This is a genomic window from Paenibacillus sp. 23TSA30-6, assembly GCF_014858585.1.
Taxonomy (GTDB): domain Bacteria; phylum Bacillota; class Bacilli; order Paenibacillales; family Paenibacillaceae; genus Paenibacillus.
On record NZ_SLTL01000004.1, the window covers coordinates 115,343 to 173,013 of the forward strand.

The following is a 57,671-nucleotide window of genomic DNA, read 5'->3' on the forward strand; positions in this document are numbered from 1 at the left end:
CCGTTCAAATAAACATGTTTGATTTCCCGCTGTGTTTTAACGGTATTTACCTGTACCATCAAACGGATGCATTTTGGCAAGCTGCCCTCTACGGGAATTTCCAACGAACACATAAGCGGAACCATATCCCAACCGTCTAGCTGGCGGATCGCCTTCGCCGGGAAAGTAGCATTCAGATCGTGGGTCACCGTAATCCATACGTTGCTAATATCCTCCGGCTGCACTTCATTGTAGGACACAATTTCCTCCAACAGAAGACATGTGGCTTCCAAAATTTCGTTTTCTTCATTGTTCGCTACGGTCGTCGCCCCACGAATTCCACGATTGTACATCGTTACGCCTCCTCTTTTAGCTGTTCAATTACTTGTCGGATGTAAGAGACGGAAATATCCTTCACTACCTCCACACGCCCGATGCTGCGTGGGACGACAAAAGTAATACTGCCTTCCTTAAACTTTTTGTCATGCATCATCGCATCCAGCAGACGATCTGTTTCGAGATGAGCGGGAAGAGAAGTCGGTAAACGAAGCGAAGCCAGCATATCCCTCGTTTCTGTTACCAAAGAAGGATCTGCCCCCAGCTTCACACCCAGAAGTGCAGAGCCGACCATACCAATAGAAATCGCTTCCCCGTGTAAAAATTCGCCATACCCCGCAATCGCCTCTATCGCATGACCAATGGTGTGACCGAGGTTTAGAATAGCGCGTAAATCGTTTTCACGTTCATCGCGCGACACCACTTCGGCTTTCACAGAACAGCCCTTCTCCAGCCCATACTCCAGGGCTGCCGCGTCCAAAGCCAGCAAGTCAGCCGCATAATCGCGGCACCAGTGGGCAAAATCAGCATCCCAGATCAATCCATGTTTGATCATTTCAGCCAGCCCGGCAGATACCTCGCGCGGAGGCAATGTAGACAACGTATCCACGTCATACAATACCAATTCCGGCTGATGGAAAGCTCCAATCATATTCTTAGCCAAAGGATGATTGATGCCGACCTTGCCGCCCACGCTGCTGTCATGCGCAAGGATTGTAGTTGGAATCTGTACGAACTTGACGCCTCTCATAAAAGAAGCCGCCACAAATCCGGCCAGATCACCCACTACGCCACCGCCAAGTGCGATAACGGCTGAATTGCGATCCAAACCGCCCTCGATAGCTGCTGTAATCACCTGCTCATACACAGCAAGCGATTTGGACTTTTCACCCGGCTTGACGACGATGGAAACCGTCTTGTACCCTGCTGCCTGAAGGTTGCTCTCCAGTGTCGCCAAATAAAAAGCTGCTACATTTTCATCAGAGACAATCAACAATGGACTTTTTTGCGCAATTCCTCGTTCGCTCAACAACGCTCCTGCCCGATGTAACAGTCCACGTTCGATATGAATGGGATAGGAACGTTCCCCAAGTTGTACCGTCAGCGTACTCATCTCAGTACCGTCCCAGTTGTTCTTCGTAGGATGCAATGTTCGCACGGATCTCTTCAATGGAATCCCCGCCGAATTTTTCAAGCAAAGCCTTGGCAATCTCCCAGGCTACAACATGCTCCATAACCACACTTGCCGCTGGTACGGCACATGCATCCGAACGCTCAACCTGAGCGGTGAACGCTTCCTTCGTATCAATATCCACGCTTTGCAGCGGCTTATACAGCGTCGGGATCGGCTTCATCACGCCACGAACCACGACAGGCATTCCGTTGGTCATCCCACCCTCGAAACCGCCCAAACGATTGGTACGGCGATGATATCCACGTTCGTCATCATGTAAAATCTCATCATGCACCTGCGAACCACGCAGCTCTCCAGCTTCAAAGCCGATACCGATTTCCACGCCTTTGAACGCATTAATGGACATGACTCCTTGGGCAATGCGTGCATCCAGCTTCCGATCATGCTGTACATGACTGCCGAGACCAATCGGAACACCTTCCACGATACATTCCACTACGCCACCAACTGAATCGCCTTCTTGCTTGATAAGGTCAATGTAGGCTTCCATTTTCTTTTCCGTTTCCGGATCGGTTACTCTCACCGAAGAGGCTTCTGTCACGGCAATCAGCTCGTCAATAGGCAACTCACGGTAAGGTGCCTCGATTTCTCCAATGCGGATAACCTGCCCAGCCACCTTGATTCCGAACTCTGCCAGCAATTGACGGGCCAAACCGCCGCAAGCAACACGAATTGCCGTCTCACGGGCACTGGAACGTTCCAGCACGTTGCGCAGATCCTTCAGATTGTATTTCAATCCGCCGTTCAGATCTGCATGACCCGGACGCGGACGGTGAACCCGGCGCTTTTCCTCGTCACTGCCTTCGATGGGCTCAATATTCATAATGTTCTGCCAATGCTTCCAATCGTTGTTTTCCACAATCAGGGCAATCGGCGCACCTGTGGTATACCCGTGACGAACGCCTCCGGCAATGTTGGCCGTATCCTTTTCAATCTGCATACGCCGTCCCCGTCCATACCCCTTCTGACGACGGTGTAGCTGAAAATTCAATTCTTCAAAATCCAATTTTAAATTGCTCGGCATGCCCTCTACAATCGCAGTAAGCTGGGGACCATGCGTTTCCCCCGCGGTTAAGTAACGTAAACTCATGACGCGTTCCCCCTTTAAACTGTTAAACTGTGCATCACTAAAATCTTTAACTGTGCTTCATTATAGTATACGCACCTTTCTTTGACAAGAAAAGCCACGAGAGTGCAGATAAACAAAAAACACGCCCTTTGGTCAAAGCCAAAGAACGTGCGCTCCTGATAAGCCAATAGCCAACGTATCCATTGTTAGAACTCAACGAGCTACGAACAATGGGCTGTATGTACGGGCTTATGCTTTTTTACGATAAAAAAAGGTTTCCGTCGATTCCAGACCATATTGGTTTGGAGAAAAAATTTGCTCTGTACTGCCGACAAACAGCACGCCGCCGGGACGAAGACTGGCTGCAAACTTCTGGTACAGCTTATGCTTGGCCTCTTCCGTAAAATAAATCATGACATTACGGCAGATAATGAGATCGTAGCCGTCATCAAACCGATCCAGCAGCAAATTTTGCTTTTGAAATTTCACAGCCTGCTTCAAACGATCATCAATTCGATACATCGCACCATCCGGCTTGAAATACTTACTAGCTACCTGCTCAGGCACATCCTTGAGCGAACGCTCTAAATATCTGCCTTCCTTGGCCTTAGCCAGTGCGCCGTCATCAATGTCAGAAGCCGTTATGGAGCAATTCCCCAAAATTCCCTTGCCGTCCAGCACCATAGCCAAGCTGTACGGCTCCTCACCAGTCGAGCAGGCCGCACTCCACAGCTTGAGCTTCTGCTTGCCTGCAAGCAGCTGTGGCAAAATCGTATCCCGCAGCACTTCCCACCGATTGGGATTACGCCAAAACTCTGAAACATTGATCGTCATCCGATCCAAAAATTCATAGAACAGGGGCTTTTCTTTCATCATGGCATCATAAAAAGAAACAAAACTGGGAAACCCGTTTTTGTTGCGAAGCGTCGTTAACCGCCTTTTCATCTGTGCTTCCTTGTATTGTGCAAGATCAATACCTGTGCTGTCCTTGATTTTGCGGATAAACGCTGTGTAATCGGGGTCCGTCTGACCCAGTTCCATATCCGTCATGCTACCATCCTTCTTCATACGAGATTATACTTACACCCAGGTCGCCACACTTTTTTCGTACCGAACCGATTCCTCCGGCGTGAAAAAATTCGCAATCTCGCGCTCCGCGCTCTCCGGTGAATCTGAACCGTGAATGAGGTTAAACGGTGTATGTGCAGCAAAGTCTCCCCGGATCGTGCCCGGAAGAGCCTCTGTCACTTGTGTTTTACCAATCAACAGGCGAGACAGGGTAACGATGTTATCCCCTTCCCAAACCATGGCGAATACAGGACCAGAAGTGATAAAGCCTACAAGCTCTTCAAAAAAAGGCTTGCCCACATGCTCTGCATAATGCCGTTCCGCCTGTTCTTTAGATACCTGCACAAGTTTGCCAGCCGTCATTTTGAAGCCTTTGTCCTCCAAACGACTAATAATACGTCCAATTAGTCCACGTTGTACTCCATCCGGTTTAACCATCAAAAACGTACGATCCATCGGCTCACTCCCAATCCAATCTAATGTATTTATACAGTACTAAACTGTATTGTAACAGAAAGCTTGGAAACGGTTAAAGTATTTTGTCATAGCAAACCCAAAACACAACTTTAGTAGGAGCGGCGGGTCACAAAATGAGCAATATCGCGCAGCGTCTTTTTCGTTTTGACATCTGGTAGTAAGTCCAGCGCGTGTAGCGCTTTTTTAATATATCGGTCGGCGAGAATTTCCGCTTTAGCGATTCCTTCACTTTTTTTAATTATATCCACCGCTTTGCGTGCATCTCCCTGCCCGTCCCCGGCCTGAATACGACCGATTTCAGCCAATAGATCGTCGCGCAGCTCAGGCTGTCCAAGCGCATAAATGACCGGAAGCGTAATGTTTCCCTGTCTCATATCACTGCCTGGCGGTTTGCCAATCTTTTTTTCCGTGCCACACAGATCGAGCAAATCGTCCTGAATTTGAAAAGCCATACCCACATTGTAGCCATAAGTATACAACAGGGAATTCACTCTTTCCCGCGCACCCGCAGCCATAGCTCCCAATTGGCAGCTGACCGCAATCAACAATGCCGTTTTGCGACGTATGCGAAGCAAGTAATTACGTACACTCTGATCGACATTAAAAAAATCGCGGATTTGTTCCATTTCACCGATGGACATTTGCACCAGCGCCTTGGACAATACCCGGTGAATGTCCGGATTCGGCAGTCCTGCGGCTATCGAAAGCGCACGTGCATATATGTAGTCTCCGGTGTACATGGCCACCCGATTGTCCCATTTGGACTTCACAGTTGGCTGGCCACGCCTCATCTCCGCATCGTCAATCACATCGTCGTGAACGAGGGAAGCAGAATGAATAAGTTCCAGCGGTACTGCTATGCGTTTGAGCTTGTCCAGATCGTATTCCCCAAACTTGCCTCCCAGCAGCACAAAGACCGGCCGCAAACGCTTGCCTCCCGCCTTGAGCAAATGAAGCGACGTATCATTAATCAACGGCTCCGTGCTGTCGATGCTGCGGTATAGCTCTTCTTCTATGAAGTTCATATCCTTCTTTAATAAACCGAACAATTCCAATCGTTTCATTCTTTCACCCGTGTCAGCGTATTGTCACTCCAGAGAAGCGGCTTCACTCGTCGGTCAAGCAGCCCCAGTTCATGTGCATACTGAAAATAAAGCTCTAAGCCCTTTTGTTCCTTCTCTCCAAAATCATAACACAGATTAGTAAAGTAGCGCTCCCAATAATCCCGCAGGCCCCCAATTTCCTTGCAGGCTTCGGAAATAACAGACGTCAGATCAGACAGGCTGCGCTGCTTGCTTGCACGAAACGCATCTGCTACTTCAGCCACCGCATCAGGATTCTGTGTAGCAAAAGGACGGCGCACTGCCCATACGGCAAAGGTCATGCTGTACCCTGTCCAGCGTTTCCACTCTTCTCCGAGATCGGTAACGTACAGGCCATCACGCCGCCAGGATGCCTTGATCGCGTGATCTCCAATCAGCAGCCCTGCATCCGCCTGCCCCAGCATCAAATCCAGATCCGGCTCGCAGTCGAAATAGGAAGGTTGGCCTTCCCACGCCTTCTCCATTAAAATTTTTAACAAATTCACGGATGTAGCAGACGTATTCGTCAACGCAATCGTTCCGTTTTTGATTTCATCCAGCGGCTTGCGTGAGAACAGCAAAATGGATTGCACAGGACCGTCCGCACTGACAGACAGATCCGGCAACAGCAGCATATCCTCGGCACCGGATGCATAAGCAAAGGAGGACATCGCGCTGATATCCAGATCTCCTTTCAGCATACTTCGGTTCAGTTCCGCCGGGACTTTAGAAACCAGTTCCGCCGGATAGAGAAGCTGTGAAGGATTAAAATAATGAAAAATGGGCCAAGCGTTTGTGTATTTAATTTTTCCGATTGTGATTGTCTTGGTGTCCGGTGTCGGCATCGGAATCCCCCCATCTCGTAAACAGTTGATGTTCGATACGCAAGCTGTCCAAAACTTTGCCTACGAGGAACAGTACGATATCATCCAGCGTCTTAGGATGAAAGTAAAAAGCCGGCATAGCCGGAATCATTTTGACCCCGAGCCTTGCAAGCTTAAGCATATTTTCCAAATGAATGGCATGTAGCGGCGTCTCACGAGGCACCAGAATGAGCGGACGGCCTTCCTTCATCATCACGTCTGCTGCTCGCGCCATGAGATTATCGGACGAGCCGTGCGCCACTGCGGACAACGTTCCCATCGAGCAGGGCATGATAACCATCGCATCCACCAGGTAAGAGCCACTCGCAATCGAAGCGCCAATATCCGTGAACGGATGGTATACAAGAGAACCGGGACGGCCCCCGAATTTGTCATTCAGAGCCCCCTCCCGGTCAGTTACGTTCCAGCCTAATTCCTCTTTCAGTACCCGCCAGCCGGCGTTGGAAACAATCAGGTGAACTGTGTACTGCAAATCCAGCAGTGTTTCTACCAGCCGTACTCCATAAATGCTTCCGCTCGCGCCTGTAATGCCAATAACGATTCGTTTGCCTTGATGGTTGCTCACCTGATTATGATTCATAAGTATTGACGCACCACCAAATCAATCAGTGTAAAAGCAAATACGACCATGCTTAGTACACCGTTCATCGTAAAGAACGCCGTCTGCAAACGACTCAGGTCCTTCGGAGATACGATATAGTGCTCATAGAATAAGATAATGTACGAAATAATCATGCCCGCCAGATACCACCAGCTTAAATCTGTAATAAAGAACAGCACAATAAATCCGATCGCCGTAATGACATGGAATGCCCGAGCCATATTAAGGGCACCCGACACACCAAAGCGGGCAGGAATGGAATAAACGCCCTCGTTCTGATCAAAATCAATATCCTGACAAGCATATATAATGTCAAATCCAGCCGTCCAAAATGCAATCGTGAGATATAATACGATAGCGATTAAATCGATTTGTCCCGTCACGGCGACCCACGCGCCCAGCGGCGCCAATCCGATTGTCAGACCGAGTACGATATGACAAAGCCAAGTAAAACGCTTGGTATAAGAGTAAAAAACAAGCATAAAAAAGGCCAGCGGGAACAGCTTGAACGCCAGCGGACTTAACTTGAACGATGCCCAGAACAACAGTACCAAACTGACGATGATGAAAATCACAACTTCGCTCGACTTGAGCAGCCCCGCCGGAATGGCACGCCCTGCCGTACGCGGATTTTTCCCGTCAATTACACGGTCAATCATGCGATTGAAGCCAAAAGCAGCGCTACGTGCGCCGACCATAGCCAGCAAGATCCATCCGATCTGTGACCATGAAGGAAGCGTGCCTGTCACGACAACTGACCCTAATACAGCCCCCATAAATGCAAATGGGAGCGCAAATAACGTATGTTCAATTTTAATCATTTCCAAAAAAATAGCAATTTTCTTAAACATGCTGACTCTCCTTGATTCCAATATGCAATGCCGCAATGCCTCCAGTGAGAGAATGAGCCTGTATATCCTTTAGTCCGACTTCACGGAAGATGCCAGCCAGCTCATCCCTTCCCGGAAAAAGCGCCAACGAATCAGGGAGCCATTTGTATTGCTCATAACGTTTGGCGAACAATTTGCCGAGCATGGGCAAGATGTGTTTAAAGTATGAATAGTAAATCCCCTTGAACGGCTGCCATGTAGGCTTGGACAATTCCAGACATACGACCTGCCCGCCCGGTTTGACGACACGCTGCATTTCCTCTAAAACGCGGCGCAGATCAGGCACATTACGCAGACCAAAGCCAATCGTTGCGTAGTCAAAAAAATTGTCTTCAAAAGGGAGTTCCATCGCGTTACCCTGAACAAGCGTGATTTGCTTTTCACGGGCTTCCGATGCAATCTTGCGTTCGCCTACATTCAGCATGTTCTGGCTAAAATCCAGCCCTACGATGTGACCACTTTCACTTGCACGCGCCATCGCGAGCGTCCAGTCACATGTACCACAGCATAGGTCGATTGCCGTATCCCCATGGTGCATATTCATTTTTTTCATCGTAAATTTACGCCAAGCCTTATGTCTGCGAAAGCTCAGTATATCGTTCATCAAGTCGTATTTACCTGCGATGCTTTCAAACACGCCGTGAACGAATTGCTCTTTCGGCTTGGTGTCGCTTGATCCCATGACGTTCACCTAACCTTCCCTCACAACCGGGTGTGGACTATTCAGCAGCTTCAGGAAAGGCTCCAGCATGCGTTCGAATTCCTCAATCCCCGTATTTTGATCATCTGACAGGATCTGCCGGATGTGTGTAATAGCCGTTCGGAGCCTGTCCAGTACCGCATCCTCGGCCTTGTACTTCAGAACAAGCTTGCGCCATGCATCCGCGTCTGGACTATTCTCTGAGAGCAGCTCCCGTTCGTTCTGGTCACCTTTACCGTAAACATGCCAGAACATATATCCGAAACGGGATTTGTCCGGTTCTGCACGCTTGTCCCATTCCTCTGCCAACGTATCACAGAGGGCAAATTCGTTGAGAAGCTGCTCCCAAACTTCCCGATCCTGTTCTGCCACAAGTGAAGTAAAGGATAGAAAAAGCTCCTTTTTAAAACGAACCATATGAGTTAAATACTGTGCCGCATTCAGACGAAAATGCTTCATCTCCCAATACAGGCTCATTTTACCTGCATTCACTTCACACACCGCATCACTCAGCTTCGAAATGGCTGTAATGCGACCTGCCAATGCGAGCAACTGATAAAAACGGCTGCTAAAATAGTCCCCGGCCAACACTTTAAGCTGTCTGGAACGCATTTCCTCCGGACTCCGTATGCCGGATAAAGTATCAATCATATCATGCGTATCCAGCCCCATCTGCACGAGTGAGGTGACCAGTGCGTATAGTTCATCCTCGCTTGTATGTAGCTCCTGCGCATTCCGGTTCAAAAACATAAACAACAGGCGGGTACGGCTGTCAGGAAAAGCCGGCATTTCCGTATGTTGTTGAATCATGTCGTATTCCACATATTTCCTTGCTAATTGGGGTACGCGATACGGTTTCATCCTAAGCCTCCGAGCCATGACTTTCTGGTGTACTCAAATAATTGCAATGCCTTATATTATATCACAATTTAAAATGATTCGCGACTAAAGTAGTGTAGGTCCAATGACAGAAACACCTAATCTGTATATACACCGTTAAACCTGCTTTGCCACATTGGAGTTACCGTAATACGGAAGCGGACTTTCAGTTCCTCCGGCAAGTCCGCACCTTCCCGGCTTCTCAACTGATCCAGCGCTTCACTCGTCCACTCGTTCCGGCGTATATCAGATGCCAGCAGCAGATGACGTTCTCCTGACCATTCGTCCTGCGTCACTACCCGAAGCAGTAATTGCCTTACATTCGTCGTTCCATAAAAACTAAAGGTGGTAATCTCTGCCATATTTTGATAGATTTCAAGCGGGGCGGTTTCTTCCTTGGACAGCTTTACATCCAGAGTCAGGACTGAATGTTCCCAGCTTACGCTGGCAATCGGTGTCGTCAAAGGAAGCTCATTCAGCGTATCCACCAGATTGTCATCGGTCAGCAGCACCCGCTGCTGCGACGATACCGTCGCCTGTGTCTCACGAACAGCAGCGGTTCCAGAATCCAGCGCCTGTAAGGATGGCAGCAGTATAGCAGCGGCAGTGGTTATGAGAATTGAGCCGCTTAGCACAATCCAAGGTTTCATTCAGAGCCTCCCCTGACCCCTACCCTGTTATGGGTTATTACGGTAAAGGTCCTCACTCTCATTGTACAACAAAAAAAAGCAGGCTATGCCTGCATTTTAATCCTCCGTATCCACGACTCCGTGTTTGGTCATCACAACGGCCTTGCCGCGAATTTTAATAGCAGAGGTATGATCTGTAAATTGAACGATCAACACCTCACCCTTGTCCAATTTTTCTGAATGATGCAGGCGTGTATCCTGGCCTCTTGTCAGACCAAAAACCTGACATCCGTTGCTTTTTGCTTTAATCACAACGTAATCACTGTTACCCGTCACATTATCTTCCATATCCATTTCCCCCCTGAGAGCCAAAGCTATACTTTTTATGATGGAGATTCGAGCTTGTTTTGTCAACTACATGCTTCGGACACAAACTGCAACAATTACCGCGTCCCGAGCCATACTATCCGTGCAGCCCCATCCGCTAACGAAAGGAGCGAATCTGATGAAAAACTATAGTCCCGCTAATCTGAGTCCTGCCCAAGTAGAGCGGCTTCAGCAGCTTGAGCAAGAATTTGCCGAGCTGGCGGGTGAACCGCTGGTGCTGATCGCCTATGCTTCACGGAACGACAGAACCGCTTCCCCTGCTTCGTCCCGCATTGCATCTGCTATGGAATAACAGGACAAAAAGAAAAGGCCGTGAATCAAATTCACGGTCTTTTCAGCGCAATGGGAATATGTAAGAAATCTTATTTAATTCCGTCCTTGAGCGCTTTACCCGGTTTAAATGCCGGAATTTTGCTCGCAGGGATTTCGATTTCTTCTCCTGTTTGCGGGTTACGTCCTTTACGTGCGGAACGTTCACGAACCTCAAAGTTCCCGAAACCTACCAGTTGCACCTTGTCTCCACTTTGCAGCGCTCCGGAGATCGCTTCGAATACAGCGTCAACGGCTTTAGTTACGTCTTTTTTGGACAATTCAGTGCTTTCGGAAACCTGATTGATCAAATCCGTTTTATTCATAATATTCACCTCCCAATTCAAGTGTAGTCCAGCATTAAGGTTATCGGTGTTGTAGAACCGATATGAAGTCGCCTGTATAAAATAACCCGGGCGGCATATGCCTTCCATAATGTTATCATCTGTTTCCGTTTCGCCGTTAAATATACATAGAATATACCTAACCTCCGCAATATAGAGACAATATCGCCGAAACTGGCGTTTTATGGCACCCTTCTTGCGTGGAACAAGGTTTATAGTAATACAGTCCACAGACAATTTCAAGTACGGCGACGGTTTAGCACATAAAAAGTGACGGCCAGCGCGAGCACCAGCACAATTCCTTTGACGATATCATGAGCAAAATACTGCACATTCATCATAGTCAGACCGTTCACCAATACCCCGATCAAAACCGCACCGATAAATGTACCGATGACATTCGGTTTCCCCGCTCCAAAAACCGAAAAACCGACAAAAACTGCCGCCACCGCCTCCATCAGCAAGGGAGAACCTGCATCTATTTGACCCGATCCTACCCGCGAAGCATACAAAATACCGGCAATGGCTGCAAATACGCCTGAAGCGACGTAGGCTAGTGTACGAACTTTTTTTACCCGTATGCCCGACAAACGAGCAGCTTCCTCATTCCCTCCGGTCACATACATTTGACGCCCATGCTTTGTGTAAGTTAAGAAAATATGCACCGCCGCTACCGCCAGTAGAAGCAATATAACCGAAATCGGGATCCCCAACCATTTGCCTTGTCCCAAAATAAGAAAAGCAGGAGATATTTCCCCTGGCGCCTTGCTGCCATCAGGAAACTGCATATGATTATAAATGGTGTAGCCTTGAGCGTACGTTTTATGAATCCCGCTTACAATATACATCATCGCAAGGGTTGCCAGCAAATCGGGAATACGAAGCTTTACGATCAGTAATGAGTTCAGTAGTCCCACGACTGCACCGACAACCAGAGATACAATAATGACCACCGCAACGGGCTGCTCATACCAGACCATCAGCGAAGCTGAAACAATGGTAGTCAGAGATACCGTAGCACCGACGGAAAGATCAAAACCGTCCACGATGAGAGACAATGTCACACCAATTGCGACAAAAGTCACAATCGCAATAGAGCCAAGAATGTCCATCAAATTGTCGTACGTCCAGAAATAGGGCAATGTGGCTGAAAAAAACGCCAACACACCCATAATTACGACTACAGCCCCATAACGAAATGAGACGTTTAACCATTTTTCCTTCATGAATGCACCTCTTCACCGCCGCTGGCATACAACAGAAGCTCTTCCTGCTCCACTTCGCCCCGCGCAAATTCCTTTATTATTTTTCCGTCATACATCACTGCAATTCGATCACCAATGCCGATACCCTCAGCAAATTCACAGGTTAAATAGATGACCGCTTTTCCCTGAGCAGCCAATTCACCAATGATACGGAAAATATCACTTTTCGCCCCGATATCCACACCCTTGGTCGGCTCGTCAAAAACAAACACATCTGCCCCGGAATGCAACCATTTACCTATCGCAACCTTTTGCTGATTCCCGCCACTCAAATATTTAACATTCTGACGCAGAGATGGCGTCTTAATGCCAAGGGAAGCAACGACTTCGCTACCGTTCGTACGTTCTTTGCGACGACTGATAAAACCAAGTACACTCAACTTGCCTAATAGCGGAAGACTAAGGTTTCGTTCTACCGTCTCTTCGATGAATACACCTTGCTTGCGCCGTTCCTCAGGTATGGACACAATCCCCTGAACTATCGCGTCCGCAGGCTCTCTCAGACGAATGGAACGGCCTTTGAAGACCAGTTTCCCCTTATCGGGCTTATCCGCGCCTGTAAGAAGCCGGGACAGCTCCGTTTTGCCCGCACCGACCAAACCTACGATAGACAAGATTTCCCCGCGTCTGACCTCCAAATCGACACCGTGAACACGTAATCCCTTGTGAAGCCCTTTGGCTTCCAGCACCGTTTCACCGATAGGAGCATCTGTTTTCGGAAATTCTTCCTCAAATGTTTTACCAAGCATATGGGTAACGATGTCGCCTACATTCAAATCGGAGGATGCACCGGTGAACACTCGCTCTCCATCACGCATCACCGTAACGCGGTCGCTGTGTTCAATGACCTCTGGCAATCGGTGGGTGATAAGAATACATGCAACGCCCTCTGCCTTGAGCGTATGAATAGTGCGGAACAAACGCCGCGTTTCTTCTTCACTGAGTGGCGCTGTAGGCTCATCGAAGATGATCGTATTCGCTTGCTGAGTCAAAATACGTGCAATAAGCACAAGCTGCTTTTCTGCCAACGTCAACTCAGATACGTATTGCCTTACGTCAATATCTGCCTCCAGCCGTTCCAACGCCTCGCGCGCACGTTTGCGCATGGAACCCGGCGCAGCCCACCAGCGTCCTTCAGGTGCAGACAAATCATCCAGGACAATGTTCTCCGCAACGCTCAGTTGCGGCACAAGCGCTGAATCAATTTCCTGATAGACACAGTGAATTCCCGCTCTCTTCGCCTCCCACGGCGAACCAATGCTCAGTTCCTTGCCTCCTGCAACAATGCTCCCCTGATCGGAACGATACGCGCCGGATAAAATTTTCATCAGTGTACTTTTACCTGCTCCGTTTGCGCCCAGCAGAGCGTGAATTTCGCCGCCATGCACCGTAAAATCCACGGACCGTAGCGCATCCACACCAGCAAACTGTTTGCTGATTTTCTTCATTTCCAGTGTATACACTTGTGAACTCATGGTACCTCCCTCACGCCTGCTTATGATAAAAGCGCGCCGAAGCGCGCCTTGTGCTTTATCTTAAAGTTTATTTGGCCGTTTCATATTCTTTCATCCAATCCTTGTAGCCTTGCTCGCTTTGGCCCCATCCCTTTACATATTGAGACAGCTCGGATGTGGAAATTTGCTTATCTGGCAATGCTTCACGCTGCACGTATACCGCCTTCAGTACCACTTGCTCCTCCGGGGTATCCCCGTGCAGCTTCTGGTATGCATAGCGAACTTGTACACGTCCGATATCTGTCGGATCTACAGCCGCCGAAGCTACCCAAGGATTTTTCGGGTCCTGAATCATTTGCAGATCCTCGTCACTCATATCAATGCCGTAGACTTTAATTTCCGTGCGTCCAGCTTGCTGGATGGCGCGTGCTGCCCCTTTAGCAAATTCATCCCAAGCAGTCCAGACCGCTGTAATTTCACCCTTAGGATATTGTTTCAATACAGCCTCCATTTTGGCTTGTGTGTCCAAAGCCGGATTCTGAGCTGAGCCAAAAGTTGCAATTTCTTTAATATCCGGATTGGCTTTTAAGAACTTATCGTAAGCAACCTGACGACGCTCCATCGGTGCAAACCCAGCAACCCACACTTTTACAATGTTACCTTTGCCGCCGATATCCTTTTTCATTTGCTCCAGCGTCAGCTCGGCCATGCTTTGGTCATCTTGTGAAAGCACGACAGCCCCTGGAACGTTGACCGCAGCATCGAAGACGATAACCGGGATATTGCGGGAAACCGCTTTTTTCAACCCTGTTTCCAGTAACGCATCACCATGATCTGTCAAAATGACATCAAACTGCTGGTTAATCGCGCTATCAAGCAAGGAGGCCATTTTTGCCTTGTCGTTGTCTGCTACAAACTTGGTCAGTGTGCCTCCAAATTTCTTAACTTCCTCTTCCACGCCCTGAACATACTGCTGAGAGAACGTGCCTGTGTTAAACTCCATAATTAATGCAACCCGTTTGCCTTTTAAATTTAAGCTGTCTGTTTTGGCATCTGTTGTGTTCGAGCCTGTACTGCTTGTCCCTTGAGCACCGCTCTCTGTTTTCGGCGCGCCACATGCAGTGACCAGCAAAACCAGCACCAGCAGCATCATAGCTCCTAGTCCTAGCTTCTTGTTTTTTTGGATATTCATGTTTCGTTTCCCCCTCGTTCATTCAACAAAATGATTCAAATTTGATACTTAATATATCGCGTTAAACCAAGTATGTAAATAGGTTTTATGAATATAAAAATATTTTCCGATCTATTATGACAAAATACGACAATTACATATCAAAATAACGCAAAGAGCGGTTAGCTCTCTGCGTTATTGTTTCTTACACGATTTTTATTTACTTACACTTAAAGAATGATGGCAATCAGACCGCCTGAGCCTTCGTTAATAATGCGGCCCAACGTTTCCTGAAGCTTGTAGCGTGCATTGTCCGGCATCATGGCGATTTTGCCCTGAATGCCTTCCCGTACAATGGAATGCAGAGAACGTCCGAAAATGTCTGACTCCCAAATTTTGATTGGATCATTCTCAAAATCCTGCATCAGATAGCGCATAAGCTCCTCACTTTGCTTCTCTGTTCCGATAATCGGAGCAAATTCCGATTCCACATCGACACGGATCATGTGTATGGAAGGTGCTGTTGCCTTGAGCCGCACACCGAACCTTGTACCCTGACGAATCAACTGCGGATCGTCTAGTGCCATCTCGGACAACGACGGCGCAGCAATGCCATATCCCGTTGTCTTGACCATTTCCAGCGCCTCGGCGAAGCGGTCATACTCCCGTTTGGCATGGGCAAAATCCTGCATCATTTGCAGCAAATGATCCTTGCCGCGAATCTCTACCCCGACCACCTCAACCAAAATCTGATCGTACAGTTCATCCGGTGCGAACAGATCAATTTCCGCCACACCCTGACCCATATTCATCCCGCTCAGACCGGCCCTGTCGATGAATTCATACTCCATAAACTGGCCGACCACCCGGTCTACATCACGCAGGCGTCGAATGTCTTTTACCGTATCGCGGACGGAATTCTCATAATTGCTGCGCAGCCAGTGATCTTCATTCAGCACCATAACCCAGCTCGGCAAATTCACATTCACCTCATGCACCGGGAATTCATATAATACTTCACGAAGCACGCCTGTAACATCATCTTCTGTCATCGTAGCCGCACTGAGCGTCATGACAGGAATATCATACTTGGCCGCCAACTCACTGCGAAGTTGAAGTGTTTCATCGCTGCGCGGATGCGTGGAATTGATGACCAGCACAAACGGCTTGCCTACTTCTTTCAACTCCTCAATGACTCGCTCTTCCGACTCTACATAAGAGCTACGCGGGATTTCCGCAATCGTGCCGTCTGTCGTAACGACAACACCGAGCGTCGAATGCTCCTGAATGACCTTGCGCGTGCCAATCTCCGCCGCTTCCTGAAACGGAATCGGTTCTTCAAACCATGGCGTGGAGATCATCCGTGGGCCATTTTCATCCTCGTACCCCTTCGCACCCTCTACTGCGTATCCTACACAGTCGACCAGACGGACATTCACATCCAGTCCTTCCGTTACTTTGATCTGGACAGCATTATTCGGTACGAATTTAGGCTCCGTCGTCATGATTGTTTTCCCTGCCGCACTTTGTGGCAGCTCATCTACGGCGCGGGCACGGTCCGCCTCACTTGTGATGTTCGGCAGAACAATTGTCTCCATAAACCGCTTGATAAAAGTTGATTTACCTGTTCGGACTGCGCCGACGACCCCTAGATAAATATCTCCTCCGGTGCGTTCGGCAATATCTTTAAAAATGTCCACTTTCTCCAATGAAATCCCCTCCTCAAAAGTCTCCGAAGGAAAAATGCTTAAAGAGCATCCGCTTCGTGTTCAACCAACTGCTTGATCCCAGATGCGGCAGAACAGCCTTTAAAATGCCCGGAAGTCGTCCGCCGCCGAGATTCAGGAGACTGATGGAATCGGCGAAACGGCGTAAACTAGTACATGCATTTGGACTGATACCATCATATGTATCCCCTCCGTAAAATATGTTCAGGTTTTTGAAAAAAATAGAGTTCGTCACAGCGATTACTGCAAAACGATATTTTACGTTTGGGTCCACTCACCTAATATATGCGTAGCAGGGTTTCCCCATGACTTCGACGCTAGATTTATAATAAAAAAAGGATGTTTCTCTGACTCTCTAAGCAACTCATACCCATTTTGAGAACACTTTTTTGAGCGTTCACTTAGGGGTATAAGCATCAAAGTCGTCGGATAACATCCTTTGTTTCTTATTCTTTTGAGTTTAGGCTTTAGGATGAAAGCTTCACCATAGTTCGTCTTCCTGCGCCTGACGCTCAAGCTGTCGCCGAACAGCCGCTTTGAGCCTATCCTCCGGTATCGTCACCTCAACATCACTCTGGGCGCGAGCCTGACAGGACAAGCGGATGCCTTCATCCAGCAAAGGTCCCAGCTTGCGACGCTCTGCATCACTTGGCTGGCCTGCGTGTACAGCCCGTTCCTGTGAAATATGCACCTTGCACATGAGACAGGCCGCTTTTCCATCACAACGGGTTGGAATATACACGTTCGCTTTACGTGCGGCCTGGAGCAATGTCGTGCCTTGACCGACCTGTACGCGCCTGCCTGACGGCTTAAACGTAATATGCACATCCATGAACGGTCCTCCATTCTTGTAGCAACCACGAAATCTGCCAATTAGCCTTATTCAGCTTTTGGAATGCAGCTCGGGCCAAGGCAAAAGCTCTTGCAGCTTACCCAGTTGGTCATCTGTCCAAATGTTGCTGATCAGCAGTTGATTCAGCACCGCTATATGTCGCTGCGGATCACGCTTCATGGCGTCCGCTATCGCCTCATATCGGTCGGAGCGATTTCGTAATAGATTAAATAACAACTCATGACTGAGTGGCATCAGACGCAGTGAAGAGTGCCCCAGATCAAGCCGGATTCCAGCCGACCACAGCAACCGTTCGACCTCCAATCGATATAAAGCTCCATCACACAGCACCTCGAAACCGCCCACAAGCTCAACTGGAAATCCCTCCAGTTCATAATGGCTCAGCAATGAAACGTACGAACCACTACGATCCACCTGCTGTCGGTCGATCATTACACCCGGTGGTTTCGCATGGAGCTGCTTCGCTGCGTGAATATCTGCGTAAATATCAATATCTCGGGGCAGTCGATCCAGCTCAACCTCCTGCACAAGCAGCGAACAGCTTCCTCCCAGCATCCACGGAACAGCAATAGACGCCCAGCCGTCCGCCAAGCTGCTCAGCGCAGCTGTCAGCTCGTGAGGTAGCTTGTTCAATCGCAGCGAAGATATAGCCTCCTTCACATTGTTTCCTCCCTTTCAGTCCATCATCCCGTTTCCTGTTGGGCACCATTATAACATGTTACGTATGGCAGTTCGACATTTTATGCATAAGAGAACAGCCGAGAATCTGCTGAAATAATAAAAAAAGCCGTGAACCTGTCCGGTTCACGGAGAATACAACCAGCCGGTAAACGAGTGTGAATTTTATTTTTTCATCATCATTTTCATCAACGCTTCCATATTGGAAGGATTCATTCCGCTCTTTTTGACGGCACCGACAATATCCCTTACTGTATCTTCCGACACCGGAATATTGGCCATCGCAGATACCTGCTTTATCAGCTGACGCAACTGCGCTTCACTTTGAAGCGTGTCCGCCTTCACGGTACCTGCCAGCTTCTTCACCGCATTTTCAGATATGTTTTTGCCACCTTTTTTGTTAATGGCCTTCAACGCATCTTTCGGAAAGTTTTTATTCACATTCTCCCCTCCTCCGCCATTACTCAACTCAGTGTATGAATGATGGAGGTCAAAGGTGATTAAGCTTACAAAAGACATGCCTTATGCCTAACTGAAAAAAGCTGTCTCAATCGTAGATAAAATCTACTTTCGAGACAGCCTTTTGTAAGTTTTATATGTGCATCTAAGCCCTTACGAATGCCACTGTTCCCATGTTTGCAAGGGCATGACTTCCATTTCGGTTTTCGGGTCGCGACCCATGAGCGCCTCGACGGCCTTACGGACATCACGCCCTTCAAACAGTACCCCGTACAGCACTTCCGTGATAGGCATCTGAACGCCCAGCTTTTGCGAGATCGCATAGGCTGCCTTTGTCGTCCGAATGCCTTCTACCACCATGCCCATAGACTCTAGCACATCATCAAGCTTTCGCCCCTGCCCAAGCAGTGAGCCTGCACGCCAGTTACGACTGTGACGGCTTGTTGCGGTAACAACCAAATCGCCGATGCCTGCAAGCCCGGCAAAGGTCAAAGGATTGGCTCCCATTTCCACTCCGGCACGGGTAATCTCTGCCAACCCACGGGTCAGCAAAGCCGCTTTTGCATTATCTCCGAAGCCTAGTCCGTCCGACATACCCGCACCCAAAGCAATAATGTTCTTCAACGCCCCGGACAGCTCTACACCCAACAAATCCCGGTTCGTATATACGCGGAAATAGGAGTTCATGAACAGCTCCTGTGCAGCCTGTGCTGCCTTCTCATTTGACGAGGCTACTACAACCGTCGTGGGGCATTTCCGCACCACTTCTTCCGCATGGCTCGGACCGGACAACACGGCAATATCACCTTCCGCGACCTCCAGCTCTTCTGAAATTACCGTGGACATACGTTTGAGTGTTTCCGTTTCAAAGCCTTTAATGGCATGGACAATCAGCATATCCTTGGTAAAGAATGCTTTCAGACTACGCGCTACCTGACGCGCAGCAGCGGAAGGAGCTACGATCACGACTGCTTTAGCACCAGACACCGCAACTTCCATATCAGTTGTAGCCATAATCCGTTCAGACAGGACAGAACCAGGTAAATAATGCTCATTTGTATGCTTCTCATTGATTTCAGCAGCTTGCTGTTCGTTTCTCGTCCAGACAGAGACATCGTTGTTATTGGCCGCAAGGACGGAAGCCAGAGCTGTTCCCCAACTGCCCGCGACCAGCACAGCTATTTTCTCAGACAAGACGATCTCCTCCTTTGGAGCCAAGCTTGTTTTCTTTCCCCCGTACCAGCTTGGCAATGTTGGTGCGGTGTCTCCACACAGCAAACACACAAATGACCAGAGCCGTCCAGAAGAGCGGCCATGCATAACCAAGTACCAGTAAAATCCAAGGTGTCAAAATGACAAAAATCAGCGAGCCAAGGGATACATAGCGCGTAATTACGATTGCAAGAATCGCAATAATTCCGGCACACAATGCGGGGACTAAGGCAATTGAGACCAATACACCAATAGCGGTAGCAATACCTTTTCCTCCGCGAAAGTGGAAATATACCGGCCAGTTATGGCCTGCAATCGCCGCAATGCCACACAAACCCGGTAACCAGGATGAATTTCCGCCAAGCCAATGCCCTATCAGCACCGCAACAATCCCTTTAAGTACGTCCAGCAGCAGTACCAGAATGGCAGGGCCTTTTCCTAGCACACGCAGCGTATTCGTCGCGCCGGCATTACCACTTCCATGCTGGCGAATGTCGATTCCTTTTAATTTCCCATACAGCAGACTGAAGCTGACAGAGCCAAGCAAGTAACTGAGTACGATGGCAATGATCTGTAAAATCAACCTATTCGCTCCTAACTTTCGTCAGACTTGCGCCGTGTAAAGATACGAATTGGAGTTCCCTCAAAGTTGAAGGCGGCGCGAATTTTGTTCTCCAGATAACGCTCGTAAGAGAAGTGCATCATTTCCGGATCATTGACGAATACAACCATCGTAGGCGGCTTAACAGCAACCTGAGTCACATAGTTAATACGCAGACGGCGTCCTTTGTCAGTTGGCGGAGGATTAATCGCAACCGCATCGGAAATAACATCGTTCAGCAAATGCGTCTGAATACGCAAGACATGCTGCTGCGCCACATGCTGGACAACAGGGAGCAGCTTTTGCAAGCGCTGCTTTGTTTTCGCAGACAAGAACACAATCGGAGCATAGGTCATGAACAGAAAGTGATCGCGAATTTTTGTTTCAAACTGGCGCATCGTTTTGTCGTCCTTGTCCACGACATCCCATTTGTTCACAACAAACAGCGAAGCTTTACCCGCTTCATAAGCGTAACCGGCAATGTGCTTATCCTGCTCAATAATGCCTTCCTCGCCGTTAATAACGACCAGCACGACATCTGCACGCTCAATAGCACGCATGGCACGCATCACACTATATTTTTCTGTTGTCTCATATACTTTACCACGTTTACGCATACCCGCCGTATCGATCAGTACATACTTCTGACCGTCTTTTTCAAAAGGCGTATCAATTGCATCACGCGTTGTACCTGCAATGTCACTAACAATAACCCGTTCCTCTCCAAGAATGGCATTAACGAGCGAGGATTTACCTACGTTCGGGCGGCCGATCAAGGCAACACGGATAACATCTTCATCATAAATGTCCTCTTCCAGCTCAGGCAAATTGGACGTGATCGCATCCAACAGGTCACCAATACCTATACCGTGGCTACCGGAAATGGCAATGGGGTCGCCGAATCCATAGGAATAAAACTCATAAATCAGATCCGCACGTTCCAGATTGTCCACCTTGTTTACAGCCACAATAACAGGCTTGCCCGAACGATACAGCATTTGGGCTACCTCTTCATCAGATTGCGTAATCCCTGCCTTCGCATCACTCATAAATACGATCACATCTGCTTCTTCTATAGCCAGTTCAGCTTGCATCCGGATGGATTTCAAGATTTCATCTTCTCCATCAATCTCAATGCCGCCAGTATCAATAATACTGAAGGATTTACCGTTCCACTCCGATATACCGTAAATACGGTCACGGGTGATTCCAGGCTTATCTTCCACTATGGATAAACGATCCCCGATAATCCGATTAAAAATCGTGGATTTACCCACATTCGGACGACCGACAATAGCCACAACGGGTCTTGCCATAAATTCACTCCTCCTGTCAATTCTTCCGCTATCATCATAGCAAAAAACATGCCTGTTAGCGATATTGTCACGTAACAACAATCGGCGAACCCTCTGGGTCCGCCGATGGTGTACGTTATGCTTATAAAGTGTATTGATTCAAACTCATTTAAATTTGTTCAGTTTATCGCCAAAACGTTCGCCAAGCGTAATGCTCAGACCGGAATTGTTCAAAGAAACGTTCGGATTGTTCAGTTCCTCACGAGGCGCGCGGGATGCACGTGGCGCTCTTTCTGCTCTTGGAGCAGCTTCTGGAGCTTCCTCAGTTTCTTTAATGCTCAGGCTAACACGTTTTTCAGTAGGACTCATTTCAAGAACTTTAACCTTAACTTCTTGTCCTTCTTCCAGAACTTCTTGTGGAGTTCCGATGTGTTTGTGGGAAATTTGGGAGATATGAACCAAACCTTCCACGCCAGGAGCGATTTCAACGAATGCACCGAAGTTAACCAGACGTTTAACAACGCCTGTTACAACGTCTCCATTGTTAAATTGTCCAGCAGCAGATTCCCAAGGACCAGGCTGTGCAGCTTTCATGCTCAGGCTGATTTTTCCTTTTTCAGGGTCCACTTTCAGGACTTTCACTTTTACTTGTTCTCCTTCAGAAACCGCATCGGAAGGTTTGTCGACATGAGTCCACGCAATTTCAGATACGTGAACCAAACCATCCACGCCGCCTACGTCAACGAAAGCACCGAATTGAGTGAGACGTTGAACCGTACCCACGATTTCTTGTCCTTCTTTCAGCTCAGCCATTACTTTAAGCTTGTTGGCTTCGAATTCTGCTTCCAGAACGTCTTTTTGAGAAAGGATCACTTTGTTGTTCTCACGATCCAGCTCTTTTACGACAACACGCAATGTGCGGCCTTTATAATCGCTGAAATCTTCAACGAAATGGCGTTCTACCATGGATGCAGGGATAAATCCGCGCAGACCCACGTCTACAACGATGCCGCCTTTAACGACATCATTAACAACCACTTCAAATACTTCTTTGCTTTCAAACAGTTGCTCCAGCTTTTCCCAAGCATTTTCACTGTCGATTGCACGTTTGGACAGGACAAGTTTTTCTTTGCCATCGTCGATGCTAATAATTCTAGCTTCAACCTCTTGGCCTACTTGTACTGCTTCTTCTGCGTTATCCAAACCAGAAGACAACTCGCGAATTGGAATAATTCCATCGTATTTATATCCAATGCTTACTACCGCTTGGTTATCTTCCAATTTCACGATTGTACCTTTAACGGTGTCACCTTTTTTCAGGGAGACGATTTGATCGAGCTCGTCTTGATTTGCCGCTTCAGCAGCTTCTTGATTTTTAATTTCTTCCGACATGTCAATACCCTCCTCAATTCAAAAAAAACCATTTATTTAAACCTGCGCATGGCAGAGTTCAAAACATTGTTAAACTTCTGTTCTAGTTTTCCGAGATTAGCCACAATTCATGCAAGCCTTTCAGTTATTCGTAGGCTCACCGGTTTCTCGCATTGTACGAATACGAGACATAATCTCTTCTGTTGCCAGCTCAAGCGGATCTCCTTCGATAACGGCACCTTTTTGGTAAGCATCCAAATTAACAGGTTTGCCGTATATCACTTTCGTTTTACGGAAAAGCTTGTAATCACCAACAATGGCGACCGGAACGGCAGCCGCTCCACTACGCAGCGCAAAGCTGGCAGCACCCTTTTTACCGATTCCCCCGGCTCCTCTGGAGCCTTCGGGAAAGATCCCCATAACCTTGCCGTCACGCAAAATGGTCAAAGCCAGCTTAATGGATTCCTTGCTCACACCACCGCGTTTGACCGGAAAAGCTCCCAGCTTGTCGATTAACGGACCAAGTACAGGAGTATTAAATAGCTCGGCTTTCGCCATAAAGTGAACCTTTCGATCCAGCAAAATGCCAACTGTAGGAGGGTCCAGATTACTAATATGATTAGAACACAACAGTACTCCACCCTCAGCAGGAACATTTTCCCTGCCTACCGCCTCAAGTCTGAACAGAAAGCGGTATATGAGACGCAAAATACGGACGCATACAGCATATATCATTGTCTGATCTCTCCATCCTTCGCCGTGGTGCAGTAAGATACAATGGTATCGACGACATCCTGAATGCCCATATGGGTCGTATCCAGCACGATAGCGTCGTCACTGCAACGAAGCGGGGATACCTCCCTCTCCTCATCAAGCTTGTCACGCGCCGCAATGTCACGTTCGAGCTGCTCCAGAGTGATATCATCAGCTCCGCTCAGTTCTTTAAACCGGCGAGAGGCACGTTCCTGAACACTTGCGGTCATAAACACCTTGACTTCAGCATCAGGAAGCACAGTAGTTCCAATATCGCGACCATCCATAACGACACCTTTACGTGCGGCCATTTCACGCTGGTTTTCAGTCAAACGCGAACGTAACCCCGCAATACTCGAATACTGTGACACCTTGCCTGTCACTTCCATCGAACGAATCACTGTCGTTACATCTTCCCCGTTACAATAAACCTTTTGGCCTGTAGGGTCCGGTACTAATTCAATCACCAACTCAGGCACATATTGAAGCACTTTTTCTACATTTTCCGCCGGAATTTCCTTGCACATCATGTACCACGTTGCTGCCCGGTACATCGCTCCGGTATCTACATAAACATAAGAAAGTGCTTTCGCTACCAAGCGGGCCACCGTACTTTTCCCTGCACCAGCAGGTCCATCAATGGCTACATTTATTTTATTACTTGAAGATCCATGCTGCCTTGCCAACGGGTAATTCCTCCTAACCTAACCTCAAGAAAAAAGCAGGCATTGCCTGCGACGTGAAAATTATACCACACATTCAGAGTTGATGCAAAATGAACGGCAGGTTAACAAAAAAAAGAATAAACCGGGATGAATGCTATCTCCCCCTGAATTCCAACTGACGCTCAAAGCAATATTTAATCAGTTTTTGACGCTCCTGGTCAGCAATTTCCTCATATTTCAGCATGATCATCCTGCGACCGTTTTCCATTTGCTGAATACGTACAATTTCGGATTGGAACGGGACATGCTCCTGAGTTCCATTTTTATAAGGGACCAGAATCCAGCAGGACAATGATTCACCTTCTTCCAGATGATGCGAGCCTTGAGTCTGAAAAGAAACGCCTCCACCGCCGACATCATGCGTCTCAGCTACAAACCTTGATTCGTTTGATCCATACTTCACCGCTATTTCCAGGTTGGCCTGGACCCGTAGAAAATTTCGACGCTGAATTTTACTGATACTGTCTGGGGCAGGCTTGTGAATGCGGACCATCCGGAGCACATCCTCTTTAAAGCCGGTAACGTGGGTATTGAAATAGTTTTTTATCCCGCCCTCGCTCATAAAAAATATCGACAGTTCTTCTCCCAAAAACAATTTTTTCAGATGGCCGCTCGTTTGAGACATAGGTACTTCTATCAGAAAGTTCTGGGACTCCTCTTCCGCAATACGCGACTTAAATTCAAAATGTTCGTCCGTATGATCGGTACCAGCCACTTGTATGTATAGCACATCATTAATTTCAGGAAACAAACCGCCCACCATCCTTGTCCATTTAAAAGCTGTAATAAGGTATATAATACCACGACTTTGTACCCATTTTAAACATTATATTTGTTATACCTATGTCAAAAGCACAAAAAACCTCCTTCATAAAGGAGGTTTAGCGTGACTAATGGTTCATTTTTACGTATTTATCCTATTTGCAATTAAACATGACTTGCTGAAGCCGGTTCGTCCGAATCTTTAACTTGTTCAATCGTTTCTTCCATCCCCGTATCAGCGTTAATGTAGATTCGGTAAATGGAACCGTTGATTTTTCCACCAAATTCGTAGCACAGAACCTCTTTGGACAGTTCATTTTCAATCAGTGCTTTCCGGTGATAAGTTTCACGAAACTCAGGATTCAGCTTCGCACGTGCTGCCTTCACATCCAGCTTGGCCTTCGGAATACGGCGGAGATGGCTGTGCTCGAACACGTAGTCACTCGACTGAAAACCGGTCACTTGTCCGTTATCGAGACCGGATCTAACTGTGATTTTTTCTGGATAGATAATCACATCCCCTTTTTGAGTGGCAAATGTGATGTTGGCTAAATTTCCACTTTCATCATAAGAAACAGGCTTCATCCCTGGATATCCCTTACGTTGGAGATATTCACTTGCATAGCGTACCGCCTCATTGCGAGTTGATTTTTTCGGCCCAACCGTTCTCATATCATGATAGGAAATAAGCTTGCCACCTTTTTTGGTAAAATCCATAGTGGCTACAGGTTTCTGTTTGTTATACAGGGTAGCTGTATAAGATGCCCATTCCGTGCCTTTACCATTTTCATGGACACGAATCTGGCTTTCCGGTTTCCCGGTAAATTCAGCCGCACTCCGCTTAATTTGCTCTGCGTTCACAGCAGGAAGACTCAGCTTCTTCACAGAGCGTTTATCATAGATGCTAGCCACGGATGGTCCCCAATCCAGCTCCTTATAATTCTCTACTTTTTTGTCTACGGATTGGAAGCCGTCAATAATGGTGTTGTCCTTAGGCCCGGTCTGGGAGCCTGGCGCTGTATCGACATCCATCCAACGCAAATTTTTGCTGAGGACTTTTTGCCGTACTTCGTGCATATTTTTCGAAATTTCTTTGGAATTAGTGTATAACGTTTTCAGATTCGATAATTCTTTCTCATTCAAAGGCTCGTGATCCAAATCACGGACAGATGTCTGATACGCAAATGCAGATAGATGCGACAACAGATCCTTGGCATGATTAAAAGGCATCACATTGAGCGGCAACTGGTTGACCTCATTTTGAGCCTCGCTCGTAATTCTCCATACATTCATCAGACATTTGCGGTGCATGGCGTGTGACGTGTTGTGAACTGCAATAGCGTTCCCGAGTTGTGAATGCAACTGATCCATATGAAACGACAAATCATGAAACGCACGCTGATATTGATTTTCCGCTTTAATGGACATGCTATTCGCCTGAAGAGACACCTCTTTTCTCATCTGGCTTTCCCGATAACCCCACACAAATGCTCCTATCATAATCAGGGTAACAATCGGAAACATTACAGTACTAAGTCGTCTATACATATTGGGAGTCTCCTTTCTTCAAGTACACTACCGATAGTGTGACAAGAAGAATGCTCTCTTATGCATGGTTTTCCATAACTTCGACAATAAACTCACAGTTATCGCAGATACAGCGCTTAAAGCCGGTCTGAACACGCCCTTGCTCCATCCGTCCTCTCAGCACGAAACGTTCACCACACCTTTTACAATGTATTCTCACTTTAATACGCAAAAAAAAGACACCTCTTTCTCTAACAGGTTTGTCAGATCAGTGTGCCCCAAATTGTTACATATTAACCTTTTCCTCCCGTTTGAATAGTCGAAATGGAGATCGGTTGTTGGCCCGACTGATTTTCGCCATCCCTCCATACCAGAGAAATGCCATCAGAGGAATGATAAACCAGATCCAGTCATGCGAAATTGTCGTCAGAATCAGGTCGTACATTCCATGCCAGAACCATGGAAGCACCAATGACAGAAGCAACATATATTTGCTTTTCCAGTCCTCTGCAAACTTGGCCTTCCCCATGTAATAGCCCATCATGACTCCAAACATTGCATGACCAGATACCGGAAGCAATGATCTCATCAGCATCATGCTAACAGAAGCGTGGCCCGCCCATGCGTACAGCAGATTTTCAACGGTTGCAAATCCAAGCGAGATTGCGGCGGCATACAATATACCGTCATAAGGTTCATCGAACTCGGTGTGATTATATATAAAGTGGTACAGCAAAAACCATTTGAAAAACTCTTCCACTCCGGCCGAAATGCCGAACACCTGAATTAACGTGTTGTCCCCCAGCCAAAGCAGCAACCCACGTTGAAAAATCATGACAGGCAGTACCACCAAAAAGCCGAGCAAAAACACTTTGATAACCATGTGCAGCGGCTCGGATTCATATCTGTCCTTCAAGTAAAAATACATTAATAAGGCGAGACCCGGCGCAGTTGCTGCCGCTAAAACAGAAAACAGAAGCACCGATCATCCCTCCATAAAAATGAGTCGGCCCTGCATTCAGCGCAGAGCCGACAAAGTCACTTCGATATTACTTTTTTTAAGCCTCATTAAGAGCGGCTGTCAAAATGAGTGCAGATGACGTCAATCGCCTGTTCAGGAATGACCAGCTTGCCATACTCCTCCAGCATTGCCGGTGTTACGGATGAGCCTTCCCCAAATTCAGCAAGAACCGCGATCAAGGCCGCAAGCTTGGGCTCTTCCACTTCTTCCGGCTCCAAATGCAGAATCCATTTTCCTCTATAATGATACAGCTTACCTGCATCCGTGGTGTTGCTACGGAGCATGTGAGCCGCTTCTATGAGTACTTCGAAATCGCTAAACGCGTAGACGATGGAATCGCTGTGTTCCAGCGTAACTTCCATTTCGTAGACTTCCTCCGGAAGCTCATCATCGGGACCCGAGCCATATTGTTGGTGGTCGTATTTCCCCCGAGTGACGATAACTACCATGCCCTGAGCAGGAAGCGCAAATACTTCGACAGCTAACGGTCCCGTGGCGTCGAAGCCCAGCTCACTATATGCCTGATCCATCATTTCGGTGAACAGCTCATGGACTCTTGGAATTTCTTGCCACATGTCGTCTTTTTGAATACCGCGTTCGCTCAAATCGTCAAAGGTAAGGAAAATCCGTATCTTGTCCTGGCTTAATCTTTCTATTTTCATACTGGACCCTCCTCCTGGCAGCCGAGTGTTATTAACAGATTATGATGCATTTATGGTGCCTGTGATGAAAATGGTTCTATGTAATCATGTTATCATTTTATAATCGTAAATGCACGAAATAAAAATGATAAAAAAAAGAATCATTTGAACGGCTTTTACAAAAAAGCCGCAAAATGATTCGAGATAGAGGTTCCGGGTTACAAACCCGGTACGGCTGTATGAGTTTCTTTCAGGATTTGCTCGACCTCACGCTTAACATCGGGACTGGTGCTGATAAAATCTTTAATCAGCTTCATATTTTCTTCTTTAGTTTGGGCTGTATGGGCGCTGTGAGCTGTTTTATCTGTTGTGGAACGGTGATCGTGATCCTTATGGGTGTCTTGCTTGTTAAGCGTAATATCACCCATTCCGGGGAACGCCGCGTCCATCATTTTGGTACGGGCTTTTTGAACCAGATTACCGCCTTTTTTCCCATCCATGTCCATAGATAAGCCTAACATACTGCGGTTACGGGAGATCATAGTGCTCGCCACTGCGCCCAAAACGATTCCCAGGAAAAATGAAGATGTTTTCACAATTAGAACCTCCCTTTGTGGTAGAATCAAGCATAGTGTTCGTCAGCAGAGACAAACTCATACGGTATAAATACAGGAAGGTGAGATGAATTAATGGGTACAAAAACAGCAGCCATTTTGTTGACCGCATGTCTGCTGCTAAGTGCTTGCACTGCGGCCAAGCCAGAATCGGCAGCCACAAGCAATAACCAGACCCCGGCAACGTCTGAAACCAGTGACAACACAGACAAAGGGCAGGGCGCAGCTTCTTCCCCAACCAACAGCAGTGAGCAAGCAGGCAGTAATCATGGTAATAACTCAACAGCCCAAACAACGCCGCAAACTGGCAAGACCGTCGCCGACAGCAACGAGGCTACAAATTCAACGGCTACCGTTAACAAAACGTATCATTTGGACAAGGCTTACAACGTGGTTCCTAACCAACAAGGGGCGGAGAAAAAGGTTGTTTTACTAACCTTTGACGACGGACCCAAGGAAGCGGTCATGATCAACAAAATCATTGACATACTGGACAAGCACAAGGCGAAAGCCATTTTCTTCGTAAACGGTTACCGCGTGAAGGAGCACCCTGAGCTGCTCAAGCTCATTCATGACCGTGGGCAGCCCATCGGCAACCATAGCTGGGATCACATCGTGCTAAAGAACAAATCCGAGGCCGAAGTGAAGAAACAAATTGAATCGGTGCAAAAAATTGTTAAGGATACAACGGGGCAAACGCCGGTGTTCTTCCGTCCTCCTCATGGCGCAGGTGGGGATGTCAGCCGCAAAGTTGCCAAAGAAAACGGACTTTTGTACATGACATGGTCCGTCGGTTCGCTTGATTGGACGATGAAAAAGAGTCAGCCGAATAAAACCGATGCACTTCTCAAAAATGTGACAGAACAATTACATCCGGGCAGCAATATTTTGATGCATGAGCTACCTTGGACCGTAGAAGCGCTGGATAGTCTGTTGACTCGTCTGGAGCAAAAGGGTTACCAATTTGTCGATCCCCAAAGCATTGAGGTCCCTGCCAGCTAACAGGCCCTTGTGTTCGTACTTCTATTTTCGATCCTGAACGATTGCAAAAGAGCCTCCATTTCCCGCAAGTCACAAGCGGGTAAGGAGGCTCTTTTGGCGTAAGTACAAGCGATGACACAGGCTTATCATTACCAGAACATTTCACTAATGGAAGGTGCCCCTTTGATGCCCCACCACAGCAATGCTGCTGTAATGAGTACAAAAAGTGTGCTCAAAAAATTTAAAAACCACTTGCTCACCCGGATACGGCGGGACGGAAACATTTCTGCCCGTGTCCGGTACTCGCTGACAGGAGCATCCTCCTCCATCGTCACAGCAACTTCCGGTGCAGCAGCAACTTCCGGTGCAGCAGCAACGTGAGCCAATTCCGGTGCGGGCCGTGAAGCACGGGAGCGAGCCGGTTTTGGACTGTTCTCTTCCTTGCTCTTGCGTCCATTTCGGCGGCTGCCATAAGTCTGCACTCTGCTAAGTTCCTGATTCATGCTTCATACCTCCGAAAACGTAGCGCCAAACCGGATATGAGGTCAATCACAAAATGACAAATAATCGGCGCCCACAGGCTACCGGTCTGCACGTATATGTAGCCCAAACCGTAACTGCTCAGAAAAACCCAGCCTGTTGGAATCCAATGCCGCAAATACCGGATGTGGATGACCGCAAACAAGATACTTGTCCAGTAAGGCCCAAAGCTGTACTGAATCGCCCCTCTGAACAATAGTTCCTCACAGATCGAAACGATGGCTGCTATACATACAATATGCCAGATGGGGCGGTTTTGAAACAGCATCTGGTTAATGCCCCCGTCATCCATAGCATCCTCGGGCATAACCCGCGACAGGAGCAGGTCCACCAGCAGCATAGCCGCAGCCAGTCCCAACCCCCACCATAAAACATGCAGACTGTTCGGCCACGCAAACAACTCCAGCACATTTCTTTTCTGAAAAATAATCCAGATTGCGCCGACCATCAGGGTCAATCCCTGGGTTAGATACAAATTGTAAAGCAGCAAGCGGTCATTCAATTCATGAATTTGCGCTCTTTTCCATTTCACTTTAAGCTTTTTCATAGTAGTTAGTCCTCTGCATAGTCTTCTTAAGCATCATAGCCAAAAAGTCGAACGGATTCAAGAAGGCTTAAAACTTATTATTCTGCATTCTATAGCTATGTATCTAGCCCGGTGTCCACACATGTCACATGTCCTATTGACATGTCCATGTAAGGCATGATACATTATGAAAAAATTATTAGCGACAACAACAATGATGGAGAAAAGGTATTGATTTCGTCCTCAGAGAGCCGGTGCTTGGGTGGAAGCCGGTGGCGAAGTAACTACTTTCAGCGCTCCTGAGTTATTGCACCGAAGCCTTGGGATGATATCCCGGCATTAGATGCAATCGGCAGAAAACCGTTATCCTTTCGGTCATATTTATGACCGCTGAAGGCAGTCCGTTGCGAAACGGCTGCGAATTAGGGTGGTACCACGATAAACTCTCGTCCCTTACTATGGAGATAGTATGTGATTCGGGAGTTTTTTTGATGCCCGGAAACCGCCAAGCGGTTCTGCATATGACCTTTTTAACCGTCAGTTAGGTGCATAATGCTATTTCATCCCTTTTCTGCGTCAATGCGTTATCACGTTAGTGCTGTCCGCGATCTTCTGTTTTTTTCAGAAGCATTTCAAGTTTTTCCACGTTCTTTATGGAATGTATTTCAGTTTGAAGTACATCCTGTCCATAAAAGAAGTTAACTTTGAGGAGGAAACCAAAATGTTTAAAGTGTTAGTATCCGATCCGATCAGTGACCTGGGCATCCAGCAACTGATGGATGCAGACGATGTCACGGTGGACAAGAACACAGGTCTTAGCGAGGACGAATTGGTTCAAATTATTGGTGACTATGATGCACTACTCGTTCGTAGCCAAACCCGGGTAACCGAACGTATCATGACAGCAAGCAAGAACCTCAAGGTTGTCGGACGTGCCGGTGTCGGAGTGGATAACATCGACCTGGAAGCAGCAACACAACGCGGAATTATCGTCATTAACGCCCCTGACGGCAACACGATTACGACATGTGAGCATACTTTTGCCATGATGATGGCTCTGGCGCGTCATATTCCACAGGCGTATGCTAAAACCATCGGCGGTACATGGGATCGTAAAACGTTTCTCGGTGTTGAGCTGCGTAACAAGACGCTTGGCGTACTCGGTATGGGACGCATCGGCAGCGAGGTAGCCAAACGTGCCAAAGCCTTCGGCATGAGCATTCTCGGCTATGATCCGTTTCTGACGGAAGAGCGCGCTGAGAAGCTGGGCATCAAGCTGGCAAGTGTGGACGAAATTATCCGCAATGCAGATTTCATGACGGTACACACACCGTTAACACCGGAAACGAAGCATATGATTGCCCGTCCGCAGTTTGAAGTGATGAAAAAAGGGATGCGTATCATCAACTGTGCCCGCGGCGGCGTTGTCGATGAAATGGCTCTCGTTGAAGCCATTGATGAAGGCATCGTTGCCGGCGCAGCCTTTGACGTATTCGAATCGGAGCCGCCAGCACAGGATCACCCTTTCCTGAGCCATCCGAAAATTATCGTTACACCGCATCTGGGTGCATCCACAGTAGAGGCTCAGGAAAATGTAGCGATCGACGTATCCGAGCAGGTGCTGCACATTTTGCGTGATGAGCCGTTCAAAAATGCGGTCAACATGCCTCCGGTGCCATCCAACGTGATGACGCAATTGCAGCCGTATTTCTCGCTTGGCGAGAAGCTGGGCAGCTTTGCCGCTCAAGTGACAAATCAGGCTGTACGTGAAATCCAGGTGGATTACGCAGGTGATCTGTCTTCTGTAGATACACAGCCGCTGACACGTTATATTTTGAAAGGTGTGCTCAGTCGCCATCTGGGCAGCGATGTTAACATTGTAAACTCGGTCCACCTTGCCAAAACACGTGACATCCATCTTGTCGTGTCTCAGGCTCCGGCTACCAAGGGCTTTACCAACCTGATTACCGTCACGCTCAAAACGCAAAGCGGCGAGGAGCAACGTGTAGCGGGTACCCTGCTCGCAGGCTATGGCGAACGTATCGTCCGGTTGAACCAGTTCCCGGTGGACGTGGCACCAGAAGCGCATTTCCTGCTTATCTCCCACAATGACAAACCCGGCATTATTGGCCGTGTCGGCACTCTGCTCGGGGAGAACGGCGTGAATATCGCCTCCATGCAGGTAGGACGTAAAATTGTCGGTGGTGAAGCCATCATGATTCTGACTGTTGATAAAGCCGTTCCTAAAGACGTGCTAATCCAACTGGTTGGCTTGCCGGAACTGAATACCGCTCAAGAGGTGGTACTCGATTAAGCTATCAGCAATGCTGAATAATGTTAACATGCTTTGCCTAATCAGAGAGGCGCCCGGCGAACCGGGCGTCTTTTTTTATATATCCACGATCCATATCCGTGACCAGCATTAGACCTACCTGTTCTGAGAAGCTGAATGTTCCACGTTGAACAAGATAAATGTTGATTTTTCAACAAAAAGCACCCTCTTCCGAGGATGCCTGCGAACCGGGGTTATTCTGCTGTTGGCTTATAAGCCCTGTTGCAGAGCCCGACTTTATTTTTTGGAGGTCGGCAGCAAAATAGTGAACTCCGTCCCTTCTCCCAATACGCTGGCAGCAGTGACAGAGCCTCCGTGAGCCTCCACAATATTTTTGACAATCGCAAGCCCCAGACCGGTTCCTTTGTCCACTCCCCGCACTCTGGCCTTGTCCGCCTTATAAAAGCGGTCAAAAATATAAGGCAGATCCTCGCTGGCAATGCCCACACCTTCATCCTTAATCCGAATGCGGATCAGCTCATGCCGTTCCCCCAAAATCCGATCGGCACTAATGGTAACACTTTTTCCACCGGGCGTATGCCTGAACGCATTATCCAGCAAATTGGTCAGTACCTGTTCCAATCGGTCTTCATCTGCTTCGGGCAGCAGTAAATGCTGTCCTTGCTCATGATAATCGAGCGTCAGCCCCTGTTCCTTAGAGCGCACCGTAAATTTACGATGAACACGCTCGATCAGTTCATTCACATCCACTTCCTGACGATGCATGTCTGTATGACCTGCCTCCATTCGGGCCAGATCAAGCAGATCCTTGACCAGCCTTCCCATACGCAACGATTCATCATGGATGACGCGTACCAGTTCCTCGGATTCTTCCGGTGAGCCAGCCATTCCATCGAGCAAGGCCTCGCTGTAGCCCTGCATCATGGAAAGCGGTGTACGGATTTCATGGGATACATTGGCCACAAAATCGCTCCGCATTTTCTCCAACTTGACCTCCTCCGTGATGTCTCTGAGCACAGCCACAGCGCCACGAATTACATTATCTGTGTACAACGGTGCCATTTGCACCGACCAGGAGCCCTGTTTTACATGAATATAGTCGCCGCCGTCCTCTCCCCTGTCCATAACGGTATGGAACAACGGCAGCAATGGCCCGGGTACAGACACTCCGAATTCCTCCTGGTCGTGCTCTTGCCACTCCAGGTTTTTCCATCTATCCAACAGACTTTGCGCAGGCGGATTCGTCAAAATGATTTGCCCGCTTCTGTCGAAGGTCATAACAGCATCAGACATGCTTCTCAGCACGCTGGACAGATGATTCTTCTCCTCATTCAGACTGCGGATCGTCGCCTCCAGCTCCGTAGACATATGATTGAAAGTTTTCGCCAGTTCGCCAATCTCGTCACTCGTTACCAGCGAAAGCCGCGTATCATACCTTCCCTCACGGATCGCATTCGCCGCCTGAATCAATAGCTGCATGGGCTGCGTAATTTTAGTAAAAAGAAACAGAGCAAAAAAAGTCGTCAGTAAAAATCCAACAATGCATGTATAGGTGAACAAATGCTTAATTTCCGTCGATTCATACGCCGCAAAATTCCTGTTGATATACGGCAACAAAAAAAGTCCCAGAAAAATAAGCACACAGCCTACAAGACAAATGATGGTGATCCATAGCTTGCCTACCAGCGATCTCCAGAAGCTCACGTTATTTTGGAACCTCCAGCTTGTAGCCCACGCCCCAAACCGTCGTAATCATAGCCGCTGCCTCCGGCGATACTTTGTTCAGCTTTTCACGAAGCCGTTTGACATGCGTATCCACCGTTCGTAGATCACCAAAAAATTCATAATTCCATACGTCTTTCAGCAGTTCTTCGCGCGAAAACACCTTGTCCGGCGACACAGCCAAATAATGCAGCAGCTCGTACTCTTTAGGTGTGAGACTGATTTCAATCCCGCCTGCACTTACACGGTGCGCATCATGCTCAATAATAAGATTCGGAAAAACAATGCTGTTGCTCGGCACCGTCTCCTTGGTCAAAAAAGCAGTTTCCGACGAACGGCGCAAAATCGCCTTCACCCGATAAATCACCTCACGCGGACTAAAGGGCTTGACCACATAATCATCGGCTCCGACTTCAAAGCCCTGTACGCGGTTTACTTCCTCGCCTTTGGCGGTCAGCATGATTACAGGTGTAGCTTTGGTCTGACGCAGACGTGTGCAAACTTCAATTCCATCCATGCCCGGTAACATCACATCGAGCAGAATAATACTGTAATCGCTTGCAGTCGCTTTCTGGAGCGCAATTTCGCCATCCTCAGCTTCATCAATTTCGTATCCTTCTTTTTCCAGGTACATCCGCAGAAGGCGGCGAATGCGTTCTTCATCATCTACAATTAATATGCGGTTGCTATGTTCTGACATATTCCCAGCCCCTTCGCTAAAAAAAGCATTCTCTCTATTTTACTATTTTCCCGTGTCCGGTCAAACCTTACTCTGTTCATTCAGCTCTCTTTACACCAAAAAGGCCGGGGTTATGACCCCCGTCCTGTCCGTTTCTTTTTCGTGTTGTCTGACTGTGCAAGTTGAATGAGACGGTTGATCTCGTCCTTAGTAAGGGGTCTCGTCAGACCGCGCTTCAGGTTTTGCAGCAGAAGATCGCCGAAAGCAATCCGTTTAAGCTTGATAACCGGATGGGAAATGGCCTCAAACATCCGTCTGACCTGACGGTTTCTGCCTTCATAAATAGTAATCTGGATCACAGACTCCTTGCCGTTCGGGTCCACATCCTTGTATTCCACCTCAGCAGGCGCGGTAATACCGTCCTCTAGCACGATTCCTTTTTTCAGCTTGTCCAGCTCGGTTCCGTGTGGAACGCCTTTGACTGTCGCCACATACGTCTTGGGCACATGATGCTTCGGATGGGTGAGCAGATTGGCGAACTCGCCGTCATTGGTGAGCAACAACAGCCCTTCAGTATCGTAATCAAGACGACCTACCGGATAGACGCGTTCCTTAACGCCTTTCAGATAGTCGGACACGATTTTACGGCCTTCCGGATCGGAAGCGCTCGTAATTACGCCTTTAGGCTTGTTCATCATTAAGTAGATTTTTTTCTCGGTTTTGATCGGTCTGCCCTTTACCGTAATTATATCCTGATCAGGGTCTGCCTTCGTTCCCAGCTCTGTTACGGTAACCCCGTTCACTTCCACGCTGCCCGCCTGAATAAGCTCCTCACATTTACGTCGGGAAGCTACGCCAGCCTGAGCCAATATTTTCTGCAATCTTTCCATGTTCGCTAATTCACCTCATGCTAATGATACCCATCCATGAACAAAATCACAAGCCCCGTTCACAAATCAATGCGGGAATCAAAATACAAGCAGGCAAATCGCAATCGCTGCCACAAAACCGACTACGTCTGAAAACAGTCCCACCTTCAAGGCGTACCGTCCATTTCGGATACCTACCGCGCCAAAATATACAGTCAGCACATAGAGTGTCGTGTCCGTGCTGCCCTGAATCGTGGAGGCAATACGACCGATCATGGAATCCGGGCCATACGTGCGGATCAGATCCGTTGTAAACGCAAGCGAGCCGGTGCCCGTCAACGGGCGCAACAGTCCTAATGGCAGTACCTCACCGGGTACGCCCCAGCTTTTGATCCAGGGCGTTACCCAGGATATCAAGTAATCCAGAGCGCCGGACGCCCGAAAAATGCTGATAGCCACCATCATGCCTACGAGATGAGGAATGATGCTGATGGCCGTGGAGAAGCCGTCTTTGGCTCCATCCACAAAGGAATCGTAGACTGGCACCTTTTTGGCATATGCATATAAAGGAATAAAGGCAAGAATAACCGGAATGGCCCAAGTCGATACGAGATTAATGAAATAAAGCATGCCTCCCTCATCCTTTCCAAGTGGTGTTTCTGCCCTTGGCAGCCGTCATTCCTGATCGCGGAACGGCAGGTGAAGAAACGGGCGGCGTAGCCGGAGAGGACGCAGATACTGGCGTAGCTTGTGGTGCCTGTGTTTTCTGCGACGGCAATGATGATGTGGACGGTGGACTGGCTGGAGGGCGGCGCAACTCCCGGCTACGGTACCAGCGATCCGCCGCAATCGCGGCAAAGGTGGCTATCGCAGTCGCCACCAGCGTCGTCCCGACGATTTCGGTCGGATTGGCGGAATGATAATTGAGACGAATCGCAATCAGTGTGGTCGGAATAAGCGTAATGCTGGCCGTGTTCAACGCGAGCAGCGTACACATAGCGGGCGTAGCGGTCTGCTTGTCGGGATTGAGCGATTGCAGTTCTTGCATCGCCTTGATGCCCATCGGGGTCGCTGCATTTCCCAAGCCGAGCAGATTAGCGCTCATATTGGACAAGATATACCCCATAGCCGGATGATTACGCGGGACATCAGGAAACAGAAAAGCAACTAGCGGGGCGAGCAGTTTGGATATTTTCTGCAAAAGCCCCCCATCTTCCGCCAGCTTCATCATGCCCATCCAGAACACAAGCACACTAATCAGCCCAAAGCATACCGTGACACCCGTAGCCGCCCCGTCAAATGCCGCCTTGGTCACCACTTCAATATTTCCCTGTGCGGCGGCAAACACAAATCCAATACAAATCAGGGCCACCCATATGAGATGAATCAAGACCGATCCCTCCCTTTCACCGATGAATGTGACGCAATCCCTATGCTCTGAACAGTTTTCTTAAAATATCGCTCCATCCGCTCGCCCAGGTGCGCTCTTGGTTACCACGGCTTGCAGGAGCTTGTGCCGTCGGAATTTCCTGTTGTGGCTGTACTGTGCTCCGGGCGGGCAGCTTACTGCCTTTTTCATACACAGGAACGGAGCCAATAAGCTTACCTTCCAGCAGGAACTCGACACGTCCCCGCAAACCGAAGGATACGTCAGCTCTGTTAGACTTGGACTTTTTATACAGGACCAGTCTTTTGTGCAGCTGCACCTTCTCCCCATCATGCAAAGGATAGGCAAAGCTTGCGCCTGTAAGCAGCGGGTAACCATCAATCGGCTGTTGCTTGTCCGTAATCGGAATGAGCGGATAGTATCGGAAACCGTAGTCAAGCATGCGGGCATGGTCATTCCAATCGTCTCCGTCATTCAAGGTAACAGCGGCAAGCTGGCGACCGTCCCGTGTGGCTGAGCTGACCAGACAGCGAAACGCTTTTTTCGTAAAACCCGTTTTCACACCATCAGCTCCCTCATAGAGCCTCAGCATCTTGTTCTTGTTATGCCATGAATAATCCCAAGATTCATTCGGATTGGGTGCTTTTTTCAACTCCGTTTTCACAATGCGAGCAAAGGTTGGATTATGCAGTGCATAAGCGGTAAGCCGGGCCATATCATTGGCAGAGGAATAGTGTCTCTCGGCATCCAGTCCGTGCGGATTAGCAAAGTGAGAATGGCTTAGTCCAAGCTGAACCGCCTTCTCATTCATCAAATGAACAAATCCTTCTTCCGTCCCCCCCACATGCTCCGCAATGGCGGAAGCCGCATCGTTACCGGAACGAAGCATTAAGCCGTACAACATATTTTCCAGTGTCATTTGTTCACCCTTTTGGAGAAAAAGCGAGGAACCCTCTTTGGCATAAGCCGTCGGACTCACCTTTACCCGATCCTGCAAGCGTCCATGTTCAATGGCTACGATCGCGGTCATGATTTTGGTTAGACTGGCGATGCGTAGCTCCCGGTCACCCTCGGCGGAATATATGATTCTTCCTGATGTGACATCAATAAGAGAGGAAGCTTGAGCATGTGTAGTCAAAGCTGGTGGAACTTCCTCCTTCTTCACTGCTCCCCGAGCAGGCTGAGGATTCAGCAATGTGAGCGGCAATGTCAGGACGAGCAGCAGTGCCAGCGGCAACACAAATGTGTGTGTTTTTGAAAAAAATCGGATGCTACCCGCGTGGATTTTTGGCATTCTTTTAAACATTTGGATTCCTCCGGTTTTGAACAAGTCTTGTACCATTCTATGTCCAAGCTGTTCAAAGTATGTCCACCTTTATAGCAGAAAATCCCTCTAGGGATATGGTGTATCGTCCCTCTCTTCCGCATACTTTTTGAAGCAAACTAGGCAACTTCCACTCCTGCTTACATATATATAATAGTTACTAAACATGATGAATGAATGAATGAATGAATGGAGGTACAACATGCAGCGGCAACAGTTTGAAACGATCTTAAGAAGCCGAATTGTCGAGGCAGCGGAAGCCTTGAATCGAAGCGGTGTATCCTTTGCCACCTTTGATACCGCACGCAGCAACGCGCAATTTTGGAAGTTGACGGAAAATGGCGGATTTCAGATTAAAGCAGGTGTTACACCAGCGCAGGGGATCAGGGATATTTTTGTAAATGGGCATAAATATGCCTTTGAGTGTGCGACAGCTATGGTCATTGTGCTCTACAAAGGAGTGCTGGATTCCATTCTGGAAAGTGAATTTAACCGGATTTTTGCCGATATGCTGCTGTATGATTGGCACTATGACAGTGATCTCAGACTCATACAGGAGCAGGGGATTCACAAGGCCGTTCCTGGTGATATCCTGTATTTTAACAATCCCGATGTATCACCCAAAACGCCGGAGTGGAAAGGAGAAAACGTTATCAAGCTAAGGGAAAACTCGTTTTATGGTCACGGGATTGGCATCCACACAGCGGAAGGCATCATCGACTCCCTCAATCATCATCGGCGACCTGGGTCCACCACTTCTGCTTATTTGACAAATGAAGTGATCTACCCCGATTTTGTCTATCTGTCACAGTTTGCCCCTGAGGGAAACCGGGAAGAAGAACTTGAGCTGAGCCCTTTACACGTGCACACTCCTCGTATACATGCGAGCATCGGTGGAAGACAGTATATTCGTGCATAAAATTATGATGGCTGGGTGTATGTAAAAAAAGAGGGTGTTCCTTAGCCAATAGCTGACTTTGGAATACCCTCCTGTGCAAATAATCATATTCAATAACTGTTACAAATAAGCCGGGCCAGAGTGACTGTGATCAGTAGTGACATCTACAGGTACCTGTGGGGGTGGAGTATGCAAGTCTCCGCCTGCATTCCGGAAGATAGACTGAACCTTATCAATCAGGTATGGTGTGGAGTCGATGAGTTTCTCAATCAGATGCGTTTGATTGTCCAATGGAACGATTTGTGCCCCCTGTTTGCCGACAACCAGAAAAGCAATCGGGTGAATAGATACACCACCACCGCTACCGCCACCAAAAGGATGTCCTTCCTTCCCGCTATGATTACCCGACGCCGAGGAAGTATGAAGCGCCTCTTCATCTACGTTAAAATCACTTCCCCCAGCTGCGAAACCAAATCCTACCTTACTGATTGGCAAAATAACGGAACCATCGGGTGTTTCCACCGCGTCTCCCACAATCGTATTCACATCCACCATGGCTTTGATGTTCTCCATCGCGATTTGCATGAGCCCTTGAATCGGGTGATCTGACATGATTATTCCTCCTCTGCTTTGTTCAAGCGTAGACTGCCTTTTCTTTCGCTAGTGTGCGCAGGGGTTCAAGGAAATATGTACGTCATGTCATTCGATTCGTAATCCCTTAGTCAAGAAGATTCTGTGTGTTCTGCCACCGATCAACCAACAACAGGAGCATCTTTAATCCCGTTTCCATAGCGTCCTCATCCACAGTAAATCGCGGATGGTGATGCGGGAAGTCACTTTCTTTTGCCCCATTGCGTGATCCGATGTAAATAAAGGCTCCCGGTGCCTTCCGCAAATAGGCAGAAAAATCCTCGGCTCCCAGTGTAGGTTGTATTTGTTCCAGCACATCAGCACCAAAGTAATCGACAGCCGCTTCACGCACGAATTCCACCAGTTTCGTGTCATTATACAGTGGCCGATACCCCGGCTGGTAATCCAGCTCACAGGTTGCTCCATGGGCAGTTGCTACCCCATCTATAATCTGATGAATCAATCCCGGCATACGGTTCCGTTCTGACTGATCGAAGGAGCGGAATGTACCCCCAAGCTTCACCTGCTCGGGAAATGAGTTGTAGCCGGAACCCCCATGAATTTGTGTGAGCGACAAAACCGCAGGGCACAGCGGATCAATATGGCGGGCCACCACATGCTGAAGATTGACAATGACCTGTGCTGCTACCGAAATCGCATCAATTGCTTGATGAGGATAAGCCGCATGTCCCCCCGAGCCCGTAATCGTTATATCAAAGGCATCGTTACCCGCCATGACCGGGCCTGCCAGCAGCCCGATTTTTCCCGTATCCAGCCAGGAAATCAGATGCAGGGCAAATATGGCATCTACATTGTCCATGACACCTGCTTCTACCAACTGCCCGGCCCCACCTGGTACTTGTTCTTCCGCATGCTGAAATATAAAGCGCACTTCTCCACGGATAGACTGTTTTTCCCCTGAAAGAATTTTCGCCACGCCCAGCAAAATGGACGCATGACTATCATGTCCGCAGGCATGCATCACATTGTCGGTCTGAGAGGCGAATTCGAATTGATTCTCCTCATGAATGGGCAATGCATCAATATCAGCGCGCAGTGCCAGTACTCTGCCAGGCTGTTCACCCTTAAGTCGGGCCATGACGCTTGTTGGAGTCGGACGTGAAATTTGCAGGTTTCCAAAGCCTCTCAATTGTTCTTCAATGTATGCAGACGTTTGAACCTCTTGAAAAGAAAGCTCCGGGTGACGATGAAAATGTCTGCGCCACTCCACAACCTGTTCTTTTATGGCTTCTGCTTGTGCAATCCATGTTTCATGTTCCATGTTAGTTTCTCCACTCCTTCAACTGTTCATTTCTCATTTCTACATAGCAAGAGGACAAGCTCAAGGGCTTTACGCCCTTCGCCTGCCCTCCTTTTCTTCATGCTTACATCACTTTCGTTAATCCGACTGTCTTCTCCATAATAATAATAGCCAGCACGGCAACTCCTATGAACAAAACGGAGATGGCGTTGACGGATGGATCAAATGTCTGATCAATATAGTTAAAAATCCGCACAGGCACGGTTATATTTCCAGGTGAGGATACAAATAAACTGATCGACACTTCCCCGAAAGACTCCACGATGGAGAACACCGTACCTGCGATAATCCCCGGCTTGATCAGCGGAATCGTGATTCTTACAAAAGTTTTCAGTCTTCCCGCTCCCAAGCTCATCGAAGCCGATTCCAGTTTGGGATCAAGCCCGGATACACTGACACTCACCGTGCGGACTACGTATGGAAAGGCAACAACCATATGCCCAATGACCAGCCCTGTTAAAGAGTTAATAAGCCCCAGGGATGTAAACTCATACAGCAACGCAATCCCCAGCACAACCTGCGGAATCATAAGCGGTGACAGCATAAGAGACTGAATGGCTTCCCGACCTCGAAACTTTAATCGACCCAGAGCATAAGCAGCAGCCGTTCCCAAAATGACGGTTAACGGTGTGACGATAAGTAGCAGCAAACCGCTCACCTGTAATGCCGATGCCCAGTCGCTGTTTGTAAACAACGAGTGAAACCATCTTACTGAAAAAGAGGTCGGCGGAAATTGCGGATACTCCGTCGGACTAAAGGCAGACAGGAAAATAACCAGAATGGGTGAAATCAGAAACAGATACACCAGAATACCAGCCGCCCAAATTAGAGTTGTCAGCACCGATATTTTGCGTTTTCGCTGCGGCGGTCGATCGGCCTTGTTCATGTTGTTAACGACAGGAGCTGAGGCCTTGCTTGAAGAATCAGTCATGCAGCCTGGCCTCCCATCTCTTCGATATCCAGCCGATCAGGGCAACCACAATACCGACCAGCAGCAACAGCGTTACAGACAGGGCGGCAGCGAATGGCATATTGAATACCTGCACGGCCTGCTGATAAATCGCCAGCGGCAGGAGGGGCTGTAGACGACCGCCTACAAGCAATGGCGTGATATAGCTACCCGCTGCAAGCGAGAAAACAATAGCCGCACCAGACAACATTCCCGGCAACGTAAGCGGAAGCGTCACCCGGAAAAAGGTTCGAATCCGCCCAGCTCCGAGACTCATGGATGCCTGCCGCAGCTTGGGCTGAATATCTCCCATGGACGTTGCAATAGGCAGTACTGCGAATGGCAGCATAACCTGCACATAAGCGATAATGACAGCCTTCATACTCCATAAAAGCGATAACGGCTGATCAATCAGGTGCAGCTTGAGCAGCACCGCATTCAGCAGGCCATTTTGAGCCAGAATGACAATCCATGCGAACGTACGAATCACCACACTGGTCAACAAGGGCGAAATCAGCAGAATATAAAAAAATGTGCGTATGCCCGGTTTCTCGGTTCGTACCAGCAGATATGCCGCCGGATAAGCCAGGACAATACAAATGACTGTCGTCAGCAACGCAACACCCAATGTCGACCGGATGGTTGTCATATATGCGCCTGTCGTAAACACCTGGATATACTGATTCAACGTATACGTAGGAAGCACATTTAATAAACTATCTACTTCCCGAAAACTGAGTACAATCAGCATAATGAACGGCGCAACCAGAAAAGCTGTCAGAAAGAGCAGCGCCGGGGTAAGCAAAAGCCAATAAAATGAGTTCGTACGTCGAACAGCAGTTGTACGTGCCATGGTTACCCTCCTTCCGTTGGAAGAGGAATGACATCCTCAGCAGCCCAGTATAATTCACACCGGTCTCCCTGTACCGGAAGAGTCGGGAATACAGGATCAGGAGCAACGACTAGCAGCTCTCCTTTACCGGGAAGAGCTACTTTTAACCTTACCTGATCTCCCGCATAGCTGACATGCTGAATGATTCCCGGTGTGCGATTGGGCTGAGCTTCACTTCCGGGTATGAAGGAAATCCGTATCCTCTCTGGACGCAGCATATACGTAGCTGCCTCCACAGAATCCGGCACAGCCGTTTCCAGAATTAACGGAGAACCATTGGCCAGCTCATAATGTTCGACCTGAAGGCGTATATTGCCTCCCGAAGCTGCATCCCCCATTGAACAGGTATGAAACAGATTCACCTGTCCGATAAAATCTGCTACGAACCGATTAGCTGGCTGTCGATATATTTCCAGTGGAGAACCAACCTGTTGAAGACGTCCATGCCCCAAAATACCGATACGGTCGGACAAGCTGAGCGCCTCTTCCTGATCATGTGTGACCAAGATAGTAGTGATTCCGGTCCGGCGTTGAATCGTCCGCAGCTCTGTCTGCATATCCTTGCGCAGCTTTGCGTCCAGATTGCTTAACGGCTCATCCAGCAGCAATACAGAGGGTTCAATAGCCAAGGCTCTCGCAATCGCCACCCGTTGCCGCTGTCCTCCGCTTAACTGATGAGGTCTGCGGTCTGCCAAGGATGAGAGCTGGACAAGTGCCAGTGTCTCGTCGACACGGCGCTTTATTTCTTTTTTAGGCAGCTTGCGTATTTGCAGGCCGTAGGCCACGTTATCAAACACCGAAAGATGGGGAAACAACGCATAATCCTGAAATACGATACCCAAACCCCGTCGATAAGGAGGCAGTCCAGTCACATCCTGTTCTCCAATAAGAATTCGTCCCGTGGAGGGGTCCAGAAAACCCGCAATCATATTCAGCAGCGTCGTTTTACCACAACCGCTAGGTCCGAGAAGGGAGAAGAACTCCCCTTCCCGAACTTGTAGCTGGACCTCTTCCAGAGCCGTGAAATCTCCAAATTGGCGGCTCACATCATCAATGTGAATCCCACTCACTTGCTGCCCCCCAATGCCTGTGTCCAGCGATTGGTCCAATCTGCCAAGTTAGGGGTAGCTGTCGTATAATCAACCCATTTCAGCTTTTTGTAGGCTTCTTCGCCGACTTGTACTTTGTTTTTCAAGTCATCACTATACTTTACGTTTTTGTTGGTCATACCGTACAGAGACAGATCAGAGAATGATTTCTGTGCATCAGGACTGGACAAATAGTCAACCAGCTTATAGGCATTTGCCAGGTTCTGGCTTCCTTTCGGAATAACCCAGCTCGCCACAGCAGCAACCGGTCCATCCTTCGGATACGTGAAGCCAACATTCAAGCCAGCTTTTTGCATAGCAAACGCGCGACCGTCCCAAAACGGTACAACCCACGCATCCCCACGCTCCAGCAAGGTTTGAATGGAACCGGAGTTATCCGGGAACGCGGTAGCATTCTGCTTTAGCTCTGCAAGTTTGGCAAAGGTTTTATCGACGTCAGCAGGGTTGCTCTCCTTGCCACCCAAGGCATTAACAAGACCGGAGAAGAACTGCAAACCAGCAGAATAAGTCGGCGAGGATATTGCAACATGGCCTTTATATTCCGGATTCCACAAATCCAGCCAACTGGTCGGCGGGGTTTTAACTAAATCTTTACGATAAATAAGTCCTAATTGCCCCATACTAAAGCCTGCCGCGTATACATTGCCGTCTTTCGTGAACCGTTCCTCAACAGAAGGGTATAAATCAGCCAGATTAGGAACATTTTTAGTATCCAAAGGCTGCAACAAATTGGAATCTGCTGCCCGTTGAATGGTGTCCGGTTGCAGAACAAGCACGTCATAAGCTGCATTTTTACCATTGCCCGCTTTCAGCTTTGGATACCATTCGGCATCCGTACCCGTGACAACCTCCACTTCAATCCCGGTATCCTTTTGAAATTGATCCAATGCTGCTTTACGGATATTTTTTTCCCAATCTCCACCGGACACACCAATGACCACTTTGTTCGTTTTCGGCAGCTGGCCGCTGGCTTGATTATCGGTTCCCGCTCCGCTCTGTTGATTGCCGCAAGCAGAAATGAGGACCGCCAAGCTAAGGAATAGGGAAGCAAATGTGAATTTTCTCTTGTTTTTCATGGACATAACCACCTTTTATGAATAATAAAATACCTTCTACATTAAATCCTGCCACAATTGCTCAATCGACTCGGCGGACAGCTTCTGCTGCGGATAAATCTGTTCAGCACGTTCATGAACCAACTGCTTGCGAATAGCACGTTGAGTCGGCGGAAGTTGTTGGAGCAACTGCGCTAGGCGGTCGCTTGCTTCGGATGTCCAGACAGCTTCATAGGCTTCTCTTGCGCTCCCGAAATCCCACAAGTCCGTGACTTCCGCAGTCTTGCCAGCCCGGTACTGGCGCGTCAATGCTTCATCCACTACCCACGCACCATCTTGTATTTGAACGGTAACGCCGTATAAGTTCTCTGCCTGCTGCACCCCGAGTAGACCAGCGCGCACTTCCTCCAATACATCTTGGGGATCGCGCTTGAACGGACTTCCCCAGCCGCCCCCACCTGGAGACTGAATGCTGACCACATCGCCTGGCTCCGGATGAAGTACACTAATTTTGGGTAGTTTTCGTTCATTCGCACGGCCGGGGTTCAATGTGACCTGTCCCAAGGAACCGGCTTGTCCGCCTGCCAGTCCCCAAGGATGAAAGCGGAGACGTTCCATGCCTCTAGCCGTTACTATCGAACCTTCCTCCCGAATCTCAAAATCAAGTCGGATGGCGTGACCCCCGCGATGCAGTCCGGCACCTGCCGTGTTTTCCAACAATTCATAGCGATGAACCAGCACTTCAATGTGCTGCTCCAGACTTTCAATCGGGGTATTTCGGAGAAAACCGGAAGCATGATCGATTCCGTCCGCTCCTTCCATGTCACTGTGACCTCCGCCTCCACCGCCCATCGGCTGAACTACAGCCATATTACGCGAACCACTCAAAACGTCAGGGGTGGACAACACCACAATCGCAGATTGCCCGGCACCCGCCGCCGGGATTTCATTTGGAATAGCTTTTGCAAGCGCCCCAAGCACAGCGTTATACAACCGCATCGTAATCGTATGCCTCACGCCCACCGCAGCCGGATATACCGGATTAACCAGCGTACCCGCCGGTGCAATGACCGAAATGGGTCGTGTAATACCTCCGTTAACCGGAATAAACGGATCAGAACTAATAATATAGTTGATTAATCCCTGGAACAGAAACGAATGCTTTTTCCCGTTCGTCACGAGATTAAATGCCGTTCTCACCTGTGGATCACAGTTGGAAAAATCAAGCGTAATGCTTCCATCCTTGACCACAACCGACACGGCCAGACGCACAGGGGTATCCGAAACCATATCATCATCCAGATAATCAGCAAAGCTGTAAGTGCCGTCGGGAATTTGTTCGATGACCTTGCGGGCACGAAGCTCCCCCTGATCCATCAGGTCCTGCATACTGTCCTTCACGGCTTGAACACCAAACTTGTTCACCAGCGTATGCATCCGCTGTTCGGCTGTATTGACAGCAGCCACCATCGCATTAAAATCACCCAGATTGAGCTGTGGCGCCCGGCTGTTCGCATTCAGAAACAAATGGACGTCCGCATTGGCTTGACCACGCTTATAAAGCTTCACCGGAGGTATACGTAAACCTTCCTGGTGAATATCCGTGGCCTCGGGCGAAATACTGGAGGGTACCAGACCGCCTACATCACTGCAATGAACAAATGCCCAGGCGTAGGATATCAGCTCACCGTCCACAAAAATAGGTTTGAATACATGAACATCTGGCAAATGTGTCGCCAATCCGTCAGTGGAATACGGCTCATTGGTAATGATAATATCGCCCGGTTCCAGCGGCTCACACGCCTCTGCTGCACGCTGTAAGCTTAAACCCAAAAATATAGTTACACCAACAGTTTTTGGGTAAACAAAAAACTCTCCCGACGGCGTCGCTAAGGCAGTGGCAAAATCCGCTGACTCCTTCACAAATGTCGTGAACGATGTCCGTTCAATAATGTGGCCCATTCCCGCCGCAATCGCATTATAATAACTTCGCATGATTTCCAGTGTTGCCGGATCTGTCTTCATCCGCATACCTCTTTTCGTTTCAAAATCAGGTTGCCGGACGGATCCGTCACGCCATACCAGCCGTTCAGCACAAGAACGGTTGTGTCATCCTGTTCGACGATAGCTGGTCCTTCGAACCGATGGCCTGCACGCAACTCGGTACGAGCGTATACATCAGCGGTATAATCCGTTCCGCCATAGACAATACGTCGTGTTCCCGAAGGCTGAATTTGATCCGTCGCCTCTGGAATGGAGGCAATCTGAGGTTTAATCGTATGGCCTGCCAACCGTACCCGCAGGTTAATCAACTCTAATACGGCAGAAGGATCACTGTGCCCGTATTGACGATGATGCAGTTCGTGAAAAGCGGTGACAATCCGTTCACCGTTTCCGTCTTCCAGCATGGAGCGATCCAGCGGAAGCTCAATTTCAAAGGCTTGTCCGCTGTAACGTGCATCCATCGAGTAATGAAGTGCGATCCCTTCCAGCCCCTCCACCTGCTGCTGATCAAGCCACTGCCGCGCCTGTTCTGCCAAAACATCAAATTCACGCGCGAGCGAATCGGAAGGATACTCATCAAACCGCTGCTGTAAAGATAATACTGCATCATAGGCAAAATCAGCCGACAGTGCTCCTAGCGCACACAACGTACCGGGATTCGGTGGAACCAGAACACTCTGTGCCTGAATTTCCTCTGCCAAAAAATTAGCCGTTACCGGTCCGCCGCCGCCAAAGGCAAGCAGACTGAATTCCCGTGGATCAAAGCCGTGCTGCTCCATCACCGCGCTTAGCTCTGCATACATATTCGCCACAGCTACCTGAATCATTCGGTCGGCGGCCATTCGTTCATCTGTTCCCAAGTGCTCGGCAATGGGACGAATTGCTTGCGCAGAACGTTCAGGGAAAAGCTGTACATGCCCTGCGGCGAACCTATCCGAATTCAAATATCCGCACAAAAGAAACGCATCCGTCAAAGCAGCTCTTTCCCCCGTGCCGTAACAGGCAGGCCCCGGAGACGAACCGACTGACTCCGGTCCTACCTTAAGCAGCCCTCCATTGTCAATCCAGGCAAAGGAACCGCCGCCTGCCCCTACCGAATACATCGAAACGGAAGGTAGCATAATCGGCATCCCTGCCAACTGATTGGTTTGTGTGAATGTGGGCTTACCGGCTTCAATAATGGAAATATCGGCACTCGTGCCCCCCATATCAAAAGTGATGACATTGGCAATATCTGCAGATTTTGCGGCTTGTACTGCACCGATTACCCCTGCGGCGGGTCCGGAAAACAAAGTTCGTACTGGCGCCTGTGCAGCTGTGCCAATATCCATAATACCGCCATTCGATTGCGTAATAAAAGGTTGCGTCTGAACTCCTTCTTCATTCAAACGTTCACGAAGCGTTTCAAAGTAACGCTGGACGTTTGGCTGAATATACAAGTTAACGGACGTCATAGCCGCCCGCTCGTATTCCCTCATCTGAGGCCACAAGGCGGAAGACGCATTCACACCCAACTGGGGAGCGATCTCACGTATCCGCTGAACAGCCAATTGCTCATGCTGCGGGTTTTTATAGCTATGCAGGAAGCAAACCACTACCCCGCTCACCCCGGAATCCAGCGCCCCGCGAATCGCTTGATCCAGACTATCAGAATCTAATGAGGTATGTACCGTACCGTCATGCAGCATGCGCTCTTTTACCGTAAAGACCCGTTCTCTCGGCACAAGCGGCTCAGGCAGTCTGGAACGAAAATCATATGGTATCGGCAGCCGTAAACGCTGGAGAGCCAGCAAATCCCGGAATCCCTCGGTTACGATGAGTGCAATCGCCTCACCGCGACGCTGTAGTAACGTATTTAGACCTATTGTAGTGCCGTGCACGAAGTAATGTATGTCCTCCGGCTTGATGCCACGCTCTTTCAACAAGGCTAATCCATTTGCAATCCCCTGTGCAGGGTCCAACGGAATGGTTGGAGTTTTCACTCCCCATAGCTTGCCGTTCTGATTGTCCAATATGGTTAAATCCGTAAATGTTCCCCCAATATCAATCCCTAATCTCCATGAATCGCCCAACCTTTACTGCCTCCTCTTGTTACGCACGATCTCTCTGCTATAATTACGACTAATTCTATCGACATTATATAAATAAATCAAGATATTCGATAAAATTCGACAATATTATCAAGAGTATTTTTGTGCTACCCTAAGTTCAGAGAAGGATGGATTCCATCGCTCTTTACTCTTCACTGCTGACCTGACGATTCTCAGGTTTCTTGGAGAATACGCGCTTCCACGCCTCTGGACCGCCCGGTACGCGCCATATGCGGTAAGCCAACATGAGCATCGAATAAACGACATAACCTAGTGAAATACTTGCCTCACAGGTCAAAGTGGTAGTAAAACGCAGGCGATCTACCCAATAGGGCACAACAAACAGCTTGGGCGTGCAGTTCATGCGCACAAAGCTGGAGGCAAAACCGATCAGTGACGTTTTCAGTCCCCAGAGAATACCGGTAGAGGTAGCCGTATAAGCAGCATCAGCAAGACTGATATTGGTGGACCATTCCATTTTCGACATTTTCACATGGGATAGCGTATGACGTATCCATCGGTGAAAGGAGCGTGTTCCTTTCAGCAGAATCCGAATATCGTGTATAAATAGCTTGATTTTCTCTTTATCGATGGTGCCGCTGTCAATAGAAGCATCGGTTTTATGTATGTTTTTGTTGCGATCGAGTCGATAGAGTAGCCCTTTCTGCAAACTTGCCAGCAGAATAGCCGGAATGTCATAGTTTATTTTAATCCACCCGTACAGAAATCTGATCTCCAGATGCGCCCGGTCATCATTATCATGCTTGGCAATATCCAGCTTCAATCGGATACGGGAGAGCAGAACAGCCAGCACAAGTAACAAGACGACGATGATGGCGATACCGATCCATTTCCACACTGGCGAGTCCTCCCTTCCTTTTTTCTACATAGATATACCATGGCAAAAATAGTATGACCCTTCACCCGGAAAACATGCATCCTGAAACGCTAAACAGCCAGCCCCATTACGCAAGGACTGGCTGTTTTCTAAATTTCGAACCTTTAACAATGAAGAGAAACCTGTAAAACAAGCTCCTGTCAGGCATCAAGATTCCGTATCGTTCATATCCGGGTGATTACTCTCCAAACGTTCGAACAACAATTGTGTCTCTTCCTCCAAATTATCCGAGTCCTCAAACTGCTCAGGCTGCGGCAAATCCGCCAAAGAGCCCAGACCAAAATAATCCAGAAATGACTTCGTCGTACCGTACAAAATTGGCCGTCCGATAGCCTCAGCCCGACCTTTTTCCTCAATAAGCTCCTTGTTGACCAGAGTATGTATGGCCCGCTCAGATTTGACACCGCGAATATCTTCGATTTCAACTCTTGTAATGGGCTGGCGGTAGGCCACAATGGCAAGTGTCTCCAAGGCCGCTTGCGACAGCGAGGCACGTGCCGGAGAGTAGGCGAGCTTTTCAAAATAAGGTGCATGTTCGGATAAGGTTGCAAGCTGATAGTGCCCGGCGATACGGACAATTTGCAGACCTCTTCCTCCCTGCTCCATGTCCTGCTTCATATCCTCCAGACCCTTTTCAACCAGTTCTTGCTGCTGCTCTACAATGTCGGCGATCTGCTTGGCGGACAACCCTTCCTCTCCCGCGAGAAACAGCAGTCCCTCAATAATTGATTTCAGCTTCAGATAATCCATTAACCCGTAAATCCCCTCTCCACTCCATTACAATATCATCGAAAAGCTTCTCCTGATAGCAGAAAATCTGCTTCATTTTCATCAATTCGAGGATAGCCAAAAAGGTGACTACCACTTCATGCCGATACATATCCTCATGCATCAGCTTGGAGAACAGAAGCCGTCCCCCCGTTCCTACCATCTCCAACGCCCCGATGACCTGCCGAATACGGTCCTTGACCGAAATTTCATCCCGGTGAATACGGGTTACCGTCGTACGTCGTTCTGCTTTGCGCAGCGCACGCTGAAAAGCCGCGACCAAATCGCTTGCATGCAGCCCATGCACCGGATTGGCGGGTTCGATGGGCAGGTATGCGCTCAAATCCTCCGGTTCCTTGCCATAGATCAGACTTCGTTCCCATTCACGCTCACTCAGATGGCGGGCAATCCCTTTATATTTACGATACTCCACCAGCTTGCGAACCAGTTCATCCCGTGGATCATAATCCTCTTCTTCATAAAAATCCAAATCATCATATTCCATTACAGGTGGCTTGGGAAGCAGCAATTTACTCTTAATGGATAAGAGCGTCGCCGCCATCACCAGAAACTCGCTCGTAATGTCCAGCTCCAGCTCCTGCATACTGTTCAAAAAAGCCATATACTGATCAGTAATATCACTAATCGGGATATCCTGAATATCGATCTCGGCCTTATCAATCAGATGCAACAGCAGGTCCAGCGGACCCTCGAATGTTTCCAGCTTGTAATTTACGACTGTCAATGTGCTTCCCCCTGCCTTACTCCAATCATCATTCAACAATACCTTTCCCCGTTAGCACTTATGCTCGACTTTATCAATCCCTCTTTCTGTAGTATATACGTCATCGCCTTGCTTAACAATCCAATCCCTTTTTCCTGCTATAGTTATGTCGTTCAATTCAGGTATTCGCAAAATTAAAACTGCTTGCCCAGATTCGCCATCTCAATCGCAGCCAGTGCGGAATCCCAGCCTTTATTACCAGCCTTCGTACCTGCACGCTCAATAGCCTGCTCAATGTTTTCCGTCGTTACTACACCGAAAATAACAGGCACGCCTGTTTTCAGACTGCTTGCCGCCACACCCTTGGCTACCTCATTGCAGACGATATCATAATGGGAGGTCGAACCACGGATCACCGTACCCAGCGTAATAACGGCATCGTATTTACCGCTTGCAGCCATTTTTTGAGCAATCAGTGAAATTTCAAAAGCACCTGGCACCCAGGCTACATCAATCTCATCTTCCTTCGCTCCATGCCGTTGAAGCGCATCGATTGCACCGCTTAACAGCTTACTTGTAATAAACTCATTAAACCGGCCTACCACAATACCATACTTCAAACCATCCGATACGAGATTACCTTCCAGAAAACGTGCCATATGAATCAACCTCTCTTTTTTAAATTATTTACAATGACATACGACGACGATAATCAATCAAATCCTGAATACTGATCAGCTTCAAATGATGACGGTTGGCGATCACTGCCAAATCGGGTACTCGGGCCATGGACCCATCTTCCTTTATAATTTCGCAAATGACCCCGGCGGGTTTGGAGCCGCAGAGTCGGGCCAGATCGACAGCCGCCTCAGTATGACCCGCACGCTGCAAAACACCCCCATCGCGGGCGATCAGCGGAAACATGTGACCGGGCTTGCGGAAATCGCTTCCTGTGGCTGCTTCGTCGGTCAGCGCACGCACGGTCAATGAACGCTCGGCTGCTGAAATCCCCGTTGTGGTCTCTCTATGATCTACCGACACCGTAAAGGCTGTGCCGTGGAAATCTGTATTTTGCTCCACCATCGGTTGCAATTCCAGTGCCTCGGCTCTTTGCCCTGTAATCGGTACGCAGACCAACCCGCGGCCTTCGGTAATCATGAAATTAATGACCTCGGGGGACGCTTTTTCTGCCAGAGCGATAAAATCGCCTTCGTTTTCCCGTTGCTCATCATCCACCACGATCACGACTTTACCGTTTTTTAGATCCTCCAGCGCTTCTTCAATGGAATCCAGACGAATTTCCACCTCCTGCTCCAACACACCATATTCCACTACGTCAGCCACTATATTTGAATGGCTCTCACTGCTTCCGCTTTCCATTACGCTTTCCTCCTTATTTCTTGTGGCATCAGGCAAAGCCGTGTTTCGCCAAATAATCCAGACTCATAGGAGCTTTCTCCGTTTCCTCCGTCGCCGCTAATCTTCCGTAATTCAAAAGCTGCTCCACATATTTACCTAAAATGTCGCATTCAATATTGACGGTGTCTCCCTCACGTTTGGCCTGCAAGGCCGTCTCAGATAAGGTATGGGGGATGATAGATACGGCAAAGGTATCTCCTGTGCGCTGGGCAACCGTCAAGCTGATGCCGTCGAGTGTAATCGAGCCTTTGAGAAGAATATATTTGAATATTGCCTGATCTGTAGGTGCAACTTCGTATACAATCGCATTCTGGTCTGATGTCACCCGACGAATCGTGCCCGTTCCATCCACATGTCCTTGCACGATATGCCCTCCGAACCTGTTGTTCGCCGCCATAGCCCGTTCCAGATTGACCCGGCTACCGGAGTTCAACTCTTTCAGATTGCTGTTGCGGAAGGTTTCAGGCATCACATCAACCTTAAAATCCTTAGTACCCACCTGTGTTGCGGTCAGACAAACACCATTCACGGAAACACTGTCTCCTATTTTCAAATCGCCCAATACCACAGAACCCGCAATGCCCAGCACCATCGCTTCTCCACTTCTGGAAATCTGCTGAATGCGTCCCACTTCCTCGACCAATCCGGTAAACATGCCTTCACTCCTTCCCATCTAAAGTTCAGTTTATCCCTAATTCATCAGGCGTAAGCGCAAAAACCCCCCAGTCCGGATAATATCCGTCATGGGGGGTGATGAGAGTCGAATTTTCAGTATACAAGCGCAGTCCATATACATCCTGAGACCACATGAATGATAAGTTTGCCAATAGAAAGCATGACTGACCATACAACTAAATACGCTCAGAGCGCGTGCGAAAACGAAAGCTTGTAGAACAAGCAATCTTCCGTTTGCTACCTGCAACGAAATAAGCCGTACGTACCATTACGTATGCTAAAAATCGGCACATGTCATGTCATGCACATGCGCTTCGTATCCTTCTCCCATCCAGACTATACTGTCGGTCCCGGAATTGCACCAGGTCCACCTTCTGCTGATCGCTCAGCATCCGGGTCACGGACTAAGCCGCGCTGTTCATCGCAGAAGCGATTTACAGACACGTCATCACCGCCGGTGGGGAATTGCGCCCCGCCCCGAAGGATCTTGCTTTATTCAATTGAATTAGCATTAAACTTGTTACGTATATTAGCACCGACTTCTAAAAAAAGCAAGTTATCTGATAGACGCTTCTGCTTTTGTTTTGACATATTGGCTGGAAAGCTCTTCAAACCAGGCTCTATCATTCATGTGAAGCGCCAGATCAATCAGATCGGCCAGTTCTTCGATCCCGAGCTGCGTAGCATGATCGAACGTAATGACCGCTGAAGCGGTTGGTCCGCGGCCACCCTCCGTGCATATATCGTAATCCAGCCGTACATCAACATGCCCGTCGATAAACTCGCATTTCAGAAAATAAATAATCTCGCACATTAAAATGGGACGCACCTGCGTTTCCAGCACACAATCCATCACCTTGGCTGAATAGTGCTGGTTCGTCAGCGTAAATTTGTGATCTGTCGCTGCCAGCGAAGTCCGTCCAAAGTCATCCGTAAATTTCAATTCCACTGGCGTGATATTCATGACCTTGGGTATTTGCTTCTTTATAATTTCGATTATCTCAACTGTATTCAGCTTAATCATACCTGCACCTCATTGCATCTTAAAATTCAGAGAAAGCACTAATTCAACATGTTTCACGTAGGCCTCCACTCCTATATCGGAAATCATTACCTGATTTTTTATGCTTCATCCCATAAACGACAAAAAAGATTCTTCGCGCAACAAGCGCAAAGAATCTTGATCGAACCGGTACCGCAACATCTTATAACAATGTTCAAAGTGTATTATGCAAAAAACTGGATTATAGCTCCGAAATTTCATGTTTCTTTTTCAGAATATTCCATCGGCGTTCAATCTCCTGCTCAAAGGTAGCCAGCGTGGCTTCTTCCTTAAGAAGATGTTTTGTTTTGCCCATTAATTTGAGCCATTCTGCGGCTGGAATCCGTTTTCCCTTGTCCTCCGGATTGTACGTAATCGTCGTACTGCCTTGCTCAATCTCGTACAGCGGGAAGAAGCAAGACTCCACAGCAGCTCCCACAATGCTGGTACCCAGTCTATCCTCGGATTTCCAGTTCAGCGGGCAGGCGCACAGGATTTTACCATAGGCGGTCCCCACGTTATTTGCATACCATTGTGCTTTGGCCGCTTTACGCAGCATATCCTGCGGATGGCTCTCGGCTGCCGTGAAGGCATATGGAATATTGCAGGCAGCCATAATTTGCACCGTATCCTTGTGATGCCCCTGCTTGCCTTTTTGCATCTTCCCTACACCTGAGGTGCTCGTCATATGGCCGACCGGAGTCGAGTATGATTGCTGCGACCCTGTATTCATGTACCCCTCGTTATCATATTCCAGCATGATCAGCTTATGATTACGCAGAGCCGCACCAATCGCAGAACCCATACCAATATCCATCCCACCGTCCCCGCTGATCATGATAAAGGTCGGATCGTCCGACATTTCAATTTCATTACGGCGCTTCATTTCCATGTAAGCTTCCAGCGCTCCCGAAAGTGTAGCGGCCCCGTTTTGAAAAAGATTGTGGATCATCGGCTGTTTGTGTGATGTATACGGATAACCTGTCGTGACCACGTATACACAACCGGTCTGGAACAGCACGACGATATCTCCCTCGATACCTTTGAAAAACAGCTCCAGCGCAGACAGCGCTCCACAGCCTGGACACGCCCCATGACCCGGCGTAAGACGGCGTGGTTTGGTCGTCAGCGAACGCAGCGGCGGTACCTTGACCTTGAGCTTCCCGGTCACCTCATCCGGCGTAACCTGAATGAGACCCGTACGGTACGCATCGCCCCGTGGCGGCTGCATAACTTGCGGCATCACCTTGTCCGGTGAACCCAGATTAATTCCGTAATAATCAAAGGGCTTCTCCGCTCGTCCGGCCTCTGCCGCCTCAATCGCAAGCTGGAAGAACGCCTCTGCATCTTCCGCATAAAAATCCTTGCCCCCCAGGCCAAAGATACGGCTCAACACGAGTGTCCGATTCAGCGGGTCCTCCTGTAAGGCCGCCTTGATTTCGTGCGTCAAATTACCGCCATCGGCGCCGTACGAATCCGCACGTTCACCCACCAGCAGCGCCTTGACATGGCACAATGCCTCGCGAAGCTGCTCGGCAGGAAACGGTCGGATGATATTCGGACGTATCACACCAGCTTTAATCCCGCGCGCGCGGAGTTGATCCGCCACATCCTTGGCCGATTCAGCCGCCGAATTCAACAGGAATACCGCGACCTCAGCATCCTCCATATGATACAGATCCAAAATCGGGTATTCCCGACCGGATAAAGCGGCATATTCTGCTGCTACCTGCTCATATACTCCTTCTGACAGCTTCAGTGCTTCGGACAGCTGAACATGATTATTCGTCAGGTCATCGCCGTTCATATGCGCGCCCACGGTAACAGGATGATCAAAATCCGTAATATTCGGATAATTTAAGTTCGGGTTAGGACCTACAAAACCGCGCACGGTCTCAGCATCGGCAAAATATTGCAC

The 57,671-nt window shown here is 48.5% G+C and carries 61 protein-coding genes, 1 riboswitch and 1 other annotated feature (2 of these 63 running past the window's edge); of the genes, 4 read left to right on the forward strand and 57 right to left on the reverse strand.

Annotation, left to right across the window (positions count from 1 at the left end; all coding sequences use genetic code 11):
- The 13 genes from aroH to mtrB form a co-directional block, all read right to left on the reverse strand.
- Positions 1-332: the 5' portion of a chorismate mutase gene (gene aroH, locus E0698_RS05070; protein WP_134913873.1), read on the reverse strand. The gene continues 43 nt to the left of window position 1, outside the view; the window shows 332 of its 375 coding nt (coding positions 1-332); it begins with the start codon at positions 330-332; its stop codon lies beyond the left edge, outside the window.
- Positions 333-334: 2 nt separating this feature from the next.
- Positions 335-1,429, reverse strand: a complete 1,095-nt coding sequence (gene aroB / locus E0698_RS05075; RefSeq protein WP_134913871.1) for a 3-dehydroquinate synthase — start codon at positions 1,427-1,429, stop codon at positions 335-337.
- Position 1,430: 1 nt separating this feature from the next.
- On the reverse strand, positions 1,431-2,600 hold the full coding sequence (gene aroC, locus E0698_RS05080) for a chorismate synthase (protein WP_149093600.1): 1,170 nt from the start codon (positions 2,598-2,600) through the stop codon (positions 1,431-1,433).
- A 228-nt stretch (positions 2,601-2,828) separates the two neighbouring features.
- Positions 2,829-3,629 (reverse strand): CheR family methyltransferase, encoded by an 801-nt coding sequence (locus E0698_RS05085; RefSeq protein ID WP_273041346.1) that lies wholly within the window; start codon positions 3,627-3,629, stop codon positions 2,829-2,831.
- Positions 3,630-3,659: 30 nt separating this feature from the next.
- Positions 3,660-4,103: a nucleoside-diphosphate kinase gene (ndk, locus tag E0698_RS05090; protein ID WP_134913865.1), complete on the reverse strand. Its 444-nt coding sequence runs from the start codon at positions 4,101-4,103 to the stop codon at positions 3,660-3,662.
- 110 nt (positions 4,104-4,213) lie between these two features.
- On the reverse strand, positions 4,214-5,188 hold the full coding sequence (locus E0698_RS05095) for a polyprenyl synthetase family protein (RefSeq protein ID WP_192510826.1): 975 nt from the start codon (positions 5,186-5,188) through the stop codon (positions 4,214-4,216).
- Positions 5,185-6,051 (reverse strand): menaquinone biosynthetic enzyme MqnA/MqnD family protein, encoded by an 867-nt coding sequence (locus E0698_RS05100; protein ID WP_149093597.1) that lies wholly within the window; start codon positions 6,049-6,051, stop codon positions 5,185-5,187. The genes E0698_RS05095 and E0698_RS05100 overlap by 4 nt, the downstream gene beginning before the upstream one ends.
- Positions 6,008-6,670: a UbiX family flavin prenyltransferase gene (locus E0698_RS05105; protein WP_025682242.1), complete on the reverse strand. Its 663-nt coding sequence runs from the start codon at positions 6,668-6,670 to the stop codon at positions 6,008-6,010. The genes E0698_RS05100 and E0698_RS05105 overlap by 44 nt, the downstream gene beginning before the upstream one ends.
- Complete coding sequence (locus E0698_RS05110) at positions 6,667-7,542, reverse strand: UbiA-like polyprenyltransferase (protein WP_149093595.1); 876 nt, start codon at positions 7,540-7,542, stop codon at positions 6,667-6,669. Before E0698_RS05110 ends, E0698_RS05105 begins: the two co-directional genes overlap by 4 nt.
- Positions 7,535-8,263, reverse strand: a complete 729-nt coding sequence (locus E0698_RS05115) for a demethylmenaquinone methyltransferase (protein ID WP_149093594.1) — start codon at positions 8,261-8,263, stop codon at positions 7,535-7,537. The genes E0698_RS05110 and E0698_RS05115 overlap by 8 nt, the downstream gene beginning before the upstream one ends.
- 9 nt (positions 8,264-8,272) lie before the next feature.
- Positions 8,273-9,142 carry a heptaprenyl diphosphate synthase component 1 gene (locus tag E0698_RS05120; RefSeq protein ID WP_192510827.1) on the reverse strand — a complete coding sequence of 290 codons (870 nt, stop codon included), beginning with the start codon at positions 9,140-9,142 and terminating at the stop codon, positions 8,273-8,275.
- 116 nt (positions 9,143-9,258) lie between these two features.
- Entirely contained in the window at positions 9,259-9,810 is a 552-nt protein-coding gene (locus E0698_RS05125) for a hypothetical protein (protein WP_192510828.1), read from the reverse strand.
- A 96-nt stretch (positions 9,811-9,906) separates the two neighbouring features.
- Entirely contained in the window at positions 9,907-10,137 is a 231-nt protein-coding gene (mtrB, locus tag E0698_RS05130) for a trp RNA-binding attenuation protein MtrB (RefSeq protein WP_134913849.1), read from the reverse strand.
- Between the two features lie 157 nt (positions 10,138-10,294).
- Here mtrB and E0698_RS05135 point away from each other — a divergent pair, with 157 nt between their 5' ends.
- Positions 10,295-10,468: a hypothetical protein gene (locus E0698_RS05135; RefSeq protein WP_192510829.1), complete on the forward strand. Its 174-nt coding sequence runs from the start codon at positions 10,295-10,297 to the stop codon at positions 10,466-10,468.
- A 70-nt stretch (positions 10,469-10,538) separates the two neighbouring features.
- Here E0698_RS05135 and E0698_RS05140 read toward each other — a convergent pair whose 3' ends face one another.
- The 20 genes from E0698_RS05140 to E0698_RS05235 all read right to left on the reverse strand — a co-directional run bounded on the left by E0698_RS05140 (position 10,539) and on the right by E0698_RS05235 (position 28,940).
- Positions 10,539-10,811, reverse strand: coding sequence for an HU family DNA-binding protein (locus tag E0698_RS05140; protein ID WP_137063469.1), 273 nt, complete (start codon positions 10,809-10,811; stop codon positions 10,539-10,541).
- A 257-nt stretch (positions 10,812-11,068) separates the two neighbouring features.
- Complete coding sequence (locus tag E0698_RS05145) at positions 11,069-12,055, reverse strand: ABC transporter permease (protein WP_149093591.1); 987 nt, start codon at positions 12,053-12,055, stop codon at positions 11,069-11,071.
- Complete coding sequence (locus E0698_RS05150; protein WP_149093590.1) at positions 12,052-13,569, reverse strand: sugar ABC transporter ATP-binding protein; 1,518 nt, start codon at positions 13,567-13,569, stop codon at positions 12,052-12,054. Before E0698_RS05150 ends, E0698_RS05145 begins: the two co-directional genes overlap by 4 nt.
- A 67-nt stretch (positions 13,570-13,636) precedes the next feature.
- Complete coding sequence (locus E0698_RS05155) at positions 13,637-14,740, reverse strand: sugar ABC transporter substrate-binding protein (RefSeq protein ID WP_192510830.1); 1,104 nt, start codon at positions 14,738-14,740, stop codon at positions 13,637-13,639.
- Between the two features lie 209 nt (positions 14,741-14,949).
- Positions 14,950-16,428, reverse strand: coding sequence for a stage IV sporulation protein A (gene spoIVA / locus E0698_RS05160; RefSeq protein WP_044646785.1), 1,479 nt, complete (start codon positions 16,426-16,428; stop codon positions 14,950-14,952).
- A gap of 13 nt (positions 16,429-16,441) precedes the next feature.
- Positions 16,442-16,720 (reverse strand): hypothetical protein, encoded by a 279-nt coding sequence (locus E0698_RS05165; protein WP_025682251.1) that lies wholly within the window; start codon positions 16,718-16,720, stop codon positions 16,442-16,444.
- Positions 16,721-16,927: 207 nt separating this feature from the next.
- The gene (locus tag E0698_RS05170; protein ID WP_149093587.1) at positions 16,928-17,278 is read right to left on the reverse strand and encodes a 2Fe-2S iron-sulfur cluster-binding protein; all 351 of its coding nucleotides are present in this window, start codon (positions 17,276-17,278) and stop codon (positions 16,928-16,930) included.
- Positions 17,279-17,329: 51 nt separating this feature from the next.
- Positions 17,330-17,959 carry a hypothetical protein gene (locus tag E0698_RS05175; protein ID WP_134913841.1) on the reverse strand — a complete coding sequence of 210 codons (630 nt, stop codon included), beginning with the start codon at positions 17,957-17,959 and terminating at the stop codon, positions 17,330-17,332.
- 183 nt (positions 17,960-18,142) lie between these two features.
- Complete coding sequence (locus E0698_RS05180) at positions 18,143-18,418, reverse strand: stage VI sporulation protein F (RefSeq protein ID WP_013310741.1); 276 nt, start codon at positions 18,416-18,418, stop codon at positions 18,143-18,145.
- Positions 18,419-18,589: 171 nt separating this feature from the next.
- Positions 18,590-19,630: an NAD(P)H-dependent glycerol-3-phosphate dehydrogenase gene (locus E0698_RS05185; RefSeq protein ID WP_192510831.1), complete on the reverse strand. Its 1,041-nt coding sequence runs from the start codon at positions 19,628-19,630 to the stop codon at positions 18,590-18,592.
- A complete protein-coding gene (plsY, locus tag E0698_RS05190) occupies positions 19,623-20,231 on the reverse strand; it encodes a glycerol-3-phosphate 1-O-acyltransferase PlsY (protein ID WP_192510832.1) in 609 nt (202 codons plus the stop codon). The genes E0698_RS05185 and plsY overlap by 8 nt, the downstream gene beginning before the upstream one ends.
- Before the next feature lie 11 nt (positions 20,232-20,242).
- Positions 20,243-21,565 (reverse strand): ribosome biogenesis GTPase Der, encoded by a 1,323-nt coding sequence (gene der, locus E0698_RS05195; RefSeq protein ID WP_025682256.1) that lies wholly within the window; start codon positions 21,563-21,565, stop codon positions 20,243-20,245.
- Positions 21,566-21,709: 144 nt separating this feature from the next.
- Positions 21,710-22,936, reverse strand: coding sequence for a 30S ribosomal protein S1 (gene rpsA, locus E0698_RS05200; protein ID WP_134913836.1), 1,227 nt, complete (start codon positions 22,934-22,936; stop codon positions 21,710-21,712).
- Between the two features lie 120 nt (positions 22,937-23,056).
- The gene (locus E0698_RS05205) at positions 23,057-23,650 is read right to left on the reverse strand and encodes a lysophospholipid acyltransferase family protein (protein ID WP_149093584.1); all 594 of its coding nucleotides are present in this window, start codon (positions 23,648-23,650) and stop codon (positions 23,057-23,059) included.
- Positions 23,647-24,354, reverse strand: a complete 708-nt coding sequence (cmk, locus tag E0698_RS05210) for a (d)CMP kinase (RefSeq protein ID WP_192510833.1) — start codon at positions 24,352-24,354, stop codon at positions 23,647-23,649. The genes E0698_RS05205 and cmk overlap by 4 nt, the downstream gene beginning before the upstream one ends.
- A gap of 133 nt (positions 24,355-24,487) precedes the next feature.
- Positions 24,488-25,144 carry a flagellar brake protein gene (locus E0698_RS05215; RefSeq protein ID WP_134913830.1) on the reverse strand — a complete coding sequence of 219 codons (657 nt, stop codon included), beginning with the start codon at positions 25,142-25,144 and terminating at the stop codon, positions 24,488-24,490.
- Between the two features lie 176 nt (positions 25,145-25,320).
- On the reverse strand, positions 25,321-26,703 hold the full coding sequence (gene ypeB, locus E0698_RS05220; RefSeq protein WP_192510834.1) for a germination protein YpeB: 1,383 nt from the start codon (positions 26,701-26,703) through the stop codon (positions 25,321-25,323).
- 265 nt (positions 26,704-26,968) lie between these two features.
- The gene (gene prsW, locus E0698_RS05225) at positions 26,969-27,664 is read right to left on the reverse strand and encodes a glutamic-type intramembrane protease PrsW (protein WP_192510835.1); all 696 of its coding nucleotides are present in this window, start codon (positions 27,662-27,664) and stop codon (positions 26,969-26,971) included.
- An 86-nt stretch (positions 27,665-27,750) separates the two neighbouring features.
- Positions 27,751-28,365 carry a genetic competence negative regulator gene (locus tag E0698_RS05230; protein ID WP_014282120.1) on the reverse strand — a complete coding sequence of 205 codons (615 nt, stop codon included), beginning with the start codon at positions 28,363-28,365 and terminating at the stop codon, positions 27,751-27,753.
- Positions 28,366-28,562: 197 nt separating this feature from the next.
- Positions 28,563-28,940 carry a hypothetical protein gene (locus tag E0698_RS05235; protein WP_134913827.1) on the reverse strand — a complete coding sequence of 126 codons (378 nt, stop codon included), beginning with the start codon at positions 28,938-28,940 and terminating at the stop codon, positions 28,563-28,565.
- Between the two features lie 93 nt (positions 28,941-29,033).
- Here E0698_RS05235 and E0698_RS05240 point away from each other — a divergent pair, with 93 nt between their 5' ends.
- Positions 29,034-29,960, forward strand: coding sequence for a polysaccharide deacetylase family protein (locus E0698_RS05240; RefSeq protein WP_192510836.1), 927 nt, complete (start codon positions 29,034-29,036; stop codon positions 29,958-29,960).
- Between the two features lie 128 nt (positions 29,961-30,088).
- On the opposite strand, the gene E0698_RS05245 is transcribed toward E0698_RS05240, so the two are convergent.
- Together E0698_RS05245 and E0698_RS05250 are read right to left on the reverse strand one after the other, a co-directional pair.
- Complete coding sequence (locus E0698_RS05245) at positions 30,089-30,442, reverse strand: hypothetical protein (protein WP_192510837.1); 354 nt, start codon at positions 30,440-30,442, stop codon at positions 30,089-30,091.
- Positions 30,439-31,026 (reverse strand): type II CAAX endopeptidase family protein, encoded by a 588-nt coding sequence (locus E0698_RS05250; RefSeq protein WP_044646802.1) that lies wholly within the window; start codon positions 31,024-31,026, stop codon positions 30,439-30,441. The genes E0698_RS05245 and E0698_RS05250 overlap by 4 nt, the downstream gene beginning before the upstream one ends.
- 184 nt (positions 31,027-31,210) lie before the next feature.
- Positions 31,211-31,462, forward strand: a binding site (T-box leader).
- Between the two features lie 264 nt (positions 31,463-31,726).
- On the opposite strand from E0698_RS05250, the gene serA reads away from it, so the two are divergent.
- Positions 31,727-33,319 carry a phosphoglycerate dehydrogenase gene (gene serA / locus E0698_RS05255; protein WP_192510838.1) on the forward strand — a complete coding sequence of 531 codons (1,593 nt, stop codon included), beginning with the start codon at positions 31,727-31,729 and terminating at the stop codon, positions 33,317-33,319.
- Between the two features lie 255 nt (positions 33,320-33,574).
- Here the strand turns inward: serA and E0698_RS05260 are convergent, their stop codons facing one another.
- The 6 genes from E0698_RS05260 to E0698_RS05285 all read right to left on the reverse strand — a co-directional run bounded on the left by E0698_RS05260 (position 33,575) and on the right by E0698_RS05285 (position 39,261).
- Entirely contained in the window at positions 33,575-35,002 is a 1,428-nt protein-coding gene (locus tag E0698_RS05260) for an ATP-binding protein (RefSeq protein WP_192510839.1), read from the reverse strand.
- Position 35,003: 1 nt separating this feature from the next.
- Positions 35,004-35,720, reverse strand: a complete 717-nt coding sequence (locus E0698_RS05265) for a response regulator transcription factor (protein ID WP_025685818.1) — start codon at positions 35,718-35,720, stop codon at positions 35,004-35,006.
- Between the two features lie 110 nt (positions 35,721-35,830).
- A complete protein-coding gene (locus E0698_RS05270) occupies positions 35,831-36,589 on the reverse strand; it encodes a pseudouridine synthase (RefSeq protein ID WP_025685819.1) in 759 nt (252 codons plus the stop codon).
- A 78-nt stretch (positions 36,590-36,667) separates the two neighbouring features.
- Positions 36,668-37,198 (reverse strand): spore maturation protein, encoded by a 531-nt coding sequence (locus E0698_RS05275; protein ID WP_025685820.1) that lies wholly within the window; start codon positions 37,196-37,198, stop codon positions 36,668-36,670.
- A gap of 7 nt (positions 37,199-37,205) precedes the next feature.
- Positions 37,206-37,958, reverse strand: coding sequence for a nucleoside recognition domain-containing protein (locus E0698_RS05280; RefSeq protein ID WP_134913817.1), 753 nt, complete (start codon positions 37,956-37,958; stop codon positions 37,206-37,208).
- Between the two features lie 40 nt (positions 37,959-37,998).
- Positions 37,999-39,261 carry a D-alanyl-D-alanine carboxypeptidase family protein gene (locus tag E0698_RS05285; protein ID WP_134913815.1) on the reverse strand — a complete coding sequence of 421 codons (1,263 nt, stop codon included), beginning with the start codon at positions 39,259-39,261 and terminating at the stop codon, positions 37,999-38,001.
- Positions 39,262-39,481: 220 nt separating this feature from the next.
- On the opposite strand from E0698_RS05285, the gene E0698_RS05290 reads away from it, so the two are divergent.
- On the forward strand, positions 39,482-40,198 hold the full coding sequence (locus E0698_RS05290) for a protein-glutamine gamma-glutamyltransferase (protein ID WP_192510840.1): 717 nt from the start codon (positions 39,482-39,484) through the stop codon (positions 40,196-40,198).
- 99 nt (positions 40,199-40,297) lie between these two features.
- On the opposite strand, the gene ytfJ is transcribed toward E0698_RS05290, so the two are convergent.
- The 16 genes from ytfJ to E0698_RS05370 all read right to left on the reverse strand — a co-directional run.
- The gene (ytfJ, locus tag E0698_RS05295) at positions 40,298-40,789 is read right to left on the reverse strand and encodes a GerW family sporulation protein (protein WP_134913811.1); all 492 of its coding nucleotides are present in this window, start codon (positions 40,787-40,789) and stop codon (positions 40,298-40,300) included.
- A gap of 106 nt (positions 40,790-40,895) precedes the next feature.
- Positions 40,896-42,089, reverse strand: a complete 1,194-nt coding sequence (locus E0698_RS05300; protein WP_192510841.1) for an amidohydrolase — start codon at positions 42,087-42,089, stop codon at positions 40,896-40,898.
- A 103-nt stretch (positions 42,090-42,192) separates the two neighbouring features.
- Positions 42,193-43,014, reverse strand: coding sequence for an ABC transporter permease subunit (locus tag E0698_RS05305; protein WP_149093670.1), 822 nt, complete (start codon positions 43,012-43,014; stop codon positions 42,193-42,195).
- Positions 43,015-43,051: 37 nt separating this feature from the next.
- Positions 43,052-43,930, reverse strand: a complete 879-nt coding sequence (locus E0698_RS05310; RefSeq protein WP_134913809.1) for an ABC transporter permease — start codon at positions 43,928-43,930, stop codon at positions 43,052-43,054.
- A 2-nt stretch (positions 43,931-43,932) separates the two neighbouring features.
- A complete protein-coding gene (locus tag E0698_RS05315; protein ID WP_192510842.1) occupies positions 43,933-45,039 on the reverse strand; it encodes a polyamine ABC transporter ATP-binding protein in 1,107 nt (368 codons plus the stop codon).
- On the reverse strand, positions 45,036-46,154 hold the full coding sequence (locus E0698_RS05320) for an ABC transporter substrate-binding protein (RefSeq protein WP_192510843.1): 1,119 nt from the start codon (positions 46,152-46,154) through the stop codon (positions 45,036-45,038). The genes E0698_RS05315 and E0698_RS05320 overlap by 4 nt, the downstream gene beginning before the upstream one ends.
- A 36-nt stretch (positions 46,155-46,190) precedes the next feature.
- On the reverse strand, positions 46,191-48,158 hold the full coding sequence (locus E0698_RS05325) for a hydantoinase B/oxoprolinase family protein (protein WP_192510844.1): 1,968 nt from the start codon (positions 48,156-48,158) through the stop codon (positions 46,191-46,193).
- Positions 48,155-50,209 (reverse strand): hydantoinase/oxoprolinase family protein, encoded by a 2,055-nt coding sequence (locus E0698_RS05330; RefSeq protein WP_134913805.1) that lies wholly within the window; start codon positions 50,207-50,209, stop codon positions 48,155-48,157. The genes E0698_RS05325 and E0698_RS05330 overlap by 4 nt, the downstream gene beginning before the upstream one ends.
- A 163-nt stretch (positions 50,210-50,372) precedes the next feature.
- Positions 50,373-51,086, reverse strand: a complete 714-nt coding sequence (locus tag E0698_RS05335; RefSeq protein ID WP_134913803.1) for a DUF2953 domain-containing protein — start codon at positions 51,084-51,086, stop codon at positions 50,373-50,375.
- Positions 51,087-51,272: 186 nt separating this feature from the next.
- A complete protein-coding gene (scpB, locus tag E0698_RS05340) occupies positions 51,273-51,875 on the reverse strand; it encodes an SMC-Scp complex subunit ScpB (protein WP_134913801.1) in 603 nt (200 codons plus the stop codon).
- Entirely contained in the window at positions 51,844-52,638 is a 795-nt protein-coding gene (locus tag E0698_RS05345; protein WP_192510845.1) for a segregation and condensation protein A, read from the reverse strand. The genes scpB and E0698_RS05345 overlap by 32 nt, the downstream gene beginning before the upstream one ends.
- 173 nt (positions 52,639-52,811) lie before the next feature.
- The gene (ribH, locus tag E0698_RS05350; RefSeq protein WP_192510846.1) at positions 52,812-53,276 is read right to left on the reverse strand and encodes a 6,7-dimethyl-8-ribityllumazine synthase; all 465 of its coding nucleotides are present in this window, start codon (positions 53,274-53,276) and stop codon (positions 52,812-52,814) included.
- Between the two features lie 28 nt (positions 53,277-53,304).
- Positions 53,305-53,997 (reverse strand): 3,4-dihydroxy-2-butanone-4-phosphate synthase, encoded by a 693-nt coding sequence (gene ribB, locus E0698_RS05355; RefSeq protein WP_273041343.1) that lies wholly within the window; start codon positions 53,995-53,997, stop codon positions 53,305-53,307.
- 28 nt (positions 53,998-54,025) lie between these two features.
- Positions 54,026-54,691, reverse strand: a complete 666-nt coding sequence (ribE, locus tag E0698_RS05360; protein ID WP_192510847.1) for a riboflavin synthase — start codon at positions 54,689-54,691, stop codon at positions 54,026-54,028.
- 335 nt (positions 54,692-55,026) lie between these two features.
- A riboswitch (FMN riboswitch) is annotated at positions 55,027-55,200 on the reverse strand.
- 67 nt (positions 55,201-55,267) lie between these two features.
- Positions 55,268-55,735 carry an IDEAL domain-containing protein gene (locus E0698_RS05365; protein ID WP_134913797.1) on the reverse strand — a complete coding sequence of 156 codons (468 nt, stop codon included), beginning with the start codon at positions 55,733-55,735 and terminating at the stop codon, positions 55,268-55,270.
- Between the two features lie 220 nt (positions 55,736-55,955).
- Positions 55,956-57,671, reverse strand: the 3' portion of a protein-coding gene (locus E0698_RS05370; RefSeq protein WP_192510848.1) for a thiamine pyrophosphate-dependent enzyme. Its footprint extends 573 nt past the window's final position; the window shows 1,716 of its 2,289 coding nt (coding positions 574-2,289); the start codon falls outside the window, past its right edge; the stop codon is at positions 55,956-55,958.

What these genes read in the sequence shown, in the direction of transcription:
- E0698_RS05110 (WP_149093595.1), bottom strand. Translation starts at nt 7,542, where the DNA reads ATGTTTAAGAAAATTGCTATTTTTTTGGAAATGATTAAAATTGAACAT.
- ndk (WP_134913865.1), bottom strand. Translation starts at nt 4,103, where the DNA reads ATGGATCGTACGTTTTTGATGGTTAAACCGGATGGAGTACAACGTGGA.
- E0698_RS05265 (WP_025685818.1), bottom strand. Translation starts at nt 35,720, where the DNA reads ATGTCAGAACATAGCAACCGCATATTAATTGTAGATGATGAAGAACGC.
- E0698_RS05245 (WP_192510837.1), bottom strand. Translation starts at nt 30,442, where the DNA reads ATGAATCAGGAACTTAGCAGAGTGCAGACTTATGGCAGCCGCCGAAAT.
- rpsA (WP_134913836.1), bottom strand. Translation starts at nt 22,936, where the DNA reads ATGTCGGAAGAAATTAAAAATCAAGAAGCTGCTGAAGCGGCAAATCAA.
- E0698_RS05290 (WP_192510840.1), top strand. Translation starts at nt 39,482, where the DNA reads ATGCAGCGGCAACAGTTTGAAACGATCTTAAGAAGCCGAATTGTCGAG.
- E0698_RS05145 (WP_149093591.1), bottom strand. Translation starts at nt 12,055, where the DNA reads ATGAAGGAAAAATGGTTAAACGTCTCATTTCGTTATGGGGCTGTAGTC.
- E0698_RS05115 (WP_149093594.1), bottom strand. Translation starts at nt 8,263, where the DNA reads ATGGGATCAAGCGACACCAAGCCGAAAGAGCAATTCGTTCACGGCGTG.
- E0698_RS05120 (WP_192510827.1), bottom strand. Translation starts at nt 9,142, where the DNA reads ATGAAACCGTATCGCGTACCCCAATTAGCAAGGAAATATGTGGAATAC.
- der (WP_025682256.1), bottom strand. Translation starts at nt 21,565, where the DNA reads ATGGCAAGACCCGTTGTGGCTATTGTCGGTCGTCCGAATGTGGGTAAA.
- E0698_RS05285 (WP_134913815.1), bottom strand. Translation starts at nt 39,261, where the DNA reads ATGTTTAAAAGAATGCCAAAAATCCACGCGGGTAGCATCCGATTTTTT.
- E0698_RS05170 (WP_149093587.1), bottom strand. Translation starts at nt 17,278, where the DNA reads ATGGATGTGCATATTACGTTTAAGCCGTCAGGCAGGCGCGTACAGGTC.
- E0698_RS05270 (WP_025685819.1), bottom strand. Translation starts at nt 36,589, where the DNA reads ATGGAAAGATTGCAGAAAATATTGGCTCAGGCTGGCGTAGCTTCCCGA.
- E0698_RS05300 (WP_192510841.1), bottom strand. Translation starts at nt 42,089, where the DNA reads ATGGAACATGAAACATGGATTGCACAAGCAGAAGCCATAAAAGAACAG.
- E0698_RS05230 (WP_014282120.1), bottom strand. Translation starts at nt 28,365, where the DNA reads ATGAAAATAGAAAGATTAAGCCAGGACAAGATACGGATTTTCCTTACC.
- E0698_RS05365 (WP_134913797.1), bottom strand. Translation starts at nt 55,735, where the DNA reads ATGATTAAGCTGAATACAGTTGAGATAATCGAAATTATAAAGAAGCAA.
- E0698_RS05140 (WP_137063469.1), bottom strand. Translation starts at nt 10,811, where the DNA reads ATGAATAAAACGGATTTGATCAATCAGGTTTCCGAAAGCACTGAATTG.
- E0698_RS05095 (WP_192510826.1), bottom strand. Translation starts at nt 5,188, where the DNA reads ATGAAACGATTGGAATTGTTCGGTTTATTAAAGAAGGATATGAACTTC.
- aroB (WP_134913871.1), bottom strand. Translation starts at nt 1,429, where the DNA reads ATGAGTACGCTGACGGTACAACTTGGGGAACGTTCCTATCCCATTCAT.
- E0698_RS05100 (WP_149093597.1), bottom strand. Translation starts at nt 6,051, where the DNA reads ATGCCGACACCGGACACCAAGACAATCACAATCGGAAAAATTAAATAC.
- E0698_RS05305 (WP_149093670.1), bottom strand. Translation starts at nt 43,014, where the DNA reads ATGAACAAGGCCGATCGACCGCCGCAGCGAAAACGCAAAATATCGGTG.
- aroC (WP_149093600.1), bottom strand. Translation starts at nt 2,600, where the DNA reads ATGAGTTTACGTTACTTAACCGCGGGGGAAACGCATGGTCCCCAGCTT.
- serA (WP_192510838.1), top strand. Translation starts at nt 31,727, where the DNA reads ATGTTTAAAGTGTTAGTATCCGATCCGATCAGTGACCTGGGCATCCAG.
- E0698_RS05125 (WP_192510828.1), bottom strand. Translation starts at nt 9,810, where the DNA reads ATGAAACCTTGGATTGTGCTAAGCGGCTCAATTCTCATAACCACTGCC.
- E0698_RS05250 (WP_044646802.1), bottom strand. Translation starts at nt 31,026, where the DNA reads ATGAAAAAGCTTAAAGTGAAATGGAAAAGAGCGCAAATTCATGAATTG.
- E0698_RS05310 (WP_134913809.1), bottom strand. Translation starts at nt 43,930, where the DNA reads ATGGCACGTACAACTGCTGTTCGACGTACGAACTCATTTTATTGGCTT.
- ribH (WP_192510846.1), bottom strand. Translation starts at nt 53,276, where the DNA reads ATGGCACGTTTTCTGGAAGGTAATCTCGTATCGGATGGTTTGAAGTAT.
- ribB (WP_273041343.1), bottom strand. Translation starts at nt 53,997, where the DNA reads ATGGAAAGCGGAAGCAGTGAGAGCCATTCAAATATAGTGGCTGACGTA.
- ribE (WP_192510847.1), bottom strand. Translation starts at nt 54,691, where the DNA reads ATGTTTACCGGATTGGTCGAGGAAGTGGGACGCATTCAGCAGATTTCC.
- scpB (WP_134913801.1), bottom strand. Translation starts at nt 51,875, where the DNA reads ATGGATTATCTGAAGCTGAAATCAATTATTGAGGGACTGCTGTTTCTC.
- ytfJ (WP_134913811.1), bottom strand. Translation starts at nt 40,789, where the DNA reads ATGTCAGATCACCCGATTCAAGGGCTCATGCAAATCGCGATGGAGAAC.
- E0698_RS05320 (WP_192510843.1), bottom strand. Translation starts at nt 46,154, where the DNA reads ATGAAAAACAAGAGAAAATTCACATTTGCTTCCCTATTCCTTAGCTTG.
- E0698_RS05085 (WP_273041346.1), bottom strand. Translation starts at nt 3,629, where the DNA reads ATGACGGATATGGAACTGGGTCAGACGGACCCCGATTACACAGCGTTT.
- E0698_RS05275 (WP_025685820.1), bottom strand. Translation starts at nt 37,198, where the DNA reads ATGCTTTATTTCATTAATCTCGTATCGACTTGGGCCATTCCGGTTATT.
- E0698_RS05155 (WP_192510830.1), bottom strand. Translation starts at nt 14,740, where the DNA reads ATGAATATCCAAAAAAACAAGAAGCTAGGACTAGGAGCTATGATGCTG.
- E0698_RS05240 (WP_192510836.1), top strand. Translation starts at nt 29,034, where the DNA reads ATGGGTACAAAAACAGCAGCCATTTTGTTGACCGCATGTCTGCTGCTA.
- E0698_RS05150 (WP_149093590.1), bottom strand. Translation starts at nt 13,569, where the DNA reads ATGAGTTCACAAGTGTATACACTGGAAATGAAGAAAATCAGCAAACAG.
- E0698_RS05105 (WP_025682242.1), bottom strand. Translation starts at nt 6,670, where the DNA reads ATGAATCATAATCAGGTGAGCAACCATCAAGGCAAACGAATCGTTATT.
- E0698_RS05325 (WP_192510844.1), bottom strand. Translation starts at nt 48,158, where the DNA reads ATGAAGACAGATCCGGCAACACTGGAAATCATGCGAAGTTATTATAAT.
- E0698_RS05205 (WP_149093584.1), bottom strand. Translation starts at nt 23,650, where the DNA reads ATGATATATGCTGTATGCGTCCGTATTTTGCGTCTCATATACCGCTTT.
- E0698_RS05135 (WP_192510829.1), top strand. Translation starts at nt 10,295, where the DNA reads ATGAAAAACTATAGTCCCGCTAATCTGAGTCCTGCCCAAGTAGAGCGG.
- mtrB (WP_134913849.1), bottom strand. Translation starts at nt 10,137, where the DNA reads ATGGAAGATAATGTGACGGGTAACAGTGATTACGTTGTGATTAAAGCA.
- ypeB (WP_192510834.1), bottom strand. Translation starts at nt 26,703, where the DNA reads ATGTATAGACGACTTAGTACTGTAATGTTTCCGATTGTTACCCTGATT.